Annotated in this window: 43 protein-coding genes (2 of these 43 only partly in view); 36 read left to right on the top strand and 7 right to left on the bottom strand. The window is 41.9% G+C overall.

The genetic code is table 11. The features are described 5' to 3' along the window. On the top strand, positions 1 to 1352 hold the 3' portion of the coding sequence (locus ACQY4U_RS17775; RefSeq protein ID WP_428330796.1) for a tetratricopeptide repeat protein. It extends 85 nt beyond the left edge of the window; 1352 of the gene's 1437 nt are visible here — the last part of the coding sequence; the start codon falls outside the window, past its left edge; the stop codon is at positions 1350 to 1352. Positions 1353 to 1384: 32 nt separating this feature from the next. Here ACQY4U_RS17775 and ACQY4U_RS17780 read toward each other — a convergent pair whose 3' ends face one another. The 4 genes from ACQY4U_RS17780 to ACQY4U_RS17795 form a co-directional block, all read right to left on the bottom strand. Next, on the bottom strand, positions 1385 to 1678 hold the full coding sequence (locus ACQY4U_RS17780) for a hypothetical protein (RefSeq protein WP_428330797.1): 294 nt from the start codon (positions 1676 to 1678) through the stop codon (positions 1385 to 1387). A 192-nt stretch (positions 1679 to 1870) separates the two neighbouring features. Next, a complete protein-coding gene (locus ACQY4U_RS17785; RefSeq protein WP_428330798.1) occupies positions 1871 to 2239 on the bottom strand; it encodes a helix-turn-helix domain-containing protein in 369 nt (122 codons plus the stop codon). A gap of 163 nt (positions 2240 to 2402) precedes the next feature. Continuing rightward, positions 2403 to 4697 (bottom strand): ATP-dependent helicase, encoded by a 2295-nt coding sequence (locus tag ACQY4U_RS17790; RefSeq protein ID WP_428330799.1) that lies wholly within the window; start codon positions 4695 to 4697, stop codon positions 2403 to 2405. Positions 4698 to 4850: 153 nt separating this feature from the next. Then, positions 4851 to 6824: a M1 family metallopeptidase gene (locus ACQY4U_RS17795; RefSeq protein WP_428330800.1), complete on the bottom strand. Its 1974-nt coding sequence runs from the start codon at positions 6822 to 6824 to the stop codon at positions 4851 to 4853. Positions 6825 to 7137: 313 nt separating this feature from the next. Between ACQY4U_RS17795 and ACQY4U_RS17800 the strand changes: the two genes are divergently transcribed. Continuing rightward, positions 7138 to 9144, top strand: coding sequence for a thioredoxin domain-containing protein (locus ACQY4U_RS17800; RefSeq protein ID WP_428330801.1), 2007 nt, complete (start codon positions 7138 to 7140; stop codon positions 9142 to 9144). Between the two features lie 59 nt (positions 9145 to 9203). After that, positions 9204 to 9701, top strand: a complete 498-nt coding sequence (locus ACQY4U_RS17805) for an FKBP-type peptidyl-prolyl cis-trans isomerase (RefSeq protein WP_428330802.1) — start codon at positions 9204 to 9206, stop codon at positions 9699 to 9701. A gap of 173 nt (positions 9702 to 9874) precedes the next feature. On the opposite strand, the gene ACQY4U_RS17810 is transcribed toward ACQY4U_RS17805, so the two are convergent. Next, on the bottom strand, positions 9875 to 10900 hold the full coding sequence (locus tag ACQY4U_RS17810) for a LacI family DNA-binding transcriptional regulator (RefSeq protein WP_428330803.1): 1026 nt from the start codon (positions 10898 to 10900) through the stop codon (positions 9875 to 9877). A 122-nt stretch (positions 10901 to 11022) separates the two neighbouring features. Between ACQY4U_RS17810 and ACQY4U_RS17815 the strand changes: the two genes are divergently transcribed. From ACQY4U_RS17815 to uxuA, 4 genes are all read left to right on the top strand, one after another. Continuing rightward, positions 11023 to 12504 carry a xylulokinase gene (locus ACQY4U_RS17815; RefSeq protein ID WP_428330804.1) on the top strand — a complete coding sequence of 494 codons (1482 nt, stop codon included), beginning with the start codon at positions 11023 to 11025 and terminating at the stop codon, positions 12502 to 12504. A gap of 20 nt (positions 12505 to 12524) precedes the next feature. Further along, a complete protein-coding gene (xylA, locus tag ACQY4U_RS17820) occupies positions 12525 to 13853 on the top strand; it encodes a xylose isomerase (RefSeq protein WP_428330805.1) in 1329 nt (442 codons plus the stop codon). Between the two features lie 52 nt (positions 13854 to 13905). Further along, on the top strand, positions 13906 to 15606 hold the full coding sequence (locus tag ACQY4U_RS17825; RefSeq protein WP_428331759.1) for a sodium/sugar symporter: 1701 nt from the start codon (positions 13906 to 13908) through the stop codon (positions 15604 to 15606). Between the two features lie 139 nt (positions 15607 to 15745). Continuing rightward, positions 15746 to 16933, top strand: a complete 1188-nt coding sequence (uxuA, locus tag ACQY4U_RS17830; RefSeq protein WP_428330806.1) for a mannonate dehydratase — start codon at positions 15746 to 15748, stop codon at positions 16931 to 16933. Between the two features lie 16 nt (positions 16934 to 16949). Here uxuA and ACQY4U_RS17835 read toward each other — a convergent pair whose 3' ends face one another. Further along, positions 16950 to 17645 carry a toxin-antitoxin system YwqK family antitoxin gene (locus tag ACQY4U_RS17835; RefSeq protein WP_428330807.1) on the bottom strand — a complete coding sequence of 232 codons (696 nt, stop codon included), beginning with the start codon at positions 17643 to 17645 and terminating at the stop codon, positions 16950 to 16952. A gap of 66 nt (positions 17646 to 17711) precedes the next feature. Beyond that, entirely contained in the window at positions 17712 to 20510 is a 2799-nt protein-coding gene (locus ACQY4U_RS17840; RefSeq protein ID WP_428330808.1) for a TonB-dependent receptor, read from the bottom strand. A gap of 191 nt (positions 20511 to 20701) precedes the next feature. Between ACQY4U_RS17840 and ACQY4U_RS17845 the strand changes: the two genes are divergently transcribed. From ACQY4U_RS17845 to ACQY4U_RS17985, 29 genes are all read left to right on the top strand, one after another. After that, positions 20702 to 22717 carry a tetratricopeptide repeat-containing sensor histidine kinase gene (locus ACQY4U_RS17845; RefSeq protein ID WP_428330809.1) on the top strand — a complete coding sequence of 672 codons (2016 nt, stop codon included), beginning with the start codon at positions 20702 to 20704 and terminating at the stop codon, positions 22715 to 22717. A 151-nt stretch (positions 22718 to 22868) separates the two neighbouring features. Beyond that, entirely contained in the window at positions 22869 to 23951 is a 1083-nt protein-coding gene (locus ACQY4U_RS17850; RefSeq protein WP_428330810.1) for a fatty acid desaturase, read from the top strand. 144 nt (positions 23952 to 24095) lie between these two features. Then, a complete protein-coding gene (locus ACQY4U_RS17855) occupies positions 24096 to 25631 on the top strand; it encodes a TolB family protein (protein ID WP_428330811.1) in 1536 nt (511 codons plus the stop codon). A gap of 8 nt (positions 25632 to 25639) precedes the next feature. Beyond that, positions 25640 to 26557: a sugar phosphate isomerase/epimerase family protein gene (locus ACQY4U_RS17860; protein ID WP_428330812.1), complete on the top strand. Its 918-nt coding sequence runs from the start codon at positions 25640 to 25642 to the stop codon at positions 26555 to 26557. 179 nt (positions 26558 to 26736) lie between these two features. Beyond that, a complete protein-coding gene (locus ACQY4U_RS17865; protein ID WP_428330813.1) occupies positions 26737 to 27333 on the top strand; it encodes a gluconate 2-dehydrogenase subunit 3 family protein in 597 nt (198 codons plus the stop codon). 6 nt (positions 27334 to 27339) lie between these two features. After that, complete coding sequence (locus ACQY4U_RS17870) at positions 27340 to 29055, top strand: GMC oxidoreductase (RefSeq protein ID WP_428330814.1); 1716 nt, start codon at positions 27340 to 27342, stop codon at positions 29053 to 29055. A 153-nt stretch (positions 29056 to 29208) separates the two neighbouring features. Then, complete coding sequence (locus ACQY4U_RS17875) at positions 29209 to 30888, top strand: GMC oxidoreductase (RefSeq protein WP_428330815.1); 1680 nt, start codon at positions 29209 to 29211, stop codon at positions 30886 to 30888. A 19-nt stretch (positions 30889 to 30907) separates the two neighbouring features. After that, entirely contained in the window at positions 30908 to 32332 is a 1425-nt protein-coding gene (locus tag ACQY4U_RS17880; RefSeq protein WP_428330816.1) for a Gfo/Idh/MocA family protein, read from the top strand. A 33-nt stretch (positions 32333 to 32365) separates the two neighbouring features. Next, positions 32366 to 32986, top strand: a complete 621-nt coding sequence (locus ACQY4U_RS17885) for a gluconate 2-dehydrogenase subunit 3 family protein (RefSeq protein WP_428330817.1) — start codon at positions 32366 to 32368, stop codon at positions 32984 to 32986. 115 nt (positions 32987 to 33101) lie between these two features. Continuing rightward, the gene (locus ACQY4U_RS17890; protein WP_428330818.1) at positions 33102 to 34271 is read left to right on the top strand and encodes a Gfo/Idh/MocA family protein; all 1170 of its coding nucleotides are present in this window, start codon (positions 33102 to 33104) and stop codon (positions 34269 to 34271) included. Positions 34272 to 34334: 63 nt separating this feature from the next. Then, positions 34335 to 35387: a sugar phosphate isomerase/epimerase family protein gene (locus ACQY4U_RS17895; RefSeq protein WP_428330819.1), complete on the top strand. Its 1053-nt coding sequence runs from the start codon at positions 34335 to 34337 to the stop codon at positions 35385 to 35387. An 89-nt stretch (positions 35388 to 35476) separates the two neighbouring features. After that, positions 35477 to 35908, top strand: coding sequence for a c-type cytochrome (locus ACQY4U_RS17900; protein WP_428330820.1), 432 nt, complete (start codon positions 35477 to 35479; stop codon positions 35906 to 35908). 40 nt (positions 35909 to 35948) lie between these two features. Further along, positions 35949 to 37193 carry a nucleoside permease gene (locus tag ACQY4U_RS17905; protein WP_428330821.1) on the top strand — a complete coding sequence of 415 codons (1245 nt, stop codon included), beginning with the start codon at positions 35949 to 35951 and terminating at the stop codon, positions 37191 to 37193. 11 nt (positions 37194 to 37204) lie between these two features. Beyond that, entirely contained in the window at positions 37205 to 38095 is an 891-nt protein-coding gene (locus ACQY4U_RS17910; RefSeq protein WP_428330822.1) for a hydroxypyruvate isomerase family protein, read from the top strand. Between the two features lie 48 nt (positions 38096 to 38143). Further along, positions 38144 to 39019, top strand: a complete 876-nt coding sequence (locus tag ACQY4U_RS17915) for a TIM barrel protein (protein ID WP_428330823.1) — start codon at positions 38144 to 38146, stop codon at positions 39017 to 39019. Positions 39020 to 39114: 95 nt separating this feature from the next. Then, positions 39115 to 39879: a 3-keto-disaccharide hydrolase gene (locus ACQY4U_RS17920; RefSeq protein ID WP_428330824.1), complete on the top strand. Its 765-nt coding sequence runs from the start codon at positions 39115 to 39117 to the stop codon at positions 39877 to 39879. Positions 39880 to 39971: 92 nt separating this feature from the next. After that, a complete protein-coding gene (locus ACQY4U_RS17925) occupies positions 39972 to 42431 on the top strand; it encodes a glutaminase domain-containing protein (RefSeq protein ID WP_428330825.1) in 2460 nt (819 codons plus the stop codon). 363 nt (positions 42432 to 42794) lie between these two features. Then, the gene (locus ACQY4U_RS17930; protein ID WP_428330826.1) at positions 42795 to 44603 is read left to right on the top strand and encodes a response regulator; all 1809 of its coding nucleotides are present in this window, start codon (positions 42795 to 42797) and stop codon (positions 44601 to 44603) included. Positions 44604 to 44652: 49 nt separating this feature from the next. After that, positions 44653 to 45450: an NIPSNAP family protein gene (locus tag ACQY4U_RS17935; RefSeq protein WP_428330827.1), complete on the top strand. Its 798-nt coding sequence runs from the start codon at positions 44653 to 44655 to the stop codon at positions 45448 to 45450. Further along, on the top strand, positions 45450 to 46892 hold the full coding sequence (locus ACQY4U_RS17940) for a phytoene desaturase family protein (protein ID WP_428330828.1): 1443 nt from the start codon (positions 45450 to 45452) through the stop codon (positions 46890 to 46892). Before ACQY4U_RS17935 ends, ACQY4U_RS17940 begins: the two co-directional genes overlap by 1 nt. A gap of 239 nt (positions 46893 to 47131) precedes the next feature. After that, positions 47132 to 48379, top strand: coding sequence for an efflux RND transporter periplasmic adaptor subunit (locus ACQY4U_RS17945; protein ID WP_428330829.1), 1248 nt, complete (start codon positions 47132 to 47134; stop codon positions 48377 to 48379). A 3-nt stretch (positions 48380 to 48382) separates the two neighbouring features. Next, positions 48383 to 49840: a TolC family protein gene (locus ACQY4U_RS17950; protein ID WP_428330830.1), complete on the top strand. Its 1458-nt coding sequence runs from the start codon at positions 48383 to 48385 to the stop codon at positions 49838 to 49840. Positions 49841 to 49867: 27 nt separating this feature from the next. Continuing rightward, a complete protein-coding gene (locus ACQY4U_RS17955; protein ID WP_428330831.1) occupies positions 49868 to 50533 on the top strand; it encodes an ABC transporter ATP-binding protein in 666 nt (221 codons plus the stop codon). A gap of 24 nt (positions 50534 to 50557) precedes the next feature. Next, on the top strand, positions 50558 to 51784 hold the full coding sequence (locus ACQY4U_RS17960; protein ID WP_428330832.1) for an ABC transporter permease: 1227 nt from the start codon (positions 50558 to 50560) through the stop codon (positions 51782 to 51784). A gap of 25 nt (positions 51785 to 51809) precedes the next feature. After that, positions 51810 to 52994 (top strand): ABC transporter permease, encoded by a 1185-nt coding sequence (locus ACQY4U_RS17965; RefSeq protein ID WP_428330833.1) that lies wholly within the window; start codon positions 51810 to 51812, stop codon positions 52992 to 52994. Between the two features lie 80 nt (positions 52995 to 53074). Next, entirely contained in the window at positions 53075 to 54448 is a 1374-nt protein-coding gene (locus ACQY4U_RS17970) for a sigma-54-dependent transcriptional regulator (RefSeq protein WP_428330834.1), read from the top strand. Continuing rightward, on the top strand, positions 54432 to 55730 hold the full coding sequence (locus ACQY4U_RS17975) for a sensor histidine kinase (RefSeq protein ID WP_428330835.1): 1299 nt from the start codon (positions 54432 to 54434) through the stop codon (positions 55728 to 55730). Before ACQY4U_RS17970 ends, ACQY4U_RS17975 begins: the two co-directional genes overlap by 17 nt. A gap of 84 nt (positions 55731 to 55814) precedes the next feature. After that, positions 55815 to 56588, top strand: coding sequence for an aquaporin Z (gene aqpZ, locus ACQY4U_RS17980; protein ID WP_428330836.1), 774 nt, complete (start codon positions 55815 to 55817; stop codon positions 56586 to 56588). A gap of 120 nt (positions 56589 to 56708) precedes the next feature. Next, positions 56709 to 57671, top strand: partial view of a glycosyltransferase family 9 protein gene (locus ACQY4U_RS17985; protein WP_428330837.1) — the 5' portion only. 114 nt of this gene lie beyond the right edge of the window; 963 of the gene's 1077 nt are visible here — the first part of the coding sequence; its start codon is at positions 56709 to 56711; its stop codon lies beyond the right edge, outside the window.

Below are 57671 nucleotides of genomic sequence, written 5' to 3' on the forward strand. Positions count from 1 at the left end.
ATACCGCGGAAGTTAAGAAGCTGAATGCTGATGCATATTTAACCAGGTTAACTAATCCGGCGCAAACAGTAATTGGAGCAACCCGTGCACTTGCCCTGGCCCAAAAAATGGGGTATTCAAATGGCATTGGCGAGGCTTACCGTGTAAAAGGTATTGGAAATTATTATTTAAACCGTCCTGAAACCGCCATTGACGATTATTTAAATGCACTTGCAGCATTCTCAAAAACAAATAGTTTAAAAGACGAGGCTAAGGTTTACAACAATATAGGTAACCTTTACCTGGATAATGATTATGATCAATCATTAGAGTTTTACCAGAAATCATTAGATATTGCCAAAAAGCTTGCTAATAAAGAGCTTATCGCTTCCTTGTACCTTAACCTGGGTAATGTAAATTACCGCAAAATGAGTTATTACCAGGCCCTAAGCTATTATGATAAAAGCAAGGAGATATTTACCGAATTAAAAGATTCAACCAACCTGATCCGTATTTTGCAAAACAGGGGGGTTATTTATTTTAAACTTAACCAGCTTGATAAAGCCCAGCAGCTTTTAACGGCCGCTAACCAGCAGGCTAAGGAACGTGACCTTAACGAACCCGTTGCCAGTATTGATCTTACATTGGCCTCCTTATACATAGTTCAAAATAAATTTGATGATGCCCAGCAAATAGTATCCGAAGGTTTAAACTATGCCCGCATTGTTAAAGACCAGAAACTGGAGCACGATTTTAACTACACAAATTATGAGCTGGAACTTAAACGCAAAAACTATCAGCAGGCTTTAATTTATCTGCGCGATATATACAGGCAGGATAGCTCAACCTTTAAAACAAACGTTTCATCGCAATTAGGATTACTGGATGTTAAACACAAACAGGAAGCCAAAGACAGGGAGAACCAGCTGATTATTCAGCGCCAGCAGTATGACCGGGTAAGATTTTGGGCCGTAACAATTGTTGCAGGCCTTTTGCTTGTTTTAGTAGGTTTACTGGTAAGCAATGTGAAACGCAAGGCAAAAACCAATGTACAGCTTACTAATCTTAATGCCGAAGTTTCAAGGCAAAAGGATAACCTTGACCGTATTAATCATCACTTAGAAGAGATCATTGACGAAAGAACCAAGGATCTCCAGGTGAAAAACAGGAAGCTTTCTGATTATTCTTCATACCTGTCGCACCAGATACGCGGCCCCATTGCTACACTTAAAGGTTTAATGAACCTTGAAAAAGAAGGGCTTGTTGATGAGGCCGAATGTATTAGAATGATGAATAAATGTGTTGGAGAAATTGATGATAAAATAATTGAAATGAGCGATATGCTTCATGATCCGGTACGATCAGAAGTATAAAACCAGTTTTAACCCCATATTTTAATAAAGTGTTATATAGCCAGCGGCCAGTTGGTATGAATCTGCGCCTCAATTAAACCCAGATAGATGCAATACCAGGAGATCATGTGCAGGATTAACAGCTCGCGATGCTTCTTGTAGCCTTTTGTTTCAAATGCGAGTGTTTCCTTACCGGCGGTTACAAAAAATCTTACCTCACCCTTACTTGGGATAAATTTCGATTTTACCATATCAATTGCTTTAACCTTCAATTTACTGTTGGGGTCATGAATGGTACCGTCATTTACAGCTTCGCCTTTTGAAATAGATATAAGATAGTTTGACATTGCAGATAGTTTTGTACGCTATCTGTTTTGCAATTTCTAATCCAAAGGACCAATAAATGTAAAGAAAAATGCTTTTTAAGTATAATTAGGAGGGATAATATATAATTAAAAAAAATGGGCAAATAACACCCCAATGCCTAAACGCCTTAATGTTTAGACAGGAGTGTCATTTATATTGAACATAATTTAATATTAAGCCATTGATGGCACTTTATTGCGCAATTCTTCATAAAGTAAAATAACTTTACGTTGCAAATTGGCAATTTCAGCTTCGCGGTCAATGATTTTCTTTTGGGCGATAGTTAAGTTTGATATTTGCGGCTCCATCTCTTCGGCATCAAGCGCTAATAAATTGATCACGTTAACCTCATAGATATTTGCTATCTGCTCAAGGCGTGATAAATTGATGTCGGTAACACCTGTTTCAATTTTTGAAAAGGCCGGAATTGAGATCCCTAAACGGTTTGCAACATCTTCCTGGCTCCAACCGCGCTGGTGGCGTAGAGTCCTGATGTTTTTACCAACAGACTTGTTGGTCTTTTTCTTCAAGTTTTCAGTCATAAAATTACTCAACAGTTTTTAAGAAATTATTAGGGTACTGAAAACAAGTCAAACTCTATGCCATGTTTAATTATAGGGAAATAAGCATTTACTATTCACTTAATAAATGTTATACCCGGAAATGTGGGGAATATTTTCTACTGCAATGTTATCGTTGCTTTTCTTAATTGTTAATTATACGCAGTTTGGCAAATTTAAGCAACAATTGCTTTTGTCCAATTTCTTTAAAAAAGATAGTTGCTTTTATATCTGGTTTGTTTCCTTCAAGGCTAATTACCTTGCCAAAGCCAAAGCGCTCATGCTCTACCTCCATACCCACCTGCAGGTTTGATGTATCAGACGGTGCAAAGCCCGCCGATGGCACATGTGCCTTAGCTAATATGGATGTTGTTTTTATAACAGCTGCTTTTGGTTTTGAAAAAGTATCGCCACCACTGCCAGCGTTTGTACTGCGGGTGTTGCCCCAAGAGCTGCGTTCATCATCAAATGATGGTTTGCTTGCCGTTGTTTTGGCGGTAAAATCAAGCTCCAGGTATTGCGGGTCAATCTCATCTAAAAAACGACTGGGTTCGCAGCTTATTAGGGTGCCAAATTTAAAGCGAGATGTTGCATAGCTAATGGTTAGCTTGCTTTCGGCCCGGGTGGTGGCAACATAAAATAAACGGCGCTCCTCTTCCAGGTCGCTGCGAGAATTGAGCGACATTTGCGAGGGGAACAAATTCTCCTCGAGCCCAACAACATATACCTGCGGAAACTCCAGGCCTTTTGAGGAGTGAATAGTCATTAACGAAACGGTATCGGCATCTTTGTTTTTATCGTTATCGTCGTTTGTTAACAGGGCAATATCCTGCATAAAAACATCCAGCCCTTTTTCTTCAATATCTTCCCTTTCAGAAAACTCCTTGATACCGTTCAATAACTCCTGTATGTTTTCGTAACGGTTTAAACCCTCAACAGATTTATCCTCATACAGGTCCTTCAACAAACCTGAATGCTGCGCAATATGTAAGGCAGCCTCATAAGCGGTAAGCGATTTGGTGATCACCTGGAAGCTTTGGATCATCATGGAGAAATTACCTACTGATGCCGATGTGCGGCCATCCAGGTATTTTGCCGGGTTAATGATCACCTCAAAAGGAGTGATCTCATTTTGCGAGGCACTTACAATAATACGGTCAATAGTAGTATCTCCAATACCACGGCGCGGATAGTTTATTACGCGTTTAAGCGCTTCCTCATCATTAGGGTTAAAGGTGAGCCTGAAATAGGCTATCAGATCCTTGATCTCTTTACGCTGGTAAAAGGACAGGCCACCATATATTTTATAAGGCGTGCCCATTTTACGCAAGGCCTCTTCCATCGAACGCGATTGTGCATTGGTACGGTAAAGAATGGCAAAATCATGCCACCTCATGCCTTTGGTGGTTCTTTCGTGCATAATGGCTTCGGCAACTAACTTGCCTTCCTCATTATCACTAAAAGCACGCATTACCTTTATTTTATCGCCCACCTCTTTTTCAGAGAAAACACGCTTTTTTAACTGATCCTTATTGTTGGCAATAATGCTGTTGGCAATATTTACAATATTTTGGGTAGAGCGGTAGTTTTGCTCTAACTTAAAAACTTTAAGATCCGGGTAATCCTTTTCAAAATTCAGGATGTTTTGGATATTGGCCCCGCGGAAAGCGTAGATACTTTGCGCATCGTCACCCACCACACAAATATTTTCATTAACGGCTGCTAATTTTTTCACAATCAGGTATTGCGAAAAGTTGGTATCCTGGTACTCATCAACCATCAGGTATTTGAATTTTTGCTGATACTTGTTCAGTACTTCCGGGTGCAGTTTTAACAGTTCGTTGGTTTTATAAAGCAAGTCATCAAAATCCATAGCCCCGGCGCGGTAGCAGCGGGTTGCATAGTTTTGGTAAATGATGCCTATCTGCCCCCGGCCCGACGAAAAATCATCGGCCTGGATCTGCTCATTCTTCTGGTATTCCATCCACGATACCAGGTTGTTTTTTGCTGCCGAAATACGGTTAAGCACAAAATTTACATTATACAGCTTATCATCAAGGCTCATTTCTTTTATAATGGCCCGCAATACGCTTTTGCTATCGTCAGTATCGTAAATTGTAAAGTTACTTGGGTAGCCAATTTTATCAGCCTCAACCCTTAGCAGTTTTGCAAATACAGAGTGGAAGGTACCCATCCAGATATTTTTGGCTTCGGCACCGGCAACCTTGGTAATACGATCGCGCATTTCGCGCGCCGCTTTGTTGGTAAATGTTAGTACAAGTATGTTAAATGAGTCGACCCCGCTGCGGATCAGGTGCGCCACACGATAGGTAATTACCCGTGTTTTGCCTGATCCGGCACCGGCAACAATCATTACCGGCCCCCTTAATTGTTCAACCGCTGCTCTTTGTTCGGGGTTTAATCCTTCTAAATAATCCAAATTCTTTTCCTCTTTTCTGCTCTGCGAAATTAGGCTTTTGCCACGAAAGCGGAAAGCTATTTTGGAGATTTGTAAAGTGTAAGCTTACAGCCTGACACAAAAAAAGACCCGCCTTTTTCAAAACGGGTCTTTTTATAAAATTTATGGAATCAATTAGTTTCCTTTATAAACGTTGTTCTTTCTGTCAACATCAGGTAACTGCCTGTCGGGGTCAATTTCCATAGCTTGTATGGTTGAGGTTGATGGATAAATAAATGTCCATACCGCATCACGTTGCCAAATATTTACAGGCAGGTGCAAAATTTCGGTTTTGCCATTGCTTTGGGTAATTTTAAGATCAACTGGCATTGCCATTTTTTCTTTGTTAACTAAAGTAATATAAGCACCGTTCTTGGCGTCGCCGTTAACATATTTAACTGATTGGATAGCCTGGTCAATTTTATCAGTGGTAAAGAACCACGGTTTAAAGAACCAGTTAAGATCCTCGCCTGCGGCATCATTCATCGCACGGAAAAAATCATAAGGCAACGGGTGTTTAAATGCCCAGTGTTTAATGTATTCGTGAAATGCGTAATCAAAACGATCTGGTCCTAAAACTACGTTGCGCAGCATATCTAAACCTAACGAGGTTTTGTTATAATACTGTCCGTAATCGTTAAGGCCCATAGATTCTGGAGCAACCATCAGCGGGTCTTTTGCATTGGTCATAAAGCGGGCAATACCCCTTGATGGCCTTACTTTGCTGTCAAAATACTCGCCGTTGTTAAATTTCTCTGTTGAGTACTGGTTAATAAAGGTGTTAAAACCTTCGTCCATCCACATATACTTGCGCTCGTTTGAGCCAACGATCATTGGGAACCAGTTATGGCCTATCTCGTGTGTAATATCACCCCAAAGGCTGCCGTTCTTCAAATCACTTAAGCAGAAGATGATACCCGGATACTCCATACCCAATGCAACACCTGATACGTTTACTGCCGAGTTCCACGGATATTCAAAATATTTGGCCGAGTAAATTTCCATACTGTTCTTCAGATACTCGGTTGAGCGTCCCCATGAATTATTACCTGAACTTTCAACAGGATAAGCACTCATAGCTATACCCTTGCGGCCCGATGGGAAGTTAACTTTAGCACCGTCTAAAATAAATGCGGTAGATGCTGCCCATGATACATCGCGGGTGTTCAGCATTTTAAAGTGCCAGGTTAAGTTGCCTTTAAAAGGATGGGTGGCAGTCTCGCCAACTTCTTCCGGCTTAATGATCATTACAGTTTTATCGCTTCCTTTAGCTTCGGCCAGGCGGCTTTGCTGGGTAGCGCTTAATACCTGTGCAGAGTTAAGCATATCGCCCGATCCTACAACTGTCATGTTAGCGGGTGCAGTTATGTAATAATCATAATCGCCGTAATCGCAATAAAACTCACCTAAACCCATGTATGGTAAAGTGTTCCAGCCTTCAACATCGTCATAAACGCACATGCGGGGGTACCATTGTGCAATTTCATATACATAACCCTGTTTGAATTTTTTACGACCCATACGATCTGCGCCATAAAAAGGGATAGAAAAGCTGTAGTTAATTTTTACCTGGATCTTTTCGCCTTTTGGCCCCATAGGCGAGGTTAACCTAACCTGCATACGTGCATCGGTAATTACGGGCTCAACTTTATAAGTTTGACCCTTGTAGATAACCGAAACCGATTCAATATGGTAACCGCCACGGCTAAAGCCTTTAACATCAAAACGGTCGCCGCCAAGCGGGGTAGTAGCACCACCGCGGGAATCGGGCTTAAATAAGTTCTGATCTAATTGTAACCATAAATGATCAAGGTTATCAGGGCTGTTGTTGGTATAGGATATAGTTACTTCACCGGTAATGGTGGTATCCTGTGGTGTTTCGTTAAGAGTAGCCTTTATCAGGTAGTCGGCACGGTTTTGCCAGTAATGCTCGCCGGGCTGGCCGCTTGCAGAGCGTGTACCACCGCCAGTAACCGGCCAGGTAATAGGCCCGAATACATCCTGGTGGTTGTATTTTATAGAGTCGGGCTGTGATTGCGCCGACGCTGTTACTGCGCTAATGAGCAAACCCACAGCACTTAGTAAATAATTTAGTTTTGAATTACGCATTTTTAATAGTTAATAATTTTGTGGGCAAATTAACCAAATAAAATGCGGAATTGATAATTGTAAGTGGGATGATACAAAGGAGTTGAAAAAATGATTTTAATAAATAATTAAACTGTAGTTACATTTAGCTGTTTGAAAATGAATTTAAAGAAAAGCATTTTCTCAATAGATAATCAGCATACTCAAAAGCTTTTTTAACCACCCCCATCTACCTTTAAACTATTCTTTCCTGTTTGTAAAACTTTTATCAATTGCCGCTGGTTTAAATTATTTGAAGATAATATTTGCATTTTAGCCGACCATACATAAAACTATGAACCATCTTGCCAATTCAACTTCGCCCTACTTATTACAGCATGCCAATAATCCTGTTAATTGGTACCCCTGGGGAACAGCGGCTCTGCAAAAAGCAAAGGATGAAAATAAACTGATATTGGTAAGTATTGGCTATTCGGCCTGCCATTGGTGCCACGTAATGGAGCACGAAAGCTTTGAAGATGAGCAAGTGGCAGCCGTAATGAACGAGTATTTTGTTTGTATAAAGGTTGACCGTGAGGAACGCCCGGATGTTGACCAGGTGTACATGAGTGCTATACAACTTATGAGCGGCAGGGGCGGCTGGCCGCTAAACTGTATCTGCCTGCCCGATCAACGGCCCATTTATGGGGGTACTTATTTCCGCAAAAACGATTGGACGAGCCTGCTATTTAACCTTGCCGATTTTTATAAGCAAAAACCCGAAGAGGCAGAAGAATACGCTGCCCGCCTAACCGAAGGCATTCAGCAATATGAGTCTGTAGCTTTTGTAAAAGAGCAGCCGGCATATACCAAAGCCGACCTGGAACTGATTATAACCAACTGGAAAAAGTATTTTGATAAGGTTGAGGGAGGAATGGGCTCCTCACCTAAATTCCCGATGCCCAATAACTGGCAGTGCTTAATGCGCTATGCCCATTTAACAGGTGATGATGAGATTATTGAAACGGTAAAGCTAACGCTTAAAAAAATGGCCTTCGGTGGGATATATGACCATGTTGGGGGCGGTTTTTCACGCTACGCGGTTGATGACCACTGGCATGTGCCTCACTTTGAAAAAATGCTGTACGACAATGCACAGCTCATTAGCCTGTATGCCGAAGCCTATACCTGGAACCCTGATGCATTGTACCCTAAAATAGCCGATGAGATTATACACTTTACTTTAAATGAACTGACATCGCCTGAATATGGCTTTTACTCTGCCCTGGATGCGGACAGCGAGGGTAAGGAGGGTAAATTTTATATTTTCACTAAGGATGAGATTGATGAAATATTAGGTGCAGATGCCGATATTTTCTGTATTTACTTTAATATAACTGCAGGCGGTAACTGGGCCGAAGAACATTCGAATGTATTTTTCAGGAACGAAACTGATGAAGCACTTGCAGCTAAATTAGGTTTAACGGTTGAGGAGTTGATAACAAAAATAACATCGGCCAAACAAAAGATGCTGGAAGCTCGCAGCCACAGGATTAGGCCGGGATTGGATAACAAGATCCTTGCATCGTGGAACGGACTTATGCTTAAAGGGCTATGTGAAGCTTACCGTGCTTTTAATAAGCCGGAATATTTAGACACTGCCCTGAAAAACGCTGAGTTTATTTTAGATAATCTTTTAAATGATGCTGACAGGTTGTCACGCGTGTATAAAAAAGGAGAAAAAAACAGCGTAGCTTTTCTTGACGACTACGCTAATATAATTGATGCATTTATTGCCTTGTACGAGGTTACTTTTGATGAACAGTGGCTAACCTGTTCAAAAAAACTGGCAGACCAGGCCATAAAACATTATTACGATACCGAAAAAGGGATTTTTCATTACACGTCTGCTGATGATGAAGAGCTGATAGCCCGTAAATCTGAAATTATGGATGGGGTTATCCCTTCGTCAAATTCAACAATGGCGCGTAACTTAAAAAAACTTGGCTTGTTATTTGACAATGATCAATATCAGGAGATCTCGGCACAGCTGTTAAGGAACATTGTTCCGCATTTAGCCCGCTACGGTTCTTCCTACTCTAACTGGATCATGTTATTGATGGAAGAAATATTTGGCCTTTTTGAAGTAGCTGTAACCGGTGATGATTTTGAGCGCATCAGGCAGGAAATTGAAAATAATTACATCCCCAACAAAATTATATTGGGCGGTAATAAAGGAAGTTTACCTTTGCTGCAGGATAAGTTTGGTGTTGTTACACAAATATTTATTTGTAAAGATAAAACCTGCGGATTGCCTGCAAGTAATACGGCTGATGCTTTAAAACAAATGCAAGCCGTCTGATTCAGCCTAAATTAAGAGCTGATGAAGACAAATAATTAAAAACGAAAAATACTTTTACAATGAAGATTAACCCACAACACGTAGTGTCATTAACTTACGATCTGTATGTTGACCAGGATGGTACCGAAGTTTTACAGGAAAGCGCTACTGAAGAGCAGCCGTTAACCTTTTTATTTGGCGCAGGCCAGATGCTTCCAAAATTTGAGGAAAATTTAAGTGCCCTTTCAACAGGTGATGCTTATGAGTTCCGTTTAGCAGCAGAAGATGCCTATGGCGTTTATGATGAAGAAGCTGTAGCTAATTTGCCGAAAGAAATGTTTAACGGAACTGATGTACCTGAAATAGGCAGCATACTTCCTTTACAGGATAACAATGGTAACCGTTTTCAGGGCCAGGTAGTATCGGTAGCAGAAGATTCAATAATTGTTGACTTGAACCACCCAATGGCTGGTCAGGAACTGCACTTTAAGGGTAATATATTAAATGTACGCCCTGCAACTCCCGAAGAATTATCACACGGCCACTCACATGGTGAAGATGGTCATCACGCTCACTAATTTTTTGAGCTTATAAATATTGGCATAATATTTATGCCGCTATTTTAAACCAGAACTAATATAAAATGGAGGTGCAACAAAATGCACCTCCATTTTTTTTTGCAGCTGCAATTAACTGGTTGGGTTTTGAATTAACAGTTTGGTATGGTTCGAGTGTCTCAGGATAACAGCCTTTACCTGCTGCTTGATCCCCTCACAATAAGCTCCGGTTGTATGCTGATAACTTTGGGTTTTATTAGTACTTCTTTGTTCTCCATTTCATCGAAATACAGGTTTGCTACTGTTTTGCCCATATCAATGCTGAACTGATCTATTGTGGTAATTGAAGGGCTGGTTATCTCGGTAAAAGCCTCGTTTGAGTAACCGCAGATGCCTAATTGGGCCGGCACTTTTATCCGCAGGTCATTAGCAACCTCCAAAACTCCCAAAGCCGAAAAATCAGACGTTGAAGCAAATATGGCATCCGGTGGCTGGGATAAATTCAATAGCTTCCTGGTAGCTTGCGCACCTAACTCTTTTGTCCAGGCGTTTTCAACAACAAAAGCTGTAGTTACGGCAATATTGTATTTTGCCAGGGCTTTTAAATAACCGCTTTTTCTTTGTGTGAAAATGCTGAGGTTTTGCGGGCCCTCCAATAATGCAATTTGTTTATATCCCTGTTCAATTAAATGGCACACCGCCTCAAACGATGCCTGTTCATTATCATTGATCACTTTCAGGGTTTCCAGTTCTTCGGCAACACGGTCAAATTGTATCAGTTGTATGCCCTGGTCGATCACATTTTGCAGGTGAGCATAATTACTCCCATCTGCCGAAACTGAGATCACAATACAATCAACATGCTGGTTAATCAGGGTATTGATACATTTAACCTCCTTATCGTGCTGCTCATCCGACTGGCAGATCACTAAGCTATAACCCTTTTGATAAGTTACCTCCTCAATGCCCGCTATCACATTCGAGAAAAAATTCTGGTTAATACGGGGCACAACAACGCCAATGGTTTTTGAATGCCCTTTGCGCAGGTTTGATGCAAGGGTATTGGGTTTGTAGTTAAGCTCTGCAGCAGTTTGCAGGATGAGTTTTTTGGTCGCCTCATTTACATAATTGCTGTTGTTGAGCGCCCTTGATACGGATGATGCCGTTATATTCAGCTTCGCGGCAATGTCATAAATAGTGGTCCGTTTCTTTGGCTTCATAGCTTTTGTAAAGATGCAGAAATATTTTTCTGCAATCGATTGCATATTGAAAAATTAATTTAAATTCGTTGCGTTTAAATACAATTATAAACAGCCTGCCAAAAGGTTAAATAAACAAAATCATGTTATTATTAGGGATAGATATAGGTACCTCGTCTGTAAAAGTTTCTGTTGTTGATGCAGCTTCGCAAAAGGTGATCAGCTCGGCACAATACCCCGATACAGAATCGCCGATAATAGCTTTGCAACCCGGCTGGGCTGAGCAATCGCCCGATATGTGGTGGCAGCATGCCCAAAATGCTATTGCGCTTTGTAATAAAACAGCGCTTTATGATCCCGCAGATATTGCGGCCATTGGGATAGCTTACCAGATGCATGGGTTGGTTTTGGTTGATAAAGACCAGCAGGTATTGCGCAATAGTATTATTTGGTGCGATAGCCGCGCCGTTGAGATAGGGGATAAGGCATTTGCCGCCATAGGCGAAGAAAAATGCCTGTCGCACCTGCTCAATTCACCCGGAAACTTTACGGCTTCAAAATTAGCCTGGGTAAAGCAGAACGAACCTGCTATTTATGATCAGATAGATAAGATCATGCTTCCCGGTGATTTTATTGCCATGAAACTTACAGGGGATATTACCACATCGGTATCTGCATTATCCGAAGGGGTATTCTTTGACTTTAAAAATGATGAACTTTCTGCTGATGTTATGAATTACTTCGGCTTTAGCCAAAGCCTGATCCCGGAAGTTAAGCCTGTGTTTTCATCGCATGGCGGCTTGCTGGCATCCGTAGCACAAAAGCTTCAGTTAAAAGCGGGGATCCCGGTAACTTATAAAGCAGGCGATCAGCCAAATAATGCACTCTCCCTTAATGTGTTGAACCCCGGTGAGGTTGCTGCTACGGCGGGTACCTCGGGCGTTATTTATGGAGTGAGCGATCAGCTGGCTTACGACCAGCAATCGCGCGTTAATACCTTTGCCCATGTTAATTATACCGAACAGCAAAAGCGTCTCGGCGTATTGCTTTGTATCAATGGCGTAGGCAGCCTTTACCGCTGGACAAAGACTGTTTTTGGCGGCAATGAAAGCTACCTGCAAATGAATGATCTGGCAGCACAAGCGCCATCGGGCAGCGAGGGTTTACGGGTTTTGCCTTTTGGCAACGGTGCCGAGCGGATGCTGAACAATAAAATGATTGGCGCACATTTTAATAATATCGATTTAAATATTCACTCGCAGGCACATGTGATACGTGCCGTGCAGGAGGGGATAGCCTTTGCTTTCCGCTATGGATTAGATATTATGCGCGGCAATGGTATCAACCCAACCGTAATAAGGGCAGGTAAAAACAACCTGTTTTTAAGCAGCCTGTTTACCGAAACCTTTGTAAATATAACCGGCATACCGGTTGAGCTTTACAAAAATGATGGCAGCGCTGGTGCTGCCTTAGGTGCAGGGATAGGTGCGCAGATATTTTCATCGCCTAAGCAGGCATTTGAGCACATGCACCCGGTGCAATTGGTGCAGCCATCGGCCCCAAGGCTTGAAACCGCTTACCAGGAATGGAAAGCTTTACTTGAAAAACAATTAGCAAATCAATAACACTATTAAAATAAATACCCATGAGCATAGTAACAGGAGAAAAGGAATTTTTTAAAGGCATTGCCCAGATTAAATTTGAAGGCCAGGGAACAGATAACCCATTAGCATACCGCTGGTACGATGAGCACAGACAGGTGGCCGGTAAAAGCATGAAGGATCATTTACGCTTTGCCTGTGCTTACTGGCACTCGTTCTGCGGTAATGGAGCAGATCCTTTTGGAGAGCCAACCCATTTGTTTGCCTGGAACGAAGAGACCGACGCCGTTGAACGCGCTAAGGATAAAATGGATGCCGCATTTGAGTTTATCACCAAAATGGGCTTGGGCTATTACTGTTTCCATGATGTTGACGTGGTTGATTATACCAATGATATAAATGAGAACGACAGGCGTTTACAGGCCCTTGTTGAGTATGCCAAACAAAAACAGGCCGCCAGCGGTGTAAAATTGCTTTGGGGTACCTCAAACCTGTTCAGCAACCGCAGGTATATGAACGGTGCATCAACCAATCCGGATTTTCATGTGCTGAGCCATGCGGGCGCGCAGGTTAAGGCCGCTATTGATGCTACCATTGCTTTGGGTGGCGAAAACTACGTGTTTTGGGGTGGCCGCGAAGGTTACATGACCCTATTGAACACCAACATGAAACGCGAGCAGGAACATTTTGCAAAGTTTTTGCACACCGCTAAAGATTATGCCCGCAAGCAAGGTTTTAAAGGCACTTTCTTCATCGAGCCAAAACCTTGCGAACCAACAAAGCACCAATATGATTATGATGCAGCTACTGTTTTAGGCTTTTTGCAGAAATACGACCTATTGAATGATTTTAAACTGAACCTTGAAGTTAACCATGCTACCCTTGCCGGCCATACTTTTCAGCACGAGCTGCAGGTTGCTGCCGATGCAGGTTTGTTAGGATCGATTGATGCTAACCGCGGTGATTACCAGAACGGCTGGGATACCGACCAGTTTCCGAATGATATTAACGAGGTTACCGAAATTATGATGATCATATTAGAGGCCGGTGGACTTCAGGGTGGAGGTATCAACTTTGATGCTAAGATCCGCCGTAACTCAACTGATCCGGCCGATCTTTTTTATGCGCATATTGGCGGTATGGATGTTTTTGCACGTGCATTGATCACTGCCGATACTATTCTGCAAAAATCAGAATACAAAAAAATAAGAGCCGACAGGTACGCCTCATTTGATGCCGGAAAAGGAAAAGAATTTGAAGAAGGAAAACTATCTTTGGAAGACCTTAGGGCCTACGCTATTGACAATGGCGAACCAAAAACCATTAGCGGTAAACAAGAATATCTTGAAAATTTGATAAATAGATATTTATAGTTTATAATTGTCAAACCAACATATAAAAACCTAATATAACCAACTAATGAATTTGAAAACTCTTTCGTATGGCGATTATGCTGTATTTTTAATCTACTTTGTTATAGTTTCCAGCTATGGCTGGTGGGTTTACAAACGCAAGCATAATGCTAATGCCACATCGAAAGATTATTTCTTAGCCGAAGGTTCACTTACCTGGTGGGCAATCGGAGCTTCATTAATTGCATCAAACATATCAGCCGAGCAGTTTATCGGTACCAGTGGTTCAGCATTTAAAATGGGTTTGGCCATCTCCACTTACGAGTGGATGGCAGCCATCACCCTGATCATTGTGGCGGTGTTTTTTATACCGGTTTATCTTAAAAATAAGATCTTCACCATGCCGCAGTTCCTGCACCAGCGCTATAATGGCACGGTAGCAATGATCATGGCTATATTTTGGCTGTTGCTTTACATTGTGGTTAACTTAATGTCTATCTTATACTTAGGCGCACTGGCAATCAGCGGTATCTCAGGGCTTGATATTCACTTGTGTATCTGGTTATTGGCTGCATTCTCGGTGTTTATAACCTTGGGTGGTATGAAGGTAATCGGCTATACCGATGTTATACAGGTGGCCGTGCTTATTTTGGGCGGTTTAATGGCTACCTACCTTGCACTAACCCTGTTAAGCGAAAAAGAAGGTACTACAGGCTTACTGAACGGTTTCAAAATTCTGCATTCAGAGGCTGCTGATCATTTCCACATGATCTTCAAAAAGGATAACCCTAACTATATGGATCTACCGGGATTGTCTGTATTAATCGGCGGTATGTGGATCACTAACCTTAACTATTGGGGTTGTAACCAGTACATTACACAAAGGGCATTGGGAGCAAACCTTAAAACTGCGCGTGGCGGTATCTTGTTTGCAGCTTTCCTTAAATTGCTGATGCCTGTTATTGTGGTATTGCCGGGTATTGCTGCCTACCTGCTTTATCAAAAAGGAATGTTCCATCACGAAATGATGAGCTCATCGGGCGTTTTGGATCCTAATAAAGCATATCCGTCTTTACTAAACTTATTGCCTACAGGCTTAAAAGGTTTATCATTCGCTGCTTTAACAGCTGCAATAGTAGCATCATTAGCGGGTAAGGCAAATAGTATAGCCACTATTTTTACACTGGATATTTACAAAAAAGCTATCAACCCCGAAGCGTCTGATAAAAAGTTAGTTAACCTGGGTAAGATCTCTGTAGTTGTTGCTATGGTATTGGGTATTGTTTTGTCCGAACTGATAGGTAAAACTTTGATGGGCGAGGGTAAACAGGGCTTCCAGTACATACAGGAATATACAGGCTTTGTATCTCCGGGTATCTTTGCCATGTTTATCTTAGGTTTCTTCTGGAAAAAGGCTACCTCAAATGCGGCAATGTTTGCTACTATTGGTGGGTTTATATTCTCTTGTTTCTTTAAATTATTACCCCGCTTTGCCGATCTGAGCTTCCTGTCGCCTTATGGTTTTTCAAAACTTGCGTTGCAGGATGATAAGGTAACCAAGCTTTACGAAATCCCGTTCCTTGACCGTATGGGCTTTGTATTTATTATCTGCGTAGTGGGTATGTTTATTATTTCAAAAATTGAAACCGCTAAGGGTGTTGTTACTAACGGACTTGAAATTGATGCATCCATGTTTAAAACCTCAAAAGGATTTTTAGCAGGCTCGTTGATCATTGTTGGTATAGTGGTAGCGCTTTACTCTGTTTTCTGGTAGTAGTAATTAAAGTTTAGCTATTAAAATACAAGAGCCATGAGTATACATCATTGCTCTTTTTATTTATGCTGATTCTTAGCCCCGGGCTCTTGACTGTTAAGGGCTGATTCTTGTATCTTCGCTAATAAAAACAAATAACATGTTCAGTAATTTAGAACAAACCTTTCGCTGGTACGGCCCGGCTGATCCTGTTACGCTGCAAGCCGTAAGGCAAACAGGGGCCACAGGCGTAGTAAATGCACTGCACCATATTGCAAGCGGCGAGGTTTGGACTTTAGATGAAATACAAAAGCGCAAACAGCTTATTGAAGCCGCAGGGCTAACATGGGCCGTTGTTGAAAGTGTGAACGTGCACGAAAGTATTAAAACTGCAAGCCCCCAGCGAGATACTTATATTGAAAAATATATTGCATCCTTAAGTAATTTGAGCAAAGCAGGTATCAAAACGGTATGCTATAATTTTATGCCTGTTTTGGATTGGACCCGTACTGATATTGATTTCCGGTTACCTAACGGTGCATCGGCGCTCAGGTTTCATACCCCGGCACTGGCCGCCTTTGATCTTTATATCCTGGAACGCGAAGCCGCACAAAATGAATATACCCCGCAGCAGCAAACGGCAGCTAAACAATATTTAGACGGATTAAATGCCAACGAAAAAAGCAAACTTATTACCAATGTTATGGCCGGTTTGCCGGGCACAAAAGATGTTTTAAGTATTGATGAGTTTAAGGCACATCTGGAAAAATATAAAGAGGTAGATGCAGCTGCCTTAAAGCAGAACATGGCTTACTTTTTAAAAGCAATAATTCCTGATGCGGAAAAGCTGGGAATCAAAATGTGTATTCACCCGGATGATCCGCCGTTCCCGATATTTGGCTTGCCGAGGGTGATCTCTACGGAGGCAGACCTTGAGTTTGTTGTGAACTCCAGTCCGTCTGATAGCAACGGGCTTACTTTTTGTACCGGATCATTAGGGGCAAGGGCCGATAATGATTTGCCGGCGATGATCAGCAGGTTAGGCAGGCATATTCATTTCCTGCACCTGCGCAATGTACAGCGCGAACATGATGGCAGCTTTTACGAAGCCGACCACCTGGGTGGTAGCACCGATATGTATGCCGTAATGAAAGCCGTAATACTTGAACAAAAACGCAGGGCCGAAAGTGGCAGCGAAAATGCAGCCATCCCTATGCGCCCCGATCATGGCCATAAACTATTAGATGATTTTAACTATGATACCTTTCCAGGCTATTCAGCCATAGGTAGGTTAAAAGGCCTTGCCGAATTAAGAGGTTTGGAAATGGGGATCAAAAGAAGTATCTGAGCAGTATAATATCATCCTAAAAAAAATCAAGACTGCCATCTTCATTTACCGCGCATTTGATAAAGATCCTGGCCAAAATTGGCTCGTGGTTTAAGGTGGCGGGTACAAAGGTTTTATCCTCTTCACTAAAAAGACTTACCGCCATATTGATGGTTTGTTTATACTGGTACGCTCTTGAAAACAGGTGAACCTTATAATCAGCCAACCTGCCGCCCGGGCTTACCAGCAGTTCAACCGTAGCATCAAAAAAACGGGTGTTTACATCCGTTAAATCAAACGGTAAACGGAAAATACTTAAATAGGGGATAAAGCCATAATAAGCCCCGCCAACTTTTAAGGGGCGCGTTACCCTGTCGCCTTGTTTTATTTTAGCATCAAAAGCAAAACTGATATTGGTTGATGTATCTAAAGGGGCCTCAAAAATATAATCGTTCTTATCGTAATCAAAGGTTTCAGACAGTTTACCATTTTCATCGTAAAAATACCAGATACCTGTTTTTACTCCTTTGGTATAATTACCTGCTGCAATTATATTCCGGCGCCTGTAAAAAGCGCGGTATGGTCCAACTTTTGTTTCGGGCGCGGTTTTAAGTACTTTAAATCTTTCAATAACATCATCGGTCAGCCGGTTTTTCCGTTCAATGGTATCCTGGGCGAAACAAGTATGGGTTATAAAAAGCAGGTTTATAATTACTAATGCACAATATCTCACAAGCTGTAAAGGTTTTCGCCAATATAAACATTGCAGCTAAAATTCAAAAATAATTACATGCATTACTTAACCCTGTCCTCGCCTTCCGCCGCCTCCACCACCACCAAAGCCGCCTCTTTTACCGCCGCCCCGTCCCTGGCCGCCGGCAAATTTTTGCAGGCGCAGGGTAAATGTCAGCATAAAATACCTGCCTAAACGGTTGGTACGGGTATCAATGATCTGGTTACCGCTTACTGTACGTGATACCCCGGTGTTTTCGTTAAACAAATCAAACGCCTGGAAACGGAACGATGCAATGTTCTTTTTCAGAAACTGGTATTCAACATAAGAGCTAAGCAGGGTAGGGTTAACCTTTACCGTGCTGCTAAAACCCTCGTTTATGGTTTGGGTAAGGTTGTAGCCCAGCACCCAGTTATAAAAAAAGTAATTGCGGCCATCTAATCCAATAGTCCAGGTTTTGGCGTTGGTATTTATGGACGATGGCAGGCTGTATTTAGTAGTATTGATACTGTAGTTGCCGCTTATTTCGGTATCCATTACGCTGTCAATATCGGTACGTAATTTTAAACCCTGGCTAAGCACCCAGTTTTTCCCCAGGTTGCGTTCATCCTCAATGTAAGATATATTGTTGTTAAAAGCAGCACTACCGCTGTAGGTAACCGTGAACTTGCGGTTATCAAAAGGTTTTGAAAAGGCATAATTTCCATTCATGGAATAATAGCCATTGGTATTTAGGTAATGTGTTTCCTGCTTGGTACTGGTAGCAAGGGTGCCTGTTGAGGTGCTTGAAACAACGGGTTGCGTATTGGCCACAATCTGATCTTCTACAGTATTGAATGATAAATTGGTGAACAGTGAATTTCCACTGGATATATCAAACCGGTTATACCTGAAATTGATGGTATTGCTGAACGATGGTTTCAGATCAGGATTACCATACACTACATTCTGCGGGTTCGAGTAATCAGGCTTTATCTGCAATTGCGTAAAACTGGGCTGGCTGCTGTTCCCACTGTAATTAATAGTTAGCGAGTGGTTGCGTTCAAAGTTATATACAAACCGGGCAGTGGGCACAAAGTTAAAAGTATTGGTAGTAGTGCGGAAACCGCCCGATTCGCCGGTTAAGGTAGCGGGCTGTGCTGCTAAACCAACGGTATAATTATATTTTGCTTTTATGCCGCGCAGGTTAAGCCCAAACCTGTTGGTAATAAACTGGTAATTGTAAATAGTACTTAATGAATCTACATAGGTTTGTGCGCCTGTATTTGGATCAATGCGATAGTTATAGCGGTTATTATCGGTATTGCTGTAACTGTACGAATAATTGGCCTCCAGGTAAGTTGTTTTTCCTATAGGTTCAAGATAGGAGAAGTGCAGGCTGAACTTATTCGAGCTGCTGTTGGTATTGATCTGCTGGTATAAGGGGTTAACTATACTATCCTGCACGGTGGTATACTCATCATGGAAGCCCTGGTCGCTTTTTGAGTAGCTGTAACTACCGTTTATGCTCAGGTTGCGGCCTTTTTTATGAAATTTATGGTTATACAATATAGATGCCCCGCCGCTTGGTGCCGATGTATTGGTTAAGGCATATTCGTGTCCGTTAACCGTAGCGCCGTTACGCATATTGCTGAAAATGTCGGTATTATCATCATTTGATTTACCGTACGAAAAATTTGGGTTTATTTTCAGGTAGTTCAGCGTATCAATCTTATACTCCATATTAAAATCAAAACGGTGGTTAATACTGTGATTTTGATCGGTAGTATTATCATTGTTGATCAATGAGCCCGACTGAAATACATCCTGCTGTAAAGAGGTGCTGGTAGTGCGGGTATCCTTATCGGCAAAGCTGTAACTGCCATAAACCGTTATTTTTTTACCCCAGGAGTCGCGGTAATTAAACCCCAGCGATTTATTATCGGTGATGCCGTTAGCTGTACTCACGCCGCTGCCGCCACCACCGCCACCACCTGATCTGCCCGACCGGCCACCGCTGCCGCCAGCCTGGCTCAGGTTAAATACATTTGTATTGGTATTGTTCAGGGTACCTAATAAAGAGATCTGCTGATCATTATTAAAACTATTGGCCGATAGTTTGGCAACATAACGCCCGTCGTTACCTTTACCAACTGTTCCCTGCCCAAAGCGGCCTTTCTTTTTTCCTTTCTGTATGGTAATGTTCAATATCTTTTCAGGATCACCGGTTTTAATACCTGTTAAATTGGCCTGGTCGCCGTAGTCGTCAATCACTTGTATGGTTTCAACAATATCGGCGGGCAGGTTTTGGGTAGCTGTTTGCACATCGCCTGTAAAATAATCCTTACCGTCAACCCTTACTTTGGTAACCTGCTTGCCATGTGCCGTAACGTTGCCGTTTGCATCTACGCTAACACCCGGCAGTTTTTTCAGCAAATCTTCAACCGGCGATCCTTCGCGTACTTTATAGGCGCTGGCCTTGTACTCAATAGTATCCTCTTTAATGGTTATGGGTATTACGCCATTTACCGTAACGGTATTTAGCATATTAGTTTGTACCTTAAGCTTAATAGGGTCAAGCTTAACGGGTTTGGTGCTATTATCCATTACATAGCGGCGGGTAAATGGCTGGTAACCAATACCGGTAACAACTATTTTAAAGTTTTTTGCGGTGATGATAGGAAAATCATAAACACCTTTTAAGTTGGTTACCACTACAAAGCTGTCTTTAGCTGATACCAGCTTAACATTAACGGCAGGTACCACGCCAACGCTGTCAACAATGGTTCCGAACACCTCCCGCGATGCCGGTTTGGGTGTTTGCTGGGCATAAACAACGTTTAAAAAAATAAATAATAGCAGTACAGAAAGTAGGGGAGTTTTCATAGTGTAAGGCAATTAATGTGAGCTATTGCCTATGAAGATAGATTGATGGTTTAATAATTTTATACCCTGTCATACAAATGTTGCAGTAATAGCATCATGTCATGTAATTGTTGCACTAATTGGCTTTTTATAAGTAAGTTATAGGGGGTAAGGGTTTATTTTAATAAAATATTGTTCGTTTTTAACCAGTATTGAAGGCTGCTTTTATAGGTTGGTTTTTTGGGATGAACGGGCGCAATCAATTTTTAAAAAATGAAACCATTTATACCCCCTTTTTCGTATTAGTGTTAATGAAGTTCTCTGTACTACTTTTATTATCATTTTTAATATTCAAAGTATCCTTTGCTCAAAAGGAAGTAAGGGGGAATTCTTCATCAACCATTTCAGCATCATTAAAAGCAAATATTGATAACCTGAATACCATTGCTCACGATGTTTACCTCACCCTGCCCGATTCTGCACGTAAAATAGCCGAAAATGCGCTGATGCTTTCGCAGCAATCAAACTATTCATTAGGCAAGGGGCGCAGCTTTTATAATATAGGGCAGATCTACTGGTCGCAATCTTATTATACCATTAGTCTTTTTTACCTTAATTCGGCAATTGATTATTTGCCCGAAAGTAACCCGCTTGATCTATCAGACTGTTACAACTCCTTAGGCCGTACGTATGCCGACCTGGAAAATTATACTTTGGCATTGGCCAATCTTGATAAATCATTATACTTTGCCGGGGCTGATACCGGCCGCAAAGCCGAAGCCTATAGTGAACGTGCTTATGTTTACTGCAAGCTTAAAAACTATGATAAGGCCATACAGGCAGCGCAATACGCATTAAAGCTTAACCTGGCCATTAATGCTACAGGCAACATCGCAGTAATTTATGCACGTTTAGGTATTATATACCGTTTAAAAAGCGATTACCATACAGCATTGAGTTATGATGATATTGCACTTAGTATGAGTAAAAAAACCTTTAACAAACGTTTAAGGGCCAAACTTTACAGCGAATATGCTTTAATAAACAATGCACAGCATAATTACGAAGCTGCTATTGATTATGCAAACAAAGGCGTTGCCCTGGCCGATAGCATAGGAGTTATTGATGCGCAAACCAATGCCTATAAAGCACTGGTTGAAACTTATGAGTTAAAGAATGATCCCAAACAGGCGCTTGTATATCAAAAAAAATATAATTCAATAAAAGATAGTGTAAATGCAGCAGCAAGGTTAAAAACCATTAAGCTGATCCAGAATTATTATGCATTAAATTCAAGGCTCAATAGTATTGCCTTGATGGAGGCTAATGGTAATGCAAGCAAGGCTAAGATCAAATTTCAGGATAAGCTTATATTGGTGCTTTCCTTATCCTTATTAGTACTGATCTCTGTATTGTCAATTACCTATTATCTGTATAAAGAAAAGAAACATTTAAGCAGCCAGTTAGAGCAGCAGCACAATGAACTCTCCGATCAAAAGGATGTTATTGTATTGCAGGCGGCTAACCTGCAATCGGTAAATGGGCTTAAAGATAAATTGCTGGCCGTAATAGGGCACGATCTGCGTACCCCGGTGGCTAACCTGAGCAGTATTGTTGAAATGTTTAGCGATGGTTACCTTACTGTTGATGAGGTTAACGACCTGATGAAAAATATGAACCCTATAGTAAAAGGCGCCGAACTAACTCTCTCCAATTTAACAGAGTGGGCGGGCAGCCAAATAAAGGGCCGTAATATTACCCTAACCAATGTTGATATATTTTTGTTAGGGGTTGAAATGGAGCAAACGTTTTTGCACCCGCTTCAATTAAAAAATATAGAATTTAATAACCTGGCTTACCCGGGTCAGGGAGTACTTGCAGACGAAAATCATTTAAAAGTGATACTGCGCAACCTAATTAGTAATGCCATTAAATTTACCCATTATAATGGTGTGGTAACATTGAGCACTATTATCGAAAAAGACCAGCTGATTATAAGTTTAAAGGATAGCGGTAAAGGATTAACCCCCGATGAAATAAAGAAACTATTTTATTTAGATACTCACTTCTCTTACTCTGGTACCTCGGGCGAAACCGGTACAGGTATTGGCCTGCTGTTGTGCAAAGAGTTGGTTGAACTTAACGGCGGCAAATTAAATGTACGGTCAGAAATTGGCCGTGGCAGTACATTTTACTTCAATTTGCCTTTGATAAGGGCATATGCATAGGCGCTTACAGCTAATTATTCCTTAATGCTCTAATCAAATAAATTACTTATTTAATATGTCATAAATAAGTAATTTATTTTACCTTTAAGCGTTATAAATATCGATAATAATAAACACACTCGCTCCCCTCGAAACTAATTTAAACTAATTAATGACTTTTTTAAAAAACGTGCTCGAACCGCCTACGTACGGTTGGAGAAATGATGATGGTGATCTGATAAAACCAAGTGTAAGTAGTATTTTAAAGGAGTTCTTTAATCGGTTAAACGTGTTCAAAAATAAAAAGAACTGGCTATCTTTTACAAGCTGGTTCTTGGTATTGTGCCTGGCGCCTTTTCTATTCCTCTTTATTTTTAAATATTTTAGCATAGCAGGCTTAGTTGCTGCATTTGTTTACAGCATGATAGTGATGGGTACCCACGGTACCATTTGGCACCATAGGTATTGTACGCACCGTGCCTATAAGTTCAGTAATAATTTCTGGAGGTTTTTTACCCAAAACCTGACGTTGAAGATCATCCCCGAAGAGATCTATGCAGTTTCGCACCATGTGCACCATGCGTTATCTGACCAGCCCGGCGATCCATATAATGCACAGGGCGGTTTCTGGTATTGTTTTTTGGCCGATGTTAATCACCAGCCTATAGCCCGCAATTTGAGCGAAAAGGATTACAACAAATGCACCAGTTTAATGAGTCATACAGGTGTTACACCTAATACGTATGCACAGTATAAAAAATGGGGTACTATTGCTAACCCTGCACGTACCATTATTGGTATAATTTTAAACTGGGGTTTTTGGTTTGCTGCTTTTTACTTGATAGGCGGCTTTGCCTTAGTTTGTGCACTTTTTGGCGCAGCAGGTTTTTGGGCTGTAGGCGTACGTACCTTTAATTACGAAGGGCATGGCAAAGGCAAGGACATGCGTAAGGATGGGGTTGATTACAACCGCGACGATATGTCAATAAACCAGGTTTGGCCCGGTATAGTGGCTGGCGAGTGGCATAACAATCACCATTTATTCCCTAAAAGTGCACGTTCAGGCTTTAAGCCTTACCAGGTTGATATGGCTTGGTACTATATTAAATTTTTAAGCATTATAGGGGCAGTAAGCTCCTACCACGATTCAAAAAAACAGTTCTATCTTGAATATTGCGATGCACCGCTTAAGTGCGAGGATGTTTTGATAGTTGACAAAGATGTTGTCCTTGTACCAGAATTAGTTAAAGTATAATCAGGATAAAATACTATTGGAAAGCCCCATTTATGGGGCTTTTTTGTTTTAAAAAATGCTGATAATGTTAAAAAAGTACTATTCTATTATAAATGGATTTTTTAACTTAGTAAACCAATTATTAGTGCCTAACACCAATACTCTATGAGCCTGAGAATATTTAACCAGTGTTTTTTAATGCTTGCTGCTGTTTTGTTTTTTCAAAAAGCATCGGCACAAAGCAACCCATTAGGCCTGTTCGACGGGCAAACCGATGTAGGGATTGTTAAACATAAGGGCAGTGGCACTTATAATGATAAGCTGCAGCAATACCAGCTATCCGGCTCGGGCACAAACATCTGGACAACGCACGATGAGTTCCATTTTGTTTGGAAAAAAATGAAGGGCGACTTTATTTTACGCACTAATGCCGCTTTTATAGGCAAGGGCGTTGAGCAGCACCGCAAAATAGGGTGGATGGTACGCACCTCGCTCGATTCTAACTCCAAACATATCAATGCTGTTGTACATGGCGATGGATTAACCTCCCTTCAATTCCGCAAAACGGTTGGTGGTATTACGGAAGAAAAGAAATCATCAGTTACCGGGGCCGAAGTGATTCAGTTAGAAAGAAAAGGGAATGTATACACCATGTCCGTAGCCCGCAAAGGTGATCTGTTCATTACCGAAGAGGTGAGTGATGTTGATTTGGGCGATGAGGTATATGTTGGCCTGTTTATATGCGCACATAACCCTGATGTTATTGAAAAAGGTACCTTTAATAATGTAAGGATAGTGGTACCTGCCCCGGCAGATCTGGTTACTTATAAGCAATATTTAGGCAGTGCCATTGAGGTGCTTAACCTGGAAGATCAAAACAGCACTATCATTTATCAGTCGCCAAAATCATTACAGGCACCTAACTGGATGAAGGATGGCAAACACCTGCTATACAATAGCGAAGGCCTTTTATATACTTTCGATCTGAAAACAAATACACCCGCTGTGCTTAATACAGGCTCGGCTAAAAACAACAACAACGATCATGTTATTTCATTTGATGGTAAATGGCTGGCCATAAGCAGCAGCGATAAAACCGGGAACTCTATAGGTTGGGTTTTACCCATAACTGGCGGCGAGCCACGCCGGATGAACCCGATTGGCCCATCGTATATGCACGGCTGGTCGCCAGATGGTAAGTTTTTGGTTTTCTGCGGATCGCGCGATAAGGAATACGATGTTTACCGTATCCCCGCAGAAGGCGGCCCGGAAGTAAGGCTTACCAATAGCCCCGGATTAGATGATGGCCCCGAGTATTCGCCAGATGGTAAATACATCTACTTTAATTCTGTTCGCAGCGGCCTGATGCAGGTTTGGCGCATGAAAGCCGATGGCAGCGAGCAAACACAGCTTACCAATGATGATTATAACAACTGGTTTCCGCATGTATCGCCCGATGGTAAATGGATCGAATACATCACCTTCCTTAAAAATGAAGTAGCCCCCGGCGATCATCCTTTTTACAAACACGTTTACTTAAGAGTAATGCCGGTTGGCGGTGGTCCGTCAAAAGTTATTGCTTACCTGTATGGCGGCCAGGGTACTATTAATACCCCGTCATGGTCGCCTGATAGCAAGCACCTGGCATTTGTAAGTAATTCATCATTATTGTTCCCTGTTTTCCCAATTGCAACTAACTAAATAAGCACATGGATAATTCACGCCGCATATTTATAAAAAACAGCGCACTGGTTATTGCCGGTGCAGCCATATTACCCGGAGATTTATTTGCCGCAACAAAAAAGATTGGCCGTTTAGGCACCCAGCTTTACAGCGTAAGGGATGCAATGGCTAAAGATCCAGCAGGCACGCTAAAAAAATTAAGCGAGGGCGAGGTAAAGCATGTAGAGCATGCCAACTACGTTAACCGCAAGTTTTACGGCTACACGGCAAAGGAATTTAAAAAATTACTGAATGACCTGGATATGCAGATGCCAAGCGGGCATACCGTTATGACCGCGCAAGACTGGGATATATCAAAAGGGGACTTTACAGATAAGTGGAAACTAACTATTGCGGATGCTGCCGAGGTTGGACAACGTTATGTAATTAGCCCTTGGCTGGATGAAAGTTTACGTACAGATAAAGAAGGCTTAAAGCGCTTTATGGAGCAGTTTAATAAATGTGGTGAACTTTGTAAGGCACATGATATGACTTTTGGTTACCATAACCACGATTTTGAATTTAGTACCATGGTAGGTAATATAACCTTGTACGATTTTATCCTTCAAAATACAGAGCAATCATTAGTAGCACAGCAACTGGATATTGGAAACATGTATGGTACAGTGGGCGATCCGCTGGCGCTGATTGCCAAATACCCGGGCAGGTTTGAACTAATGCATGTTAAGGACGAAATAAAAAGTGCCACTAAAGGCGAAATGGGCCTTGGTTTTGAAAGCACAGTGCTTGGCGAGGGTATAATGCCGGTTAAAGAAATACTAAAAGCAGCCCGAAAAAAGGGTGGTACATCGCAATTTATCATTGAGCAGGAGTCGTACCAGGGCAAAGATCCGGTTGCTTGTGTAAAAATTGACTTACAAATCATGAAAAAGTGGGGATATTAATAGTATTATTTTAACTTACATCACCATTTGAAGCTTTTCCCCCTAAATAAGAAGTTCAAAGAAATTATAAATTTAAGCACCCTTTAAGCCGGTTGTCATCAACTTTTAAGTGTTTAAAATAAGCCAATATTAATTAAGTGTTACTGTAGTGTTTTTTTGCTAAAACAATTTAACTATCAATGAACAGACGAACCGTTATAAAAAATCTGGCACTGGTATTAGGAAGTGCAGCCTTATTGCCATCGTGCTTGCATAATAAGCCAGTTACAGCTGTAGCCCTGAAACACATCCCTTTAGATGCAGACCAGCAAGCATTAATAGCCGATATGTGCGAAACCATTATCCCAAAAACCACTACTCCGGGTGCAAAGGATCTGAACCTGCATTTGTTTACTTTAAAGATGCTTGATGATTGCTATAATAAAAAGGATCAGCAGGCTATAGTAACCGGACTTGCTGACTTTAACGACTTGGTGAAAAAGAAGTACAACCAATCATTCAGTGAGCTTTCGGTTAAGGACAGGGAAGCCGTATTGAACGGTATTGAAGCCAGTGCAAAAGATCAGTCAAAAAATGCCAAACCGCAGGGCCGCAATGCCAAGCCACAAAAAAATATAGATGCATCGCCAATTAATACATTTTACTGGGCGGTAAAACAACAAACATTGTTCGGGTACACCACCTCGCAATATTTCATGACCAAACAAATTGTTTATGAGCTTATTCCCGGCAGGTATAATGCACATTACCCGGTTAGTAAATTAAAGACAGCTTAAAACAACATGGCTAACTTAAATATAGACAGCGTTAAAGAACGTACTTTTGATGCCATTGTAATAGGATCGGGCATGAGTGGCGGCTGGGCGGCTAAAGAGCTTACGGGCAAAGGACTAAAAACCCTGATGCTGGAGCGTGGCCGCGATGTAAAGCATAACAAAGATTACCCCACAACAAACTTATATCCCTGGGAGTTTCCGCATCACGGGCAGTTGCCTAATGATGTGCAGGAGGCAAACCCTATTGTTAACAGGTGTTATGCCTTTGGCGAGGATGCCGCTCACTTTTTTGTAAAAGATAAGGAGCATCCTTATATACAGGAGAAACCGTTTGACTGGATCCGCGGGTACCAGGTTGGTGGTAAATCATTACTTTGGGCAAGGCAAACCCAGCGCTGGAGTGATTTTGACTTTGAAGGCCCTGCCCGCGATGGTTTTGCGGTTGACTGGCCCATTCGCTATAAAGATATTGCGCCCTGGTATAGCTATGTTGAAAAATTTGCAGGCATATCAGGCAATAAAGATGGCTTAGCTGAACTGCCCGATGGCGAGTTTTTACCCGCTTACCCACTAAACGATGTGGAAGATTATTTTAGCAAACACGTAAAAAGTACTTATAAAAACAGGCATGTAATAAGCGCGCGTTGTGCGCATTTGTCAAAACCCAACCAAATCCATTTGGATCAGGGGCGGTCGCAGTGCCAAAGCCGTACGCTGTGCCAGCGGGGGTGCCCTTTCGGGGGATATTTTAGTGCCAATTCATCCACTATTCCCTGGGCATTAAGATCTGGTCATCTAACGCTGAGGCCATTCTCGGTTGTTGAGTCAATTATCTATGATGAAAAATTGGGCAAGGCAACAGGCGTTCGTGTGATAGATACCAACACCAAAGAAAGCATAGATTATTTTGCCCGCATCATTTTTGTAAATGCGGCAGCTATAAATACCAACCTGGTATTGCTTAACTCCACATCGCACCGTTTCCCTAATGGGTTGGGTAATGATAGCGGGGTATTAGGTAAATATGTGGCCTTCCACAACTATTCGGCACATATTGGTGCGGAGTATGATGGGTTTAAGGATTGGACAACCGACGGGCGCAACCCGGCAGGGGGTGGCTATATCCCACGTTTCCGCAATGTTTATAAACAGGAAACTGATTTTCTGCGCGGCTATGCTTCGGGCTTTAGTGCTTACCGATACCAGGAACATAAATATGATGGCGTTGGCGCCGGCTTAAAGGAAAATATGGTGAAGGGTGATATAAGCCCATGGCATGTTGGATCGCACATGATGGGCGAAACCATCCCTAAAGAAAGCAACTTTGTAAGCCTCGACCCCAAACAAAAAGACGAATGGGGAATGCCGCTTCTCCGCATCTCGGTTGATTATGATGATAACGACGAAAAGATGAAGAAGGATTATATAGAGCAGCTTACAGAAATGTTTACAACGGCGGGCTTTAAAAATATAAAGGCATCAAGCAATCACCAGGCACCGGGTTTGGATATACACGAAATGGGAGGCGCCCGCATGGGTAATGATCCTAAAACATCCATCCTTAATAAATGGAACCAGGTGCATGCTTGTAAAAATGTTTTTGTTACCGATGGCGCAAGCATGACCTCAACCTCGTGCCAAAACCCATCATTAACCTATATGGCATTTACCGCCCGTGCAGTTGATTATGCCGTAAGCGAAATGAATAAAGGAAATGTATAACCATTTTAAACGCTGTTATTTAAATAGGCTTGGGTACTAAATTCAATGTGTGAAAAAAACACAATGAAAATATTTGTTCAATAATTTTTTGTTCATACATTAGACGAAGTAACCGATTGTATAAATTTATAAACCCTTTTATTAATTAATTATATGTCTGCAAACACTTATGACGCCATAGTCATTGGTTCAGGAATTTCGGGCGGATGGGCTGCAAAAGAACTTACCGAAAAAGGTTTGAAAACCATCATGTTAGAGCGTGGCCGGAACATTGAGCACATCAAAGATTATGTTAACGCAACAAAAGATCCCTGGGAGTTTCCGCACAGGGGTGGGCGTACGCAAAAAATGATCGAGGATTACCCGGTTTTAAAACGCGATTATCCGCTTAACGAAACTAACCTTGATTACTGGGCCAGTGATAAGGACAGCCCTTACACCGAAATTAAACGTTTCGACTGGTTTAGAGGATACCATGTAGGTGGCCGCTCATTAATGTGGGGCAGGCAATCATACCGTTGGGCCGATGTTGATTTTGAAGCCAATGCCAAAGATGGTATAGGTGTTGACTGGCCTATCCGTTATAAGGATCTGCACGACTGGTATGGTTATGTAGAGCGCTTTGCAGGTATATCTGGTAATAAAGATGGTTTGGCCATTCTTCCTGATGGTGACTTTATGCCGCCAATGGAAATGAACGTTGTTGAAAAAGACGTTGCCAAACGCTTAAAAGATCATTATAAAGAAGCACGCGACATGATCATTGGCCGTACGGCTAATATCACTGTTCCGCATAATAACCGTACCAACTGCCAGTACCGTAATAAATGCTGGTTAGGTTGTCCGTTTGGTGCTTACTTCAGTACACAGTCAGCTACTTTACCTGCGGCTATGGCTACGGGTAATTTAACGGTTCGTCCGTGGTCAATTGTAACCAAAATTCTATATGATAAGGATACTAAAAAGGCTAAAGGCGTAGAGATATTAGATGCTGAAACCAACCAAACGTACGAGTATTTTGCAAAGGTTATTTTCCTTAACGCATCAACCTTAAACAGTGCATGGGTTTTAATGAACTCTGCAACTGATGTATGGCAGGATGGTTTGGGCAGCAGCAGCGGCGAATTAGGCCACAACGTAATGGATCACCACTTAGGTGTAGGTGCATCAGGCACGGTTGATGGGTACGATGATAAATATTATTTTGGCCGCAGGGCAAACGGTATTTATATACCACGCTACAGGAACCTTAACGGCGAAAAACGCGATTACATCCGTGGCTTTGGCTACCAGGGTGGTGCGGGCCGCGAAAACTGGAGCAGGGATATTGCTGAAATGAATATTGGCGGTGCATTTAAAGATGCCTTAACCGAACCGGGTACCTGGACAATGGGTATGGGTGGTTTTGGTGAAACACTGCCATACCATGATAATAAAATAACCCTTGATAAAACCAAAAAAGATAAGTGGGGATTGCCAATTTTAGCATTTGATGTTGAAATTAAAGATAACGAACGCAAAATGCGTGTTGATATGGCAAACGATGCTGTTGAAATGCTGGAAGCTGCCGGTGTAAAAAATGTACATTCATACACCAGCGAAGGCGTTTTGGGAAGAGGTATTCATGAAATGGGTACTGCACGGATGGGCCGCGATCCTAAAACATCAGTATTGAATGAGTGGAACCAGGTATGGGATGCTAAGAACGTATTTGTAACAGATGGAGCAGCAATGGCCTCAACAGCCTGCCAAAACCCGTCACTTACTTATATGGCGCTTACAGCACGTGCCGCCAATCATGCAGTTGAGGAGTTGAAAAAGAACAATATCTAACCTTTTGAAATTATAAACCATGACCGAAGAAAAAGATACCGATAAAACATCAAACCCCTCGCGCAGGGACTTCCTAAAAACCAGTACCATTGCTGCCGCAGGCTTCATGATCGTTCCGCGATTTGTGCTGGGTGGTAAAGGTTATACCGCACCAAGCGACCGTTTAATTATTGCCAGCGTTGGTGTGGGCGGAAAAGGTGAAAGCGATATTGCTAATTTCAGCAAAACAGGTAAAGCCGACATTGCTTATTTATGCGATGTTGACGATGCCCGTGCTGCAGGTACAGTTAAAAGATTTCCGAAAGCAAAGTTTTATAAAGACTGGCGCGAGATGTTTGAAAAAGAATCAAAGCATTTCGATGCTGTATCAGTTTCAACCCCCGATCATACTCACGCTATAGTTGCTTACCATGCTATGCAGTTGGGCAAGCACGTATATGTACAAAAGCCATTAACGCACGATATTTATGAAGCCCGCCTGTTAACAGAGGCTGCCAAAAAATATAAGGTGGTTACACAAATGGGTAACCAAGGTGCATCAAACCCGGGTACACGCCAGCTGGCTGAATGGTACGATGCCGATATTATTGGCGATGTGCACACCGTTTACTGTTGGACAAATCGCCCCGTGTGGCCGCAAGGCATTGCATGGCCGTCAAAAACTGCCGAGATCCCAACAACTTTAGATTGGGACCTTTGGTTAGGTACTGCCCCTAAAAAGAACTTTGTTGAAAACCTGGTTCCTTTTAACTGGCGCGGCTGGTGGGATTACGGAACCGGTGCATTAGGCGATATGGGTTGCCACCTTGTTGAGGCTCCTTTCAGGGTATTGGGTTTACAATATGCTAAGGATGTACAGGCAAGCGTAGGTTCGGTTTATGTGGGTGAGTTTACACAGGGCCATTTCCCTGAAAGCTGCCCTCCGTCAAGCCATATTACTTTAACATTCCCTAAAACCCATAAAACAAAAGGCGATGTTACCGTACACTGGATGGACGGCGGTATCCAACCCGAAAGACCAGAGGAATTAGGCCCTAACGAACGTTTTGGCGATGATGGTAACGGTACTTTATTTATCGGTACAAAAGGTAAAATGATTGCCAGTACTTATTCTGATAATCCTTTATTGTTGCCAACATCACGTACAAAAGAGGTTAATGTTAAACAAACAATAGCACGTGTACCAGGTGGTACCGATGGCCATTACGGCCAATGGGTTGAAGGTTGTATTGCCGGTTATGGTAAAACAGAGTTAAGTTCACCCTTTTCAGTTGCTGGTCCGTTAACTGAGGCGTTATTAATGGCAAACCTTGCAGTAAGGGGCCATGAGCTTAAGGGCGGCCACATTAAAATGATTTGGGACAATGACAATATGAAGATAACCAACTTTGATGCCGTTAACCAATACGTTAAACGCGAGTACAGAGAAGGCTGGACGATATAATAATTCATTAATTCAATTAATAAAACAATTAAAATGAATAGAAGAGACGCCATAGGGAGAGTTGCCCTCTTAATGGGAGGTGCCGTAATAGGTGCCGAATTTTTTATTTCGGGATGTAAAACCAATTCGACGCAGGTTGCCGACCTGTTTACTACCGATCATGTAGCCTTTTTAAACGAAGTTGCGGATACCATTTTGCCAACAACAAGCTCGCCAGGTGCAAAAGCCGCCAATGTGGGTCAGTTTATGGCTGTAATGGTTAGGGATTGCTATACACCAGATGATCAGAAGATCTTTTTAGAAGGTGTTACCAAGCTTGATGAGGCCAGCCAGAAGAAATTTAGTGCCAAGTTTTTAGATATTACAGCAAAACAGCGTACAGATCTTTTGGTTGATTTAGATAAAGAGCAAAAGGAATACACCGCCAAGAAAAATAAAGATGCCGATGCCGATAAGCTGCAGCATAAAGGTGATACAAAATACAAGGGACTGGAAGTACCTAACCATTATTTCAGGATGATAAAAGAACTTACTTTGTTGGGTTACTTTACATCAGAAGTTGGTGCTACCAAGGCATTGCGCTACATAGCCGTACCGGGACATTACGATGGTAATGTGCCTTACAAAAAAGGCGACAAGGCCTGGGCTACCTAAAAAATAATTAATGATTTAATGTTCTGTTGAATTTGGTGATGAATATGAACCAATTCGGCAGAACATTATTTCTATAATTGCAATTCATATACTCATTTACCAATAATTATAACAAATGGCTCACAGAAAACTCCGCATGGGGATGATAGGCGGGGGGAAAGATGCTTTTATAGGCGCTATTCACAGGATAGCTGCTAATATGGATGGTTTGATAGAACTGACCTGTGGTGCTTTAAGCATGCACAAGGATGTTGCTATTGAAAGCGGCCATATACTTTTTTTACCTGAAGACAGGATTTACACCAGTAACGAAGAAATGATAGCGGCAGAAGCTAAGCTTCCTGCTGATGTACGCATGGATTTTGTAACCATTGTTACCCCAAACTTTGCACACTTTGCCCCGGCAATGTTAGCGCTGGAGAATGGTTTTAACGTGGTTATTGAAAAACCAATAACTTTTACACTTGATGAGGCTAAACAGCTAAAGAAAAAGCTGGACGAAACAGGCTTAATGCTGCTGCTTACCCATACCTACTCGGGCTACCCGATGGTGAAGGAAGCAAAGCAGATCGTTAAGTCGGGCTCATTAGGCAAGGTCAGGAAAATTTATGTTGAATACATACAAGGCTGGCTGAGCAAATTATCTGAAAGAGAAGGAAACGCACAGGCCGCATGGCGTACCGACCCGTCAAAATCGGGAAAAAGCGGTTGCATGGGCGATATAGGCACACACGCCGCCCACCTGGCCGAATATATATCTGGATTAAAAATAACCCAGTTAAATGCCTCTCTAAATATTGTTGTTGATGGCCGTATGCTTGATGACGACGGCGCGATTTTATTGCGTTTTGAGGATAAGGCGACAGGCGTGCTGACGGCATCGCAGGTTGCAGCAGGCGAGGAAAATGCACTAAAGATTCGTGTTTATGGCGAAAATGGCAGCCTTGAATGGGCGCAGATGGAACCAAACACGCTTACCCTTAAATGGCTGGATAAGCCGGCTCAAACCATAAGGGCGGGCAGTGGCTATACAGACAGGGAATCAATTTATGCTACGCACAATACCCGCACACCCGGCGGGCATCCCGAAGGTTACCTGGAAGCATTTGGTAATCTTTACCGCAACTTCGCACTATCGCTTATGGCAAAACTAAATAACGAAGAAGCAAAACCCGAGTGGCTTGACTTTCCCGGAATTGAAGATGGAATAAGAGGTATGGCCTTTATTGAAAACGTGGTAAATTCAAACCACAGCGATGAAAAGTGGACAGATTACGTGATCTGATAAATGATTTGATAATTGGCGTATGATAATTGCCAATGACGCAATGACCAATGATAAACTAATATGACTACTATAAAAGGACCCGCAATATTTTTAGCACAGTTTATAGGCGACCAGGAACCGTTTAACACCCTGGAAGGTATTTGTAACTGGGCCAAAAATTTAGGATATAAAGGGGTACAGCTACCCACACTTGATGCACGGTTTATTGACCTGCAAAAAGCAGCAGAAAGCAAAACTTATGCTGACGAACTGAAAGGCCGCGTTAACGCCTGCGGTTTAGAAATAACCGAACTATCAACCCACTTACAGGGACAGTTGGTTGCCGTAAACCCGGTTTACGATCAGCTGTTTGATGGCTTTGCACCCGAGGCTTATCGTAATAATCCAAAAGCAAGGCAGGAGTGGGCCGTTCAGCAACTAAAATATGCGGCAAAGGCTTCACAAAACTTAGGTTTGGCTGCATCTGTTACTTTTAGCGGTGCATTGCTTTGGCCTATGGTTTACCCATGGCCGCAAAGGCCGGCAGGAATTGTTGAAACTGCATTTGACGAATTAGCAAAACGCTGGGAACCGATACTAAATGTTTATGATGAACATGGTATTGACCTTTGCTATGAAATCCATCCCGGCGAAGACCTGCACGACGGGATAACTTACGAGATGTTTTTGGATAAAGTGAACAACCATGCCCGCGCATGCCTGCTTTATGATCCATCGCATTTTGTTTTGCAGTGCCTTAACTACCTGGAGTATATTGATCTGTATCACGAGCGTATAAAAATGTTCCACGTTAAGGATGCCGAGTTTAACCCTACAGGTAAACAAGGTGTATACGGCGGCTACCAGAACTGGATAGACCGTGCCGGACGTTTCCGCTCATTAGGCGATGGCCAGGTTGATTTTAAGAGCATTTTCAGCAAAATGGCACAGTACGATTATAAAGGCTGGGCAGTATTGGAATGGGAGTGTGCACTTAAACACCCGGAAGATGGCGCCCGCGAAGGAGCAGAATTTATTAAAAACCATATTATAAGAGTAACAGATAAAGCTTTTGATGATTTTGCTTCATCCGGATCTGACGATGCCTTTAACAGGAAAACCTTAGGCATTTGATTGATTTGCAGCAGCACTTATTTAAATCAAATATTTAGTTATTTTTAGCCTTAATTATTCAATTTTCAATCTCATATTAACAATCCATCATGAAAAAGATTTTTATCGTTCTTGCTATATGCGCAGTTATTACTGCTTGTGGCGGAAGCTCAAAACCGGGTGACGGCGATAGCACTACAGCAGCCAATCAAACCGCAAAATCGGCCGAAACAAATGCTGATACCAATGCAACAAAAACAGGAACTGAAAAAGATGCGGGTGCATTAGCTCCCGGTGCCAAATTAATGGCAGCAGCTGATTGCAATACCTGCCATAAAGAAGATGTAAAAGTAGTTGGCCCTGCACTTAAGGATATTGCCGCTAAATACCCGGCAACTGATGAAAATATTACAACACTGGCAAATAAAGTTATAGCAGGTGGTAAAGGTAACTGGGGCGATATTCCGATGTCTGCTCACCCTTCACTTTCTGTAAGCGATGCCAAAACAATGGTTACTTATATCTTATCGCTTAAGAAATAAGCCAAACCAAAAACCTTAAAACCAATTTAAACACTATAAAATGACCGCAGCTATCAGGGGTAAATTATCTGTAATGATGTTTCTCGAATTCTTTATTTGGGGGGCATGGTTTGTAACATTAGGTCCGTTTTTGGGCAATAGCCTTCACGCCACTGGTGCGCAAACAGGCGCAGTATTCTCTACCCAATCATGGGGTGCCATAATAGCTCCGTTCATAATAGGTTTAATTGCCGACAGGTATTTTAATGCGGAACGTATATTGGGTGTATTACATTTATTAGGTGCTGTTTTAATGTACCAGATGTATAATGCAACCGATGTATCTGTATTTTATCCTTACGTTTTGGGTTACATGATATTATACATGCCAACATTGGCATTGGTAAATTCGGTTTCATTTAACCAGATGACAGATCCTGAAAAAGAGTTTTCAAGCATCCGTGTTTGGGGAACTATCGGCTGGATCTTAGCCGGCTTGGCCATCAGCTATTTATTTCATTGGGATTCACCGGATGGCGTAAAGAGCGGATTTTTAAAGAATACGTTTTTAATGGGTGGTATTGCTTCGCTGGTATTAGGCTTGTTCAGCTTTACCTTGCCGGCTACCCCTCCAAAAACGCCAACAGGCGAAAAGGTAAGCATCTCGCAATTGCTTGGCTTAGATGCGTTAAAACTGTTAAAAGACAAAAACTTTGCGGTTTTCTTTATCGCGTCTATATTGATCTGTATCCCATTGGCTTTTTATTACCAAAATGCGAGCAACTTTTTAACCGATATTAAGGTTGCCAACCCAACCGGTAAAATGACCATTGGCCAGGCATCAGAAGTATTGTTCTTGCTTTGTTTACCTATCTTCTTTAAAAAGTTTGGCTTTAAGTGGACTATTTTAGTAGGTATGCTGGCCTGGGCCGTAAGGTATGTGATGTTTGCTTATGGCAACGCAGGCGAATTAAGCTTTATGCTGATCATAGGTATCGCATTGCATGGTGTTTGTTACGATTTCTTCTTTGTATCAGGGCAAATCTATACCGATTCAAAAGCCGGGCCGCAATACAAAAGTGCAGCACAGGGAATGATCACTTTAGCTACCTATGGTATAGGTATGCTGATAGGTTTCTTTGTAGCCGGGCTTATTTCAGATAGTTACAACACATCATCAGGCCATAACTGGCAAATGATATGGGTTATACCAGCCAGCATTGCAGCCTTTGTGTTCCTGATCTTCTTTATATTTTTTAAAGATACCAACCCGATACAAACCAAATCTGCATCAATAGAAGCATAAACTATTAACCTATGGCAACTAACCAAAACAGACGATCGGCAATAAAAAATATAGTTGCCGGTACTGCTGCTATAACTGCTACCGGAATGTTATCATCATTTACAAAAGCTGAGGATAAACCAACTGTATTAGGTAAACTGAAAGGTAATATCAACCACTCGGTTTCGCCCTGGTGTTACAGCGAGCTAACGCTCGATCAGTTATGTGTGGTATCTAAAGAAATGGGTATTACAGGTATTGATCTTTGCGGCCCGAAGGATTGGCCTACGCTGCAAAAGCATGGCATGTATTCGCCTATGTGTAATGGTGCCGAGATTAACCTGACCAATGGTTTTGGTGATACCGAGTTTCATGAAACGCTGATAAAGAATTATACAGAAATGATTCCGTTGGTTGCCAAAAACGGCTATACCAATTTAATTTGTTTCAGCGGTAGTAAAAGGGGGAAAGATGATGAAACAGGCTGGAAAAATTGCGTAGAAGGTTTAAGCAAGCTGCTTCCGCTTGCCGAAAAGCATAAGGTTGTACTGTGTATGGAATTGCTGAACAGCAAAATTGACCATAAAGATTACCAGTGCAATACATCGGCATGGGGGGCAGAACTGGCAAAAAGGTTAGGGTCAGAAAACTTTAAACTGCTTTTTGACATTTACCACATGCAGATAAACGAAGGCGATATTATCCGTAACATAACCGATCATCACCAGTATATTGCACATTTCCACACCGGGGGCATACCTGGAAGACACGAAATTGATGACACCCAGGAACTTTACTATCCGGCAGTGATGAAAGCCATTGCCGCCACAGGCTTTAAAGGCTATGTAGGGCAGGAGTTTGTTCCTAAACGGGCCGATAAGATCGCCTCGCTAAGGCAGGCTATCCAGATCTGTGATGTTTAGTGCCAATTGAACTTTAATACAAATACCATCTACTAAAACACAATACCTATGACTACCAGAAGAAAATTTTTAAAACAAGCGGGCCTTATATCGGCTGGCGCAATGATTGCTCCCAATTTGCTTTCGGCAAAGGCGGGCAAGGTTGTTGGCTTACAGCTCTACAGCCTTCGCGATCAATTACCAAAAGATCCTAAGGGCGTAATAGCAAAGGTTGCTGCAGCCGGATATAAAGAGGTTGAACCTTTTGGCTACTCCAAACAAAATGGTTTTTGGGGTATGGATGCAAAAGCCTTTAGCGGTTTGTTAAAAGATAATGGCCTTACTACACCAAGCGCTCACTTTGGTATGGACGAGTATTTTGTTCATGGTAAAACAGGTGAACTGGAAACTTATATTGACGCTGCAAACATTACCGGCATGACCTATGTGGTAGTACCTTCAATTAATGGCGAGGTTTTAAAAAGTAAGGATCAGTTTAAAATGGTTGCCGAAAAAATGAACAAGGCAGCCGAGTTATGTAAAAAATCAGGCTTAAAATTAGGCTACCATAACCATAACTTTGAGTGGAAACCTATTGACGGTACTACTTTTTATGATACCATATTAAATGAAACCGACCCCGCTTTGGTACACATGGAAATGGATATTTTTTGGGTGGTACGTGCCGGGCAGGATCCGGTTAAGTTATTTGAAACCCACCCGGGCAGGTTTGCCTTATGCCATATAAAAGACAGGGATAAAACACAAACTGACTTAAATACCGAAATAGGTAAAGGCAGCATCAACTTTAAAGGCATACTGAGCCATGCAAAATTAGCAGGCTTAAAGCATTACATTGTTGAGCAGGAAAACTATATCAATATTGATCCGTTTGTAAGTATTGCAGAAAGTGCTGCATACGTTAAAAATACTTTACACGTTTAATATAACCAATGATTTATTGCTGGGCTTGATTTTAATTTATTAAGCTGCACCTATGCGCTAAATCATTTAACTAATGAACCAATAAAACTTATAAAATGAAATATTCAATTTTATTAACCGCGTTACTGGCAGGCAGCTGCTTTATAGCGAAAGCGCAGGAAGCAAAACCTGAGGATACAGAAATTTGGGAACCAATACCTAAGGTAGTTACACCGGGTAAAACCTTTAGGGATGCACCATCTGATGCTATCATATTGTTTGATGGTAAGGGTTTGGATAAATGGGAACAGGCCGATGATGATTCGCCGGCAAAATGGGATATAAACGGCGATATATTAACCGTAAATAAAAAATACGGAAATATTAAAACCAAGCAATCATTTACCAATTACCAGTTACATATTGAATGGCGCGTACCTGCATCTATTACAGGCACAGGGCAGGCAAGGGGTAACAGCGGTATATTTTTAGCATCATTAGGCAAAGGTGATGCAGGTTATGAGCTACAGGTTTTAGATTCATACAACAACAAAACCTATGTTAACGGCATGGCCGGAAGTCTTTACAAGCAAGTGATCCCATTAGCTAACCCAGGCAGAAAACCCGGCGAATGGCAAACTTATGATGTGGTATGGACTGCACCAACCTTTAACGAGGATGGTTCAATGAAAACCCCTGCAAAAGCAACTGTTTTCTTTAATGGCGTTATTGTCGAAAATAACTTTGAGCTGTTAGGCCCTACACAATACATTGGCAAACCTCATTACCAAAAACATGGTCCGGCACCAATAAAATTGCAGGCTCATGGTGATAAAAGCGAACCTTTAAGCTACCGCAACATCTGGATTCGCGAATTATAAAATTGTTTTGTAGTTAATGGTTCATAGTTAATAGTTTATGAATTTGAAAAATATTGATGAGCCATTAACTATGAACCTTATATCTGCAAAATATGAAAAACAAACTCCTAACTATACTCATTTTATCAGCCTTTACTACTAATTTGGTTAAGGCGCAGGTTAAAAAAGCACCTGCATATCCATTAATCACACACAATTCTTATTTCAGTATCTGGTCTTTTGGCGACACGCTGAATGCGCATACTACCAAACACTGGACAGGTAAAGACCAACCCCTTTTAGGCCTGATAAAAGTTGACGGTACCACCTACCGTTTTTTAGGTAAGGAATCGCCGGTTTACAAAACTATTTTACCGGCTGCCGATGAGCAGGCTTATCAATGCAAATACACTGAAACAGAACCTTCCGGAAGCTGGGAAAGCATCAAGTTTGATGACAGCAAATGGAGCACGGGCACAGCCCCATTCTCTGACGATAAAGAAAAAGCTAAAACTGTATGGGCAAGCAAAAATATTTGGGTTAGGCGCAGTTTTACGCTTAACGACATTGATATTGACAGGCTGATGCTCAAGCTTTATCACGATGATAATATCGAGGTTTATTTAAATGGCGAAAAAGTTTATAGCTACACCGGCTGGACAAATGATTATAAGCTGATCCCGCTTAAAGATAAATTCAAGGAGAATTTACGCAAGGGCGAAAATGTATTGGCCATACATTGTGCAAATACAGTCGGCGGTGCCTGGCTTGATGCCGGTTTGGTTGATGAAATTAAGCCAAAAACAAATCCTGTACTGCTTGCTAAGCAAAAAAGTGTGGAGGTTGATGCCACCCAAACCATTTACAATTTTGAATGTGTGGGCGTTGATTTGAAAGTTACTTTCACATCGCCATTGCTGATGAATGATCTGGCATTGTTTTCAAGGCCGGTATCTTATATCTCTTACAGCGTAAAATCAAATGATGGTAAAGATCATAATGTAAAAGTGCTGTTCGGTGCATCTTCATCTATAGCTGTTGATCAACCTTCGCAGCAGGTGGCGGCACAAAAATATGCAACGCCCACCTTATCAGTTTTAAAAGCTGGTACTATAGCACAACCTGTTTTGCAGAAAAAAGGGGATGACCTTCGGATTGACTGGGGTTACATGTACGTAGCCGCCCAAAAATCAAATAACGAACTGCAATACATAACTGAGCAGGATGCATCTGTAAGCTCGTTTGTAAACGGTAAAATTGTATCTACCACCAAACCAGGTAAACAGCTGGTGTTAAATACCGTGTTGAATTTTGGTACAGTAGGTAAAACAGCCAAAGAAAACTTTGTTGAATTAGGGTATGATGATCTGTACTCGGTACAATACTTTAAACAAAATTTAAAACCCTGGTGGAAAAACGGTGGCGCAACTATTGAGGGCCAGTTAAATACCGCGGCTGTACAATATGCCCAGGTAATGCAAAAATGCGATGCCTTTAACAAAAGTATGTATGCTGCGGCTCTGAAAGCAGGTGGTAAAAACTATGCCGATCTATGTGTATTAGGTTACCGCCAAAGCATCGCAGCGCATCAGTTGCTGAAAAGTCCGCAGGGAACTATCTTATTTTTATCGAAGGAGAACTTTAGCAATGGATCGATCAATACGGTTGATGTAACCTATCCGTCGGCACCATTGTATCTTATCTATAACCCTAAGCTGCTGGAAGGTATGCTTAACGGCATTTTTTATTATTGCGACAGCAAAGCATGGGGGCATGATTTTGCAGCGCATGATTTAGGTACCTACCCTATAGCCAACGGGCAAACTTATGGTGAAAATATGCCGGTTGAAGAATCAGGAAATGTGATCATCCTTACTGCTGCAATTGCTAAGGCCGAAGGTAATGCCGATTTTGCCAAAAAGCACTGGAAAACACTAAGCATCTGGGCTAAATATTTAAGCGAGAACGGACTTGACCCGGGCAACCAGTTATGTACGGATGATTTTGCAGGCCATTTGGCGCATAATTCAAATTTATCCATAAAGGCTATTGTTGCTTTAGGCGGCTATGCAAATCTTGCAGCCCAATTAGGCCAAAAGGCTGTTGCCGCCAAATACAGGGCAATTGCAGCAGGCATGGCTGTTAAGTGGGTGAAAATGGCCGATGCTGGTGATCATTACTCATTAGTGTTTGGAAGTAAGGACACTTGGAGCCAAAAATACAACCTGGTTTGGGATAAGGTTTTGGGTTTGAATTTGTTCCCTGCGCAGGTTTACAAAAAGGAAATAAACTTTTATCTAACCAAACAAAATAAATTTGGTTTGCCTTTGGATAGCCGTAAAACCTATACAAAATCTGACTGGATTGTGTGGACCGCTACCCTGGCCGATAACCAAAAGGATTTTAAAGCATTAATTGATCCGGTTTATAAATATACTACTGAAACCCCATCGCGCGTACCGCTAAGCGACTGGCATGAAACTACTGATGGTAAAATGGTAGGCTTTCAAGCCCGCAGCGTGGTAGGCGGATATTTTATGAAAGAACTTGAAACCAGGTGGGTGGAGAAATAAAATTGTAGACTGAATTATCCACGATAAAAAAGGGATTAAAAAAGCTATTCAATAGTTTTTTTAATCCCTTTTTTTTGGAATATATTCAAACAATTGAAGCTTTCATCCGTATACCCAGTACAATAAACCAGTTGAGCATTACCAAAGCTTAATTTATTAATTTTCCTCTTAAAGTATTATTTTTGTAATTAAACCTATTCACTTATATTGATTATTTGCCGATACCTCATATTATTACTTGCGCTGTTTATTGTCGCACCCAGCTTTGCCAAGGCTCAAATATTTAATTTTGAGCATATTGTCGGAGCAGAAGGTTTGTCGCGATTAAACTTTACTACTACAAGGCAGTGTAATAGTTTGGAAATGGGTTTACCTTTTAAATTCAATATAAAAATTGCTACGGTGCAGCCATTTTGGCTTACCGGGTGGTTTGAAATTTTAGTAATCCTCTTTATTGTTTTTGGTGTCTACATATTTTTTAAAGTGCGTATTCAGGTAATTAAAAAGCAAAAGCACCTGCTTGAAAAACTGGTTGAAGAACGCACCGAAAAGCTTGAAAAGATGACCATTAATGAGCGTGCATCCCGACAAGCTGCTGAAAGGGCGCGCGAAGATGCAGAGAACGCCAATAAAGCCAAAAGTATATTTTTAGCCATGATGAGCCACGAGATCCGTACGCCAATGAACGGCGTTATAGGTATGGCGGGCTTATTATCGGGTACTAAACTTAGTGCCGAGCAGGAAGAATATACCGAAACCATTAAAGCCTGCGGCGATGCCTTATTATCCGTTATAAACGATGTACTTGATTTCTCAAAAATAGAATCGGGGAGCATGGAAATGGAAGAGCAGGATTTTAACCTGCACGATTGCGTGGAAGGCGTGCTTGATGTTTTTGCCGATAAGGTATCGCAAATTGATCTTGTTTACCAGATAGATCATAACGTGCCATCGCAAATAATAGGAGATGGCTTGCGCCTGCGGCAAATATTGATCAACCTGGTGAGCAACGCTATGAAATTTACCAGTAAAGGTGAAGTGTTTATAGGGGTAAAGCTTGATAGTACAGAAGGTGATGAACTGGTATTAAAATTCAGTGTGCGTGATACTGGTATAGGCATCCCGGCTGATAAGCTGCATAAGCTGTTTAAAGCATTTTCGCAGGTTGACTCCAGCACCACACGCAAATATGGCGGCAGCGGCCTTGGCCTGGCCATAAGCGAAAAATTAGTACACCTGATGGGTGGAGAAATAGAAGTAGAAAGTAAAGTAGGTGTAGGCACAACGTTTTCGTTTACCATTAAATCAAAAGCAGGCAGCAATGCTTTGCGCACTTATGTGCAACAGGGTACTGCCGGGATAAGTGATAAAAATATACTGGTTATTGATGATAACGGTACTAACAGGGATATTTTAAAAGGCCAGCTTACCGAATGGGGTTACATACCTATTATGACTGAATCTGGCCCGGAGGCCTTAAAAATATTGGCATCAAACCAGCAGGTTGACCTCATTATATCAGATATGAACATGCCTGAAATGGACGGCGTACAGCTGGCAAAAAAGGTAAGGAAAAAATGGCCCGAAATACCTATTATATTGCTCAGCTCAATGGGTAATAAGCAAAGCCAGAATGAATCGTACCTGTTTAATGCCATATTAACAAAACCCACCAAACACCAGGTGTTATTTAAACATATTGCCGAGCAGTTAAAGGTTGCCTCAGTAGGCAGCAAAGAGGTGAAGCCTAAAAAGATCTATTTTTCGGATGGATTTGCAGAGTTGTACCCAATGGAAATTTTAATAGTGGATGATAACGCAGTAAACCAAAAATTAGCCTCAAGGATTTTAACAAAAATGGGTTATCATCCCAATAGTGTTATAAACGGGCACGCCGCTTTAAATGCCATTATCATAAAAAAATACGACTTGGTTTTAATGGATGTGCAGATGCCTGAAATGGATGGGATGGAAGCAACCCGTTATATTCGTGAGCATATTGAGCGCCAGCCCATAATTATAGCCATGACGGCCAATGCCATGCCCGAAGACAAGGAGGAATGTTTAAATGCAGGCATGAATGATTACATGAGTAAACCCATGAAGATTGCCGATATTATGGCGATGCTTGAAAAATGGGGAAAGCATATTGCCAATCAATATAGTGCTTAAAATATCAGCATAAAGAGGTAAATTCACCCTGTTATTAACCTTAAATTTTATGATGTCGATCTTTAAATCCTGTAAACACTATTTCTTTAGTTTTTTCCTGATCCTGCTCTGCCTTGGCACTGCAAAATATGCCAGCGCAGCCGATGGTTATTATTACCAGCTAAAGGTTTATCACCTTAAAACATCAGCCCAGGAAGATCGCCTAGATAGCTATCTTAAAAATGCTTACCTGCCTGCGCTGCACCGCATGGGTATAAAAAATATCGGTGTGTTTAAAGCTATTGCTGCCGATACATCGGGCAAAAGGATCTATGTGCTGATCCCGTACCGCAACTGGAGCCAGCTGGAAAAATCAGACAAAAAATTAATGGACGACCAGCAATACCTTACCGATGGTAAGGATTATCTGGATGCTGTTTACACAGCACCGGTTTACAACCGCATGGAAACTATCGTGCTGGGTGCGTTCCCTAAAATGCCGGAACCTGCCGTGCCTGAGTTGACCGCTAATAAAACCGACAGGGTTTACGAGCTGCGTAGTTATGAAAGCCCGACTGAAAAATATAACGTGAACAAAGTACAGATGTTTAATGATGGTAATGAGGTGGCGCTGTTTAAACGCCTTAATTTTAATGCGGTATTTTACGCCAATGTTATTGCCGGCAGCCACATGCCTAACCTGATGTACATGATCAGCTTTGAAAATATGGAGGAGCATGACAAACACTGGAAAGCATTTGGCAGCGATCCGTATTGGAAACAACTATCGGCCAAAGCCGAATACCAGAACAATGTATCGCATATTGATGCCATATTTCTTCATCCGGCAGCCTATTCTGATTTTTAATGCAGCTCGAAAAGCGTGACTATAATGCGGTTATTGTAGGCTCAGGCCCTAATGGCCTGGCTGCTGCAATTTTAATGCAGCAGCAGGGCCTGTCTGTTTTACTGATTGAAGGTAAACCCACTATTGGTGGCGGCCTACGTACAGCCGAATTAACCCTGCCGGGCTATTTGCATGATATATGTTCGGCAGTGCATCCGCTCGCTGTAGCATCACCGTTTTTTGAAACGCTCCCTTTGCAAGATCATGGCCTCGAATATATTTTCCCAGAGGTTGCAGCTGCACATCCATTTGATAATGGTACAGCGGCTTTACTAAAAGGTTCGGTAGCTGATACTGCAGCCCTTTTAGGTGCTGATGAGCAAGCTTACCTTAAATTAATGCAGCCAATTGTTAACAACTGGCCATCTATTGCGCCTGATGTTTTGGCACCGCTGCATTTTCCTAAATATCCTGTAGCGATGGCACAGTTTGGGCTATCGGCCTTAACGGCTGCTACCCATTTGGCTAAGCGTTTTAAAACCGCGGAGGCCAAAGGGCTGTTAGCGGGTATGGCGGCTCATTCCATTCAGCCATTAAGTAATTTAGCTACATCGGCGGTTGCTTTGGTATTGATGACTGCCGGAAATTTAAAAGGCTGGCCCATTCCAAAAGGCGGTTCAAATCAAATAGCCAATGCGCTGGCATCCTACTTTGTATCCATAGGCGGTAAAATTGAAACCAACTTTTACGTTACTGCATTAGATCAGCTGCCATCGGCAAACGCTGTTTTGTTTGATGTTACACCGAAGCAGTTATTGAAAATAGCGGGACACCGTTTTTCATCCATTTATAAATGGCAAATGGAGCGTTACCGGTACGGTGCGGGTGTTTATAAAATTGATTGGGCGCTTGATGCCCCGATACCCTTTACTGCCGATGGATGCAGAAAAGCAGGAACGCTTCACCTTGGCAATACATTGGAAGAAATAACCCTCGGCGAGCAGCAGATCTGGGAAGGGAAGCATCCCGAAAAGCCTTACGTACTGCTTGCCCAGCCAAGTATTCTCGATGCATCAAGAGCTCCCGAAGGTAAACATACTGCATGGGCTTATTGCCATGTGCCCAATGGATCTGAAAAGGACATGACCGCCATTATTGAAAACCAGGTAGAACGTTTTGCCCCCGGTTTTAAGGCTACCATATTAGCCAGACACACCATGAACTGTGGGCAAATGGAGGAGTATAACCCCAACTATATTGGTGGCGATATAAATGGTGGCGTTATTGATATAGGCCAGCTGTTTACCCGCCCGGTATTGCGGGCATCGCCTTATAAAACATCTGCCAGGGGGCTTTATATCTGCTCTTCATCTACGCCGCCCGGCGGTGGTGTACATGGTATGTGCGGTTACTATGCTGCTAAAAGAGCGCTGCGTGATATTTTTGATCACAGATTTAATTGATTTTTATGATTAACCTGATTTTATTACTCTGTAAATTATCTCATTCTATCGCTCTCAACTAATTCATTTAAAAATCATCACAATCTGTTCAATCATTTAAATCTGTGATCATGTGCGTTATCGGCTTTTTTGTCCGTTATCGATCACTTTTTTAAAATGAAAAATATGTAATTATCTGATATTTAGTTATTTGTGTTTGGTATAGCGATTGCAAAACCTTTAGCAAAAAAGATAGCTAAATGGACAAAGAAATTACCCGGGAAGTTTCATTACGTAACAGGAAAAAAATAATAATTATTACTGTAGCGGTTATCGCTATTCTTATTATCTGCAGCTGGTTACTGCGGTTTACTTTTAAATCATCCATAAAAGCTTCAGAGATTACAACCGCTAAGGTTGAAACCGGGAACATTGAAAACACCATCAATGCCACAGGCGAAGTTTTACCTGAGTTTGAAGAGATATTGACCAGCCCTATCAACGCTTCAATAAAAAATGTGATTATGGATGCCGGTAATAAGGTAAAACCTGGCCAGTCTATTTTAACCCTCGATAAATCGGCCACCCAAACTGATTATGAAAAACTAAAATTTCAGCTGGAATCAAAACAAAATGAGATCAGGAAACTAAAGCTCGACCTTAACAAAAGTTTCTACGACATCCAATCAAACAATGATATTAAGCAACTGCACATTGGCAACCTTGCCGATGCCGTTGAAAATGCTAAGCGCCTGTACAATGCAGGCGGCGGTACCCGCGAAGGTATTGAACAGGCCGAACTGAACTTAAAGGTGGCCCAGCTTGAAAAAAAGCAATTAGAGAATGAAATAAAGAACAAGCAGCAAACCATGCAGATTGAAATTAAGGAGGCCGAAATAGCAGCCGATATTTTGGTTAACGATCTGAATGCCTTGCAGCGTAAGTTAAACCTGGCCAATGTTATTGCCACACGCGCCGGGGTGGTTACTTATGTAAATAAAAACATTGGCGCCAATGTTAAAGAAGGCGAAGCCCTGGCCCGCATAGCTGATCTCGGTAGTTTTAAAGTACAGGGCAGTATCTCGGATAATTCTTTAGATCAGTTACACGCCGGGATACCTGTCATTGTGCTGATAAATGATGTGCAGCTGCGCGGGCATGTGGTTAACGTATCGCCCTCTATCCAAAATAGTATTATTTCGTTTGATATTCAGTTGGATGAGCGCAATAATAAACTGTTTCGCCCTAATATGAAGGTGGATGTTTACCTGATAACTGCCACGCATAGTCATATTATGCGGGTTGCTAATGGCCCGGCATTTAAGGGCCCAGCTATACAGGATATTTTTGTGATCAGCAATGGCAAAGCCGAAAAACGTACGGTACATATTGGCCCTACCAATTTTGATTATGTAGAAATTGAAGACGGCGTGAAACCGGGCGATGTGGTAATCACGTCGGACATGAGTGAATTCAAAAATTCAAAGCAAGTAACCATTAATAATTAGCCGATGAAACTATTATACACTATCCTGTTTCTAAGCATCAGTTCGGCAGCAATTTGCAAAGCCGGGGGCGATACCACCCGGCTTACTTTAAAAGAAGTTGTGGCAATGGCTAAGGATAACTCAATAGCCGCCAAACAAGCCGGTACCACCCGCGAAACAAAGTATTGGGAGTGGCGTACCTTTAAATCAAACTATCAGCCGCAGTTATCGCTTACAGGTAATTTACCGGGCTATAGCAAAACCAATATCCAGGTATTACAGCCTAATGGAACTATCCTTTTTCAGCCGGTTCATAATGATAACTCGTCGGTTACTTTAAATTTTAGCCAAACCGTAACCGCTACCGGCGCAACAATTTATGGCACTACCCAGTTACAGCGCTTTGACGATTTCGACAGGCATAATATTTTATACAATGGCGTACCTTATGCGTTTGGTTTTAGCCAGCCATTGGGCCAGTATAACAGTTTAAAGTGGGATAAAAAGATCCAGCCGCTATTGTTTAATGAAAGTAAACAAGCGTATATTGAAGCGCAGGAACAGATCTCAATAACTGTAACCGGTTACTTTTTTGATTTGCTGCTTGCCCAGGTAAACCTTGAAACTGCCGAGGCAAACCTAACCAACACACAAAAAATATTGAAAATAGCCAACCTGAAATTTGACCTGGGTAAAGTATCAAAAAACGAAATATTGCAATTGCAACTGGAGCAGCTTAACGCAAAAAAGGCAGTGGGCACCGCCAAACGCGATATGGAAATAGCAACCTTGAACCTGCGCAGCTTTACCGGGCAGGAGGGAAGCCAGAAGATAGTTTTACAGGTGCCCGAAACCATCAGCCAGATGTCGGTAACAGCCGACAGGGTCTTGGCCGAGGCTTTTGCAAACCGGTCTGACGCTATTGCGTTTGTGAGGCGTATTGCCGAAGCCAAACGCGATGTGGCATTGGCAAAGGGGCAAACCGGCTTAACGGCTACATTAACGGCAAATATGGGTTTCTCCAATTCGGCGGGGAGTGTGTTAGGGGTTTATCGTTCGCCGCAAAACCAGCAATTATTAGAACTGCAGTTTTCTATCCCTGTGCTGGACTGGGGAAGGTCAAAATCAAAAATTAAAACTGCCGAAGCCAATCAAAAATTTACCGAATACTCTGTTGAACAGGATAAACAAACCTTTAAACAGCAAATAGTAACCCAGGTTTCCCTGTTTAATGTGATGAAGGAGCAATTGGTTTTTACTGCCGAGGCGGACAGCATTGCATCCGAAAAATACAAGATAGCCCGGGAACGCTACGTGTTAGGCGATTTAAGTATCACCGACCTGAGTATTGCGTTCCAGGAAAATGACCAGGCCAAACGCGACTATGTGCAATCGCTCCGCGATTTTTGGAGCGCCTATTACCAATTGCGCTACCTGTCATTGTTCGACTTTGAAAAGAATGAAAAAATAACCTATAAATAATCACTAACCTAAAAATCAACAAGCATTATGATACGTTTACAAAACATTGAAAAAGTATACCGCACCAGTACTGTAGAAACCCTGGCGCTAAACAGCATCAGTCTTGATGTTGCCAAAGGCGAGTTCCTGTCTATCATGGGCCCATCGGGCTGCGGCAAAAGTACCCTGCTTAATATTATGGGTTTGCTGGATATGCCATCAAAAGGAGATATTAAGATAGATGATCAAAAAACCGATAACCTCTCGGATAAGCAATTAGCGCATTTCCGCAATCAAAAGCTTGGTTTTATATTCCAGAGCTATCATTTAATTAATGATCTGCAGGTGCTGGATAATGTGGAACTGCCATTATTATACCGCGATATATCAGCCAAAGAAAGAAGACGGCTTGCTACTGAAGCTTTGGAAAAAGTTGGCCTGGCTAACCGGGTAAAACACTTCCCTAACCAGTTATCGGGCGGGCAAAAACAGCGTGTAGCCATTGCAAGGGCTATTGTAGGGCGCCCCGAAATTATTTTGGCCGATGAGCCTACCGGTAACCTTGACAGCGCAATGGGTAACGAAATTATGGACATACTGATGAAACTGAACCAGGAAGATGGTACCACCATTGTAATGGTTACACACGATGAAAACATGGCCCACAAAACCCACCGGCTGGTGCGCTTATTTGATGGTTCGCAGGTTCAGTAATTTATCAGCCTAAAAATTAATATCATGCTTAAAAATTATTTCAAAATAGCCATAGCCGTTTTAAGGCGCAGAAAATTCTTCACGTTCATCAGCCTGTTCGGTATCAGCTTTACCCTTACCATTTTGCTGGTGCTTACTTCTTTTATTGAAAAAGTGGTGGGCGATAATTATCCCGACAGGAAACGTGACCGATCATTATACATTAACCGTTTGGAGGAAAATGGAAAGGATAATATGAATTCGAGTGGGTTATCCTACTATTTTTTGGATCATTACGCCCGCAGCATGAAAACTCCTGCAAAAATGAGCATCTTCTCGGGGTATAGTGGTACCAATACCTATATCAACAATAAAAAAATAGCGGTTGATTATAAATATACCGATGCTGCTTACTGGGAAATAATGGACTATGATTTTATTGAAGGTAAGCCTTTTAATGATAAGCAGGTAAGTAATGCCAATAGGGTAGCCGTAATATCCGAAGATATAAAAAACGAATATTTTGGTGATTTACCTTCGGTTATCGGTAAGTATATTGAGGCTGATAATGTAAGATACCTGGTAGTTGGTGTGGTAAAAAATGTGCCGATAACCAGCTACATGACCTATAGCCAAATTTACCTGCCTTACACGGTATCAAAAACAAACTATAAGGACAAAGGATATTTAGGCGGTTACAATGCTGTTTTGCTTGCCAATTCATCGGCCGATCTGCCAAAAATGAAGGCAGAATACGATCAGATTATAAGCCGTGTACCTATGGAAAGCAAAGAATACACCAGTTTACACAGCCATGCTGAAACCTATATAGCAAGCTACGTGGCTACAGGGAATGAGAGCCAATCGGGTGTAACGCTGGTAATTACTGTTTTAAGTGTGTTTGTTTTCTTGTTTATGCTGCTGCCAACTTTAAACCTTGTTAATATTAACATCACCCGTATTATGGAGCGCTCGTCAGAAATTGGGGTGCGTAAGGCATTCGGTGCATCATCAAAAACGTTGGTTTACCAGTTTATTGTCGAAAATTTGATCCTTACCCTGTTAGGGGGCTTAATTGGTCTGGTACTTTCTTTCATCGCCATTGAGGTTATTAACAGTGCTAACCTGATAGCTAATTTGGAGCTTACCATCAACTTTACCGTATTATTGGTGGGCTTGCTCATCTGCCTTGTTTTCGGGCTGGTATCGGGCGTTTACCCGGCCTGGCGCATGTCAAAGCTAAACGTGGTTACCGCTTTAAAGGCCCAATAATTAATAATCTTTTAATCAAAATATTATGTTCAAGCATTTATTTAAACTCATCTGGAATAAAAAGAAACAGAACTTTTTATTGATGTCAGAGATACTGATCTCCTTCATGGTGCTATTTGCCATCTTCTCGCTCATGGTTTATTATTATAATAATTATAAAAAGCCAATGGGTATTGTTTACGAGGATGTATGGATAGCTAATTATAACAATTCAAACCCTACAAAAAACACCGACTCGCTTAACGCTTATTATGAAACCTTAAGGCAAACCATAAAGGCATTGCCACAGGTAAAAGGTGTAAGTTTTGCCAGCGATAATCTTCCGTTTACTGACTATACTAACCAAACGGCAATTACCTTTAATAAAAAGCGTACAACCAGCATTAATACCTATAGTGTTGATGATACCTATCACAGTGTTTTGGGGATGCAGATATTGGAAGGGCGGTGGTTTAATAAAGGCGATGCTGTTGGTAAGGATAAAGCAATTGTTATTAATAGTGGCTTAAAAGAGGAACTATTTGGCGCAGGCCCTGCAATAGGAAAACTATTAGGTGATTATGATGATAAAAAGAAAATGAGAATAGTAGGTGTAGTACAGGGCATCAAAATAAAAGGCGATTATTCAGCTTCTGGAATGGGCCTGTACAGGTTGATAGATACCGGATCGTACCGTTGGCTCAGCCGTATTTTAATAAAGGTAGCACCCGGTTCCGATGCTGCTTTTGAGGGCCGTTTATATAAGATTTTGGCCAATTATATGAAAAACTCTGATGTTGAAATTGAGCACTTAGCCAAAAAACGCATCAGTATTAATTATTTTAGTGTAATACCTATCATCGTGCTGTCAATTGTAGGCTGTTTCCTTATCATTAATGTGGCTTTAGGTTTATTTGGCGTGCTTTGGTATAACATTAACAAGCGCCGTGGCGAAATAGGTTTACGCAGGGCCGTAGGGGCAACTGGCAAGTCGGTATCCTTACAGCTGATAATGGAATCCATGATATTGGCAACGCTGTCATTAATCATCGGGACGTTTTTTGCTATACAGTTCCCGCTATTAAATGTGTTTAACATTGAGGCAAGTATTTATATAGTAGCGCTGTTACTGGCCATTATATTTATTTACCTGTTGGTTTTTGTTTGTTCGCTTTATCCCGGCAAACAGGCGGCCGCTATTTACCCGGCTGTGGCTTTGCACGAAGAATAGGGCTTGCCATAAATTAAGTTTTCTACTTTGATGAGGATTTATTGAGGTTTGTTCCATTTGCTTATACTTGTATACTAAATATGATATTGATAATTGACGACGATATTGCTGTAAGAACATCCCTGCTTTTGCTGATGAAAGCAGAGGGTTATGAAGTAGCTGACTGTGCCGATCCTGTTGAAGCAATAAAAGCCGTTAAAAAGACCGAGCCTGAACTGATCATATTGGATCTTAATTTTTCTAATGATACCTCCGGGAAAGAGGGGATGGACCTATTGGGTAAAATAAAGCAGATCAATGCCGCTATCCCTATTATATTGATCACCGGCTGGGCCAGTATTGAGCTGGCAGTGCAGGGTATGAAAGGCGGCGCCAATGATTTTATCAATAAACCCTGGGATAACGATCATTTGCTGCGATCTGTTAAAACACTGCTCGATCTGAAAGAGAAAAAAACGGAGCACCATACCCGCAAACAGCTTGATAAAACCTACAACTTTCAGCATATAATTGGCGAGGATGCCAAAATGCTGAATATATTGGAAACTATTGGCCGTGTAGCTGGTACGGATGCATCCATACTGATAATGGGCGAAAGCGGCACTGGAAAGGAACTTATTGCCGAAGCTATTCACCAAAATAGCAACCGCCGCAACAAGCCATTTATTAAAGTGAATTTGGGCGGTATTTCCACCTCATTGTTTGAAAGTGAAATGTTTGGACATGTGCGGGGTGCTTTTACCGATGCCCGCTTTGACAGGACCGGCCGTTTTGAAATGGCCAACAAGGGAACTATTTTTTTAGATGAGATAGGCGACCTTGATGCCGGCAGCCAGGTAAAGCTTTTGCGCGTATTGCAGGACAGGACCTACGAGGTATTGGGCAGCAGCCGCACCAAAACAGTTGATATAAGGGTAGTTTGCGCCACCAATAAAAACCTGAACGATATGGTGAGCAAAACCACCTTTCGCGAAGATTTGTTGTACCGCATCAACCTGATCACGGTTTATTTGCCCGCACTGCGCGACAGGCCCGGGGATATTCTGCTGTTGGTTAATCACTTTATCAATAACTTGAAGGAGATTTACGGCAGGCCCTCATTATCGATAGCAAACAGCGCCATTAAATGGTTACAGCAGTTGCCTTTGCCCGGTAACATCCGGCAGTTGAAAAACCTGGTGGAGCGAACCATTTTGGTAAGCAAAAATGATGAGTTGAATATTGAAGATTTCAAATCGCAGTTAGAACTTTCCCCGGTAAAAAAAGGCAACATCCAGTTACCCGGCATAGGTACTTTAACTTTAGAGGAAGTAGAGGTAGAAATGATTAAGCGCGCAATGGAATATCACAAGAACAAAATATCGCGCGCTGCTATATCTTTGGGGCTTACCAGGAGTGCTTTATACCGCCGCCTGGATAAATATCAGATACCCTACGATGAAACTGAGGACTAAGTATATTCTGTTTGTAGTTATTGTGCACTTAACGGCACTGGTGCTTACCTATTTTATTTTTAATAATAACAAGGTTTACTTCATGCTATCAGAGGTAGTTGTTATTGTATCAATAGTTTTTGCCTGGCGCCTTTATATCCAGTTAATACAACCCTTAAAAACCCTGATGCAGGGTGTTGATGCTATTAAAGACCGTGATTTTAATGTGAAGTTTCTAACCACCGGGAAGCATGAAATGGATCAGTTAATAGATGTTTATAACCAAATGATGGACGAGCTGAGAATTGAACGTACCCGGCAGGAACAACAGCACTTTTTTTTAGAAAAACTGATCTTCACTTCGCCAACTGGTATTGTAGTTTTAGACTTTGACGATAATGTACAGCAGATAAACCCTAAAGCAGCGCAAATTTTGGGGGTTGAGGAAAGCCAGTTGCTTAAACAACCGGTTGATAATTTACAGCACCCGCTGCTCACATTCATTAAACAACTCAGATCAGGCGAAAATATAGTGGTTAAACCCGATGGGATCAATACCTATAAACTTCAGAAATCACACTTTATCGACCGTGGTTTTTCGAGGAATTTTATAATGATAGAGGATTTGACAGCCGAAATTGTGGCAGCCGAAAAGAATGTTTACGGTAAAGTGATCCGGATGATGGCCCACGAGGTCAATAATACCGTTGGCCCGGTTAACTCCATCATGCAATCGGCCTTAAAAACTGATCAGCTTTGGGAAGGGCATAAATTTAATACGTTGAAAGATGCTTTGCAGGTGGCAATGGACCGTAACCAAAACCTCAACTTTTTTATGCGCAACTTTGCCGAGTTAGTAAAGCTGCCGCCGGCTAACAAAAAGCAGGTTGATGTAAACCAGCTTACCAATTCGGTAACCAAGTTGATGGGCCTTAAAGCGCAGGAAAAAGCAATAGTTTTTGAGTTTGATTTAGCTCCGGGCCCATTCTATATTCTTGCCGATGAGCAGCAAATGGAGCAGGCCATAATCAATATTGTAAAAAATGCCATCGAGGCAATTAATGATGATAATGGTGTTATTACATTTACTACCGTAAGCAACAGGCTCACTATATCAGATACCGGCTCGGGCATCAGCGCCGAGCAAAGTTCTAATCTGTTTTCGCCTTTCTTCAGTACCAAAAAAGACGGACAGGGGATAGGTCTTACCTTGGTTAGGGAAATCCTTGTAAATCATGGTTTTGAGTTCTCGTTAAAAACAATAACTCCTAAGAAAACCAGTTTTACCATAATGTTTGGTTAGCATTTTTTTTAATATCCTTAGCTCCTAATTTATAATTAGTTATATATATTTATTTGATTATTAAACCTTAATCATTGATAAATTATGGAAACTAAACCCCTAACCAAGTATGTTGCTGAGTTAATCGGCACGTTTTGTCTTGTTCTTTTTGGCTGCGGATCCGCGGTAATTGCAGGTTCAAATGCTGATGGTATTCCGCCTTCGGGTATCGGCCTTTTAGGTATTTCAATTGCATTTGGTGTTAGTGTTGTAGTAATGGCGTACGCAATCGGGCCTATTTCCGGTTGCCATATCAACCCGGCAATTTCAATATCTATGCTGGCGGCAGGTAAATTGAGTTTTAAAGATACTGTTGGCTATGTTATATCGCAATGTATTGGTGCTGTTGCAGCATCAGGCGTTTTATATCTCATACTATCGGGTAAGCCCGGCTTCACCCTGGGCGAATATGCACTCGGTGCAAATGGATGGGGTGCTGCTTATTTAGGCAAATACTCCACGCAATCCGCTTTTATTGCCGAAACAGTATTTACATTCATTTTCCTGATAGTTATTTATGGTACTACGGCCAAACGTGCTAATCCCGCTATGGCTGGTCTTGCTATTGGTTTATCACTTACGCTCATCCATTTGGTAGTTATTCCTATTACCGGTACATCTGTAAACCCGGCCCGCAGCCTGGGCCCAGCATTGTTTGCAGGTGGCAAGGCACTGAGCCAGTTATGGCTGTTTATTGTTGCCCCTGTTTTGGGCGGCTTGATAGCAGCCGGTTTCTGGAAAATAGTTATGGAACAAGAAGAAACCATTACCAAAAAAGTGGTGGAAGTGCACGAAGATATATCGATCAACAGGGTATAAGATGCTTGTTTAAAACATTTAAAAGCCGCCTCAAAAGGGTGGCTTTTTTTGTTGGATGGTTGGCAGGCAACCTTTAACCATAGCACTGCGTAATTGTAATAAATCGCAAAACATTAATTGATGGATAAACCAACAGGCCAGGAGTTTGACCATATTATTCCGGATATACCTGCCAAACCCTGGCAAGGGAATGAGATGCCTAAACGCATCCTGATTATCCGCCTCCAGGCAACCGGCGATCTGGTTGCAGCTTTGCCCTATGTTCAGTTTTTAAAGCGGAGCCTGCCTGAGGCCGTTAAGATCGACCTGCTCACCCGCGAAGAAGTTGAAGCTATTCCCCGCCATATCGAATTGTTTAACAGCATATATGCTATTGGTGGTAAAAGGAGTTTTAAAAAGCAGTTCTTATACGCCTTTTTATTGCTGCCGCGATTGTTACTACAACGTTACGATGTGGTGATAGATATGCAGAACAACCAGATCAGCAGCATGGTTAGGCGGGTGATCAGCCCCAAAGCATGGTCGGCATTTGATCGTTTTTCGGCAATGCCCGGCGGGTTAAGGTACCAGCTTACTATTGAGGCAGTAGGGCTTGGGCCTAACGCCGCAGATAACAGGTTTATTTTAAAACCAGTAGGCGGTATCGATCATCTATTAAAACAAAATGGCTGGGATGGAAAAAACAAATTGGTGATCATTAATCCGGCCGGTGCATTTAACACCCGCAACTGGCCGCTGGAAAATTACGTGCAGTTTATGCAGCTGTGGTTACAGCAATCACCAGCCACGCAGTTTTTAGTTTTAGGGGTTGATGCCATTGCCCAAAAAGCAGATCATTTAAAAAATTCATTAGGCCATAACCTGATAAACCTGGTAAATAAAACCACTACCGAGCAGGCATTCGCCATCGTACTAAGGGCAGGTTTTGTACTGTCGGAAGATTCGGGCCTTATGCACATGGCATGGGCATCGGGAGTGCCCATTTTGGCCTTGTTTGGGGCTACCAGGAGCGATTGGGCCCGGCCATTGGGCAAGCATACTGCTTTTGTTGACTCGGCAGACCTAAGCTGCGGAAACTGTATG

It is taken from the genome of Mucilaginibacter sp., from assembly GCF_965277465.1.
Taxonomy (GTDB): Bacteria; Bacteroidota; Bacteroidia; order Sphingobacteriales; family Sphingobacteriaceae; genus Mucilaginibacter.

Bases quoted from the DNA above. Each gene is read 5' to 3' on its own strand.
- ACQY4U_RS17810 (WP_428330803.1), bottom strand. From the start codon at position 10,900: ATGAAGCCAAAGAAACGGACCACTATTTATGACATTGCCGCGAAGCTG.
- ACQY4U_RS17850 (WP_428330810.1), top strand. From the start codon at position 22,869: ATGACTTTTTTAAAAAACGTGCTCGAACCGCCTACGTACGGTTGGAGA.
- ACQY4U_RS17840 (WP_428330808.1), bottom strand. From the start codon at position 20,510: ATGAAAACTCCCCTACTTTCTGTACTGCTATTATTTATTTTTTTAAAC.
- ACQY4U_RS17815 (WP_428330804.1), top strand. From the start codon at position 11,023: ATGTTATTATTAGGGATAGATATAGGTACCTCGTCTGTAAAAGTTTCT.
- ACQY4U_RS17915 (WP_428330823.1), top strand. From the start codon at position 38,144: ATGACTACCAGAAGAAAATTTTTAAAACAAGCGGGCCTTATATCGGCT.
- ACQY4U_RS17875 (WP_428330815.1), top strand. From the start codon at position 29,209: ATGTCTGCAAACACTTATGACGCCATAGTCATTGGTTCAGGAATTTCG.
- ACQY4U_RS17785 (WP_428330798.1), bottom strand. From the start codon at position 2,239: ATGACTGAAAACTTGAAGAAAAAGACCAACAAGTCTGTTGGTAAAAAC.
- ACQY4U_RS17925 (WP_428330825.1), top strand. From the start codon at position 39,972: ATGAAAAACAAACTCCTAACTATACTCATTTTATCAGCCTTTACTACT.
- ACQY4U_RS17860 (WP_428330812.1), top strand. From the start codon at position 25,640: ATGGATAATTCACGCCGCATATTTATAAAAAACAGCGCACTGGTTATT.
- ACQY4U_RS17905 (WP_428330821.1), top strand. From the start codon at position 35,949: ATGACCGCAGCTATCAGGGGTAAATTATCTGTAATGATGTTTCTCGAA.
- ACQY4U_RS17870 (WP_428330814.1), top strand. From the start codon at position 27,340: ATGGCTAACTTAAATATAGACAGCGTTAAAGAACGTACTTTTGATGCC.
- aqpZ (WP_428330836.1), top strand. From the start codon at position 55,815: ATGGAAACTAAACCCCTAACCAAGTATGTTGCTGAGTTAATCGGCACG.
- ACQY4U_RS17780 (WP_428330797.1), bottom strand. From the start codon at position 1,678: ATGTCAAACTATCTTATATCTATTTCAAAAGGCGAAGCTGTAAATGAC.
- ACQY4U_RS17855 (WP_428330811.1), top strand. From the start codon at position 24,096: ATGAGCCTGAGAATATTTAACCAGTGTTTTTTAATGCTTGCTGCTGTT.
- ACQY4U_RS17960 (WP_428330832.1), top strand. From the start codon at position 50,558: ATGCTTAAAAATTATTTCAAAATAGCCATAGCCGTTTTAAGGCGCAGA.
- ACQY4U_RS17920 (WP_428330824.1), top strand. From the start codon at position 39,115: ATGAAATATTCAATTTTATTAACCGCGTTACTGGCAGGCAGCTGCTTT.
- ACQY4U_RS17885 (WP_428330817.1), top strand. From the start codon at position 32,366: ATGAATAGAAGAGACGCCATAGGGAGAGTTGCCCTCTTAATGGGAGGT.
- ACQY4U_RS17930 (WP_428330826.1), top strand. From the start codon at position 42,795: ATGGGTTTACCTTTTAAATTCAATATAAAAATTGCTACGGTGCAGCCA.
- ACQY4U_RS17900 (WP_428330820.1), top strand. From the start codon at position 35,477: ATGAAAAAGATTTTTATCGTTCTTGCTATATGCGCAGTTATTACTGCT.
- ACQY4U_RS17950 (WP_428330830.1), top strand. From the start codon at position 48,383: ATGAAACTATTATACACTATCCTGTTTCTAAGCATCAGTTCGGCAGCA.
- ACQY4U_RS17965 (WP_428330833.1), top strand. From the start codon at position 51,810: ATGTTCAAGCATTTATTTAAACTCATCTGGAATAAAAAGAAACAGAAC.
- ACQY4U_RS17895 (WP_428330819.1), top strand. From the start codon at position 34,335: ATGACTACTATAAAAGGACCCGCAATATTTTTAGCACAGTTTATAGGC.
- ACQY4U_RS17970 (WP_428330834.1), top strand. From the start codon at position 53,075: ATGATATTGATAATTGACGACGATATTGCTGTAAGAACATCCCTGCTT.
- ACQY4U_RS17910 (WP_428330822.1), top strand. From the start codon at position 37,205: ATGGCAACTAACCAAAACAGACGATCGGCAATAAAAAATATAGTTGCC.
- uxuA (WP_428330806.1), top strand. From the start codon at position 15,746: ATGTTCAGTAATTTAGAACAAACCTTTCGCTGGTACGGCCCGGCTGAT.
- ACQY4U_RS17890 (WP_428330818.1), top strand. From the start codon at position 33,102: ATGGCTCACAGAAAACTCCGCATGGGGATGATAGGCGGGGGGAAAGAT.
- ACQY4U_RS17955 (WP_428330831.1), top strand. From the start codon at position 49,868: ATGATACGTTTACAAAACATTGAAAAAGTATACCGCACCAGTACTGTA.
- ACQY4U_RS17795 (WP_428330800.1), bottom strand. From the start codon at position 6,824: ATGCGTAATTCAAAACTAAATTATTTACTAAGTGCTGTGGGTTTGCTC.
- ACQY4U_RS17865 (WP_428330813.1), top strand. From the start codon at position 26,737: ATGAACAGACGAACCGTTATAAAAAATCTGGCACTGGTATTAGGAAGT.
- xylA (WP_428330805.1), top strand. From the start codon at position 12,525: ATGAGCATAGTAACAGGAGAAAAGGAATTTTTTAAAGGCATTGCCCAG.
- ACQY4U_RS17940 (WP_428330828.1), top strand. From the start codon at position 45,450: ATGCAGCTCGAAAAGCGTGACTATAATGCGGTTATTGTAGGCTCAGGC.
- ACQY4U_RS17935 (WP_428330827.1), top strand. From the start codon at position 44,653: ATGATGTCGATCTTTAAATCCTGTAAACACTATTTCTTTAGTTTTTTC.
- ACQY4U_RS17805 (WP_428330802.1), top strand. From the start codon at position 9,204: ATGAAGATTAACCCACAACACGTAGTGTCATTAACTTACGATCTGTAT.
- ACQY4U_RS17880 (WP_428330816.1), top strand. From the start codon at position 30,908: ATGACCGAAGAAAAAGATACCGATAAAACATCAAACCCCTCGCGCAGG.
- ACQY4U_RS17945 (WP_428330829.1), top strand. From the start codon at position 47,132: ATGGACAAAGAAATTACCCGGGAAGTTTCATTACGTAACAGGAAAAAA.
- ACQY4U_RS17975 (WP_428330835.1), top strand. From the start codon at position 54,432: ATGAAACTGAGGACTAAGTATATTCTGTTTGTAGTTATTGTGCACTTA.
- ACQY4U_RS17800 (WP_428330801.1), top strand. From the start codon at position 7,138: ATGAACCATCTTGCCAATTCAACTTCGCCCTACTTATTACAGCATGCC.